At 64.3% G+C, this 55,888-nt stretch carries 51 protein-coding genes (1 of these 51 cut by a window edge); 24 read left to right on the top strand and 27 right to left on the bottom strand.

The window, feature by feature from the left end; all coding sequences use genetic code 11:
• A protein-coding gene (gene bkdR / locus MF4836_RS18690) for a Bkd operon transcriptional regulator BkdR (RefSeq protein ID WP_078471523.1) crosses the window boundary here: on the top strand, positions 1–355 show its 3' portion. 131 nt of this gene lie to the left of the window's left edge; 355 of the gene's 486 nt are visible here — the last part of the coding sequence; its start codon lies beyond the left edge, outside the window; it ends in the stop codon at positions 353–355.
• Positions 356–361: 6 nt separating this feature from the next.
• Here the strand turns inward: bkdR and MF4836_RS18685 are convergent, their stop codons facing one another.
• Both MF4836_RS18685 and MF4836_RS18680 read right to left on the bottom strand, forming a co-directional pair.
• Complete coding sequence (locus tag MF4836_RS18685) at positions 362–1,570, bottom strand: HD-GYP domain-containing protein (protein WP_078471522.1); 1,209 nt, start codon at positions 1,568–1,570, stop codon at positions 362–364.
• A gap of 129 nt (positions 1,571–1,699) precedes the next feature.
• Complete coding sequence (locus tag MF4836_RS18680) at positions 1,700–3,322, bottom strand: methyl-accepting chemotaxis protein (RefSeq protein ID WP_078471521.1); 1,623 nt, start codon at positions 3,320–3,322, stop codon at positions 1,700–1,702.
• Between the two features lie 260 nt (positions 3,323–3,582).
• Here MF4836_RS18680 and MF4836_RS18675 point away from each other — a divergent pair, with 260 nt between their 5' ends.
• Entirely contained in the window at positions 3,583–5,067 is a 1,485-nt protein-coding gene (locus tag MF4836_RS18675; protein WP_078471520.1) for a DASS family sodium-coupled anion symporter, read from the top strand.
• A gap of 46 nt (positions 5,068–5,113) precedes the next feature.
• Here the strand turns inward: MF4836_RS18675 and dapF are convergent, their stop codons facing one another.
• The 8 genes from dapF to MF4836_RS18635 form a co-directional block, all read right to left on the bottom strand.
• Positions 5,114–5,935 carry a diaminopimelate epimerase gene (gene dapF, locus MF4836_RS18670; protein WP_078471519.1) on the bottom strand — a complete coding sequence of 274 codons (822 nt, stop codon included), beginning with the start codon at positions 5,933–5,935 and terminating at the stop codon, positions 5,114–5,116.
• A gap of 94 nt (positions 5,936–6,029) precedes the next feature.
• A complete protein-coding gene (locus MF4836_RS18665; protein WP_078471558.1) occupies positions 6,030–6,899 on the bottom strand; it encodes an aldose 1-epimerase in 870 nt (289 codons plus the stop codon).
• Positions 6,900–6,966: 67 nt separating this feature from the next.
• Positions 6,967–8,247 carry a TRAP transporter large permease gene (locus MF4836_RS18660; protein ID WP_078471518.1) on the bottom strand — a complete coding sequence of 427 codons (1,281 nt, stop codon included), beginning with the start codon at positions 8,245–8,247 and terminating at the stop codon, positions 6,967–6,969.
• Complete coding sequence (locus MF4836_RS18655) at positions 8,248–8,775, bottom strand: TRAP transporter small permease (RefSeq protein WP_078471517.1); 528 nt, start codon at positions 8,773–8,775, stop codon at positions 8,248–8,250.
• A gap of 78 nt (positions 8,776–8,853) precedes the next feature.
• A complete protein-coding gene (locus MF4836_RS18650; protein WP_078471516.1) occupies positions 8,854–9,825 on the bottom strand; it encodes a TRAP transporter substrate-binding protein in 972 nt (323 codons plus the stop codon).
• Positions 9,826–9,899: 74 nt separating this feature from the next.
• Positions 9,900–10,796, bottom strand: coding sequence for an SMP-30/gluconolactonase/LRE family protein (locus tag MF4836_RS18645; protein WP_078471515.1), 897 nt, complete (start codon positions 10,794–10,796; stop codon positions 9,900–9,902).
• Between the two features lie 50 nt (positions 10,797–10,846).
• Positions 10,847–11,671, bottom strand: coding sequence for an NAD-dependent epimerase/dehydratase family protein (locus tag MF4836_RS18640; RefSeq protein ID WP_078471514.1), 825 nt, complete (start codon positions 11,669–11,671; stop codon positions 10,847–10,849).
• Between the two features lie 287 nt (positions 11,672–11,958).
• A complete protein-coding gene (locus MF4836_RS18635) occupies positions 11,959–13,236 on the bottom strand; it encodes an OprD family porin (RefSeq protein ID WP_102047924.1) in 1,278 nt (425 codons plus the stop codon).
• 305 nt (positions 13,237–13,541) lie between these two features.
• Between MF4836_RS18635 and MF4836_RS18630 the strand changes: the two genes are divergently transcribed.
• Together MF4836_RS18630 and MF4836_RS18625 are read left to right on the top strand one after the other, a co-directional pair.
• Positions 13,542–15,203 (top strand): MFS transporter, encoded by a 1,662-nt coding sequence (locus tag MF4836_RS18630; protein ID WP_078471513.1) that lies wholly within the window; start codon positions 13,542–13,544, stop codon positions 15,201–15,203.
• Positions 15,200–16,336: an HlyD family secretion protein gene (locus MF4836_RS18625; protein WP_078471512.1), complete on the top strand. Its 1,137-nt coding sequence runs from the start codon at positions 15,200–15,202 to the stop codon at positions 16,334–16,336. The genes MF4836_RS18630 and MF4836_RS18625 overlap by 4 nt, the downstream gene beginning before the upstream one ends.
• A 66-nt stretch (positions 16,337–16,402) precedes the next feature.
• Here the strand turns inward: MF4836_RS18625 and copD are convergent, their stop codons facing one another.
• From copD to MF4836_RS18610, 3 genes are all read right to left on the bottom strand, one after another.
• A complete protein-coding gene (copD, locus tag MF4836_RS18620) occupies positions 16,403–17,269 on the bottom strand; it encodes a copper homeostasis membrane protein CopD (RefSeq protein ID WP_078471511.1) in 867 nt (288 codons plus the stop codon).
• A gap of 3 nt (positions 17,270–17,272) precedes the next feature.
• Positions 17,273–17,638 (bottom strand): copper homeostasis periplasmic binding protein CopC, encoded by a 366-nt coding sequence (gene copC, locus MF4836_RS18615; RefSeq protein WP_078471510.1) that lies wholly within the window; start codon positions 17,636–17,638, stop codon positions 17,273–17,275.
• A gap of 81 nt (positions 17,639–17,719) precedes the next feature.
• Positions 17,720–18,160: a GNAT family N-acetyltransferase gene (locus MF4836_RS18610; RefSeq protein WP_078471509.1), complete on the bottom strand. Its 441-nt coding sequence runs from the start codon at positions 18,158–18,160 to the stop codon at positions 17,720–17,722.
• A gap of 252 nt (positions 18,161–18,412) precedes the next feature.
• Between MF4836_RS18610 and MF4836_RS18605 the strand changes: the two genes are divergently transcribed.
• Entirely contained in the window at positions 18,413–19,033 is a 621-nt protein-coding gene (locus tag MF4836_RS18605; RefSeq protein ID WP_020300563.1) for a TetR/AcrR family transcriptional regulator, read from the top strand.
• Positions 19,034–19,249: 216 nt separating this feature from the next.
• Here the strand turns inward: MF4836_RS18605 and preA are convergent, their stop codons facing one another.
• The 3 genes from preA to hydA all read right to left on the bottom strand — a co-directional run bounded on the left by preA (position 19,250) and on the right by hydA (position 23,536).
• Positions 19,250–20,524, bottom strand: a complete 1,275-nt coding sequence (preA, locus tag MF4836_RS18600; RefSeq protein WP_078471508.1) for an NAD-dependent dihydropyrimidine dehydrogenase subunit PreA — start codon at positions 20,522–20,524, stop codon at positions 19,250–19,252.
• A complete protein-coding gene (locus MF4836_RS18595) occupies positions 20,525–21,892 on the bottom strand; it encodes an NAD(P)-dependent oxidoreductase (RefSeq protein WP_078471507.1) in 1,368 nt (455 codons plus the stop codon). It lies immediately after the preceding gene.
• A gap of 204 nt (positions 21,893–22,096) precedes the next feature.
• Positions 22,097–23,536, bottom strand: coding sequence for a dihydropyrimidinase (gene hydA / locus MF4836_RS18590; protein ID WP_078471506.1), 1,440 nt, complete (start codon positions 23,534–23,536; stop codon positions 22,097–22,099).
• Positions 23,537–24,158: 622 nt separating this feature from the next.
• On the opposite strand from hydA, the gene MF4836_RS18585 reads away from it, so the two are divergent.
• From MF4836_RS18585 to MF4836_RS18570, 4 genes are all read left to right on the top strand, one after another.
• Positions 24,159–25,646 (top strand): NCS1 family nucleobase:cation symporter-1, encoded by a 1,488-nt coding sequence (locus tag MF4836_RS18585; RefSeq protein WP_078471505.1) that lies wholly within the window; start codon positions 24,159–24,161, stop codon positions 25,644–25,646.
• Positions 25,647–25,740: 94 nt separating this feature from the next.
• Positions 25,741–27,018, top strand: coding sequence for a Zn-dependent hydrolase (locus tag MF4836_RS18580; protein WP_078471504.1), 1,278 nt, complete (start codon positions 25,741–25,743; stop codon positions 27,016–27,018).
• 259 nt (positions 27,019–27,277) lie between these two features.
• A complete protein-coding gene (locus MF4836_RS18575; protein ID WP_238596157.1) occupies positions 27,278–27,829 on the top strand; it encodes a hypothetical protein in 552 nt (183 codons plus the stop codon).
• A gap of 109 nt (positions 27,830–27,938) precedes the next feature.
• On the top strand, positions 27,939–28,907 hold the full coding sequence (locus MF4836_RS18570) for an aliphatic sulfonate ABC transporter substrate-binding protein (protein ID WP_078471502.1): 969 nt from the start codon (positions 27,939–27,941) through the stop codon (positions 28,905–28,907).
• Between the two features lie 77 nt (positions 28,908–28,984).
• Here the strand turns inward: MF4836_RS18570 and MF4836_RS18565 are convergent, their stop codons facing one another.
• The 4 genes from MF4836_RS18565 to MF4836_RS18545 form a co-directional block, all read right to left on the bottom strand.
• Positions 28,985–29,266 (bottom strand): hypothetical protein, encoded by a 282-nt coding sequence (locus MF4836_RS18565; RefSeq protein ID WP_078471501.1) that lies wholly within the window; start codon positions 29,264–29,266, stop codon positions 28,985–28,987.
• Between the two features lie 999 nt (positions 29,267–30,265).
• Complete coding sequence (locus MF4836_RS18555) at positions 30,266–31,681, bottom strand: efflux transporter outer membrane subunit (RefSeq protein ID WP_078471499.1); 1,416 nt, start codon at positions 31,679–31,681, stop codon at positions 30,266–30,268.
• On the bottom strand, positions 31,665–32,831 hold the full coding sequence (locus MF4836_RS18550) for an efflux RND transporter periplasmic adaptor subunit (protein ID WP_078471498.1): 1,167 nt from the start codon (positions 32,829–32,831) through the stop codon (positions 31,665–31,667). The genes MF4836_RS18555 and MF4836_RS18550 overlap by 17 nt, the downstream gene beginning before the upstream one ends.
• Positions 32,821–36,042 carry an efflux RND transporter permease subunit gene (locus MF4836_RS18545; protein ID WP_078471497.1) on the bottom strand — a complete coding sequence of 1,074 codons (3,222 nt, stop codon included), beginning with the start codon at positions 36,040–36,042 and terminating at the stop codon, positions 32,821–32,823. The genes MF4836_RS18550 and MF4836_RS18545 overlap by 11 nt, the downstream gene beginning before the upstream one ends.
• 229 nt (positions 36,043–36,271) lie before the next feature.
• Here MF4836_RS18545 and MF4836_RS18540 point away from each other — a divergent pair, with 229 nt between their 5' ends.
• From MF4836_RS18540 to MF4836_RS18530, 3 genes are all read left to right on the top strand, one after another.
• Entirely contained in the window at positions 36,272–36,676 is a 405-nt protein-coding gene (locus MF4836_RS18540; protein WP_078471496.1) for a PA0061/PA0062 family lipoprotein, read from the top strand.
• 60 nt (positions 36,677–36,736) lie between these two features.
• Positions 36,737–37,147: a PA0061/PA0062 family lipoprotein gene (locus MF4836_RS18535; RefSeq protein WP_078471495.1), complete on the top strand. Its 411-nt coding sequence runs from the start codon at positions 36,737–36,739 to the stop codon at positions 37,145–37,147.
• Positions 37,148–37,269: 122 nt separating this feature from the next.
• A complete protein-coding gene (locus tag MF4836_RS18530) occupies positions 37,270–38,286 on the top strand; it encodes a PDDEXK nuclease domain-containing protein (RefSeq protein WP_078471494.1) in 1,017 nt (338 codons plus the stop codon).
• Positions 38,287–38,509: 223 nt separating this feature from the next.
• On the opposite strand, the gene MF4836_RS18525 is transcribed toward MF4836_RS18530, so the two are convergent.
• Genes MF4836_RS18525 through MF4836_RS18515 form a run of 3 tightly spaced genes read right to left on the bottom strand, consistent with a single transcriptional unit; the run spans position 38,510 to position 41,524 of the window.
• On the bottom strand, positions 38,510–39,337 hold the full coding sequence (locus MF4836_RS18525; protein WP_078471493.1) for a sulfite exporter TauE/SafE family protein: 828 nt from the start codon (positions 39,335–39,337) through the stop codon (positions 38,510–38,512).
• Positions 39,334–40,611, bottom strand: a complete 1,278-nt coding sequence (locus tag MF4836_RS18520; RefSeq protein WP_078471492.1) for an NAD(P)/FAD-dependent oxidoreductase — start codon at positions 40,609–40,611, stop codon at positions 39,334–39,336. Before MF4836_RS18520 ends, MF4836_RS18525 begins: the two co-directional genes overlap by 4 nt.
• A 28-nt stretch (positions 40,612–40,639) precedes the next feature.
• Positions 40,640–41,524 (bottom strand): MBL fold metallo-hydrolase, encoded by an 885-nt coding sequence (locus MF4836_RS18515; RefSeq protein ID WP_078471491.1) that lies wholly within the window; start codon positions 41,522–41,524, stop codon positions 40,640–40,642.
• Between the two features lie 248 nt (positions 41,525–41,772).
• On the opposite strand from MF4836_RS18515, the gene MF4836_RS18510 reads away from it, so the two are divergent.
• From MF4836_RS18510 to MF4836_RS18495, 4 genes are all read left to right on the top strand, one after another.
• Positions 41,773–43,113 (top strand): sigma-54 interaction domain-containing protein, encoded by a 1,341-nt coding sequence (locus MF4836_RS18510; protein WP_078471490.1) that lies wholly within the window; start codon positions 41,773–41,775, stop codon positions 43,111–43,113.
• 175 nt (positions 43,114–43,288) lie between these two features.
• Positions 43,289–44,782: a helix-turn-helix transcriptional regulator gene (locus MF4836_RS18505; protein ID WP_078471489.1), complete on the top strand. Its 1,494-nt coding sequence runs from the start codon at positions 43,289–43,291 to the stop codon at positions 44,780–44,782.
• Between the two features lie 126 nt (positions 44,783–44,908).
• A complete protein-coding gene (locus MF4836_RS18500) occupies positions 44,909–45,160 on the top strand; it encodes a CsbD family protein (RefSeq protein ID WP_078471488.1) in 252 nt (83 codons plus the stop codon).
• An 11-nt stretch (positions 45,161–45,171) separates the two neighbouring features.
• Positions 45,172–45,447, top strand: a complete 276-nt coding sequence (locus MF4836_RS18495; RefSeq protein WP_078471487.1) for a DUF1652 domain-containing protein — start codon at positions 45,172–45,174, stop codon at positions 45,445–45,447.
• Positions 45,448–45,518: 71 nt separating this feature from the next.
• Here MF4836_RS18495 and MF4836_RS18490 read toward each other — a convergent pair whose 3' ends face one another.
• Positions 45,519–46,913 (bottom strand): sensor histidine kinase, encoded by a 1,395-nt coding sequence (locus tag MF4836_RS18490; RefSeq protein WP_078471486.1) that lies wholly within the window; start codon positions 46,911–46,913, stop codon positions 45,519–45,521.
• Positions 46,891–47,574, bottom strand: a complete 684-nt coding sequence (locus tag MF4836_RS18485) for a response regulator transcription factor (protein ID WP_020300587.1) — start codon at positions 47,572–47,574, stop codon at positions 46,891–46,893. The genes MF4836_RS18490 and MF4836_RS18485 overlap by 23 nt, the downstream gene beginning before the upstream one ends.
• Positions 47,575–47,941: 367 nt before the next feature.
• On the opposite strand from MF4836_RS18485, the gene MF4836_RS18480 reads away from it, so the two are divergent.
• The 5 genes from MF4836_RS18480 (at position 47,942) to hcnC (ending at position 52,902) form a co-directional block, all read left to right on the top strand.
• The gene (locus tag MF4836_RS18480) at positions 47,942–48,331 is read left to right on the top strand and encodes a hypothetical protein (protein WP_153050242.1); all 390 of its coding nucleotides are present in this window, start codon (positions 47,942–47,944) and stop codon (positions 48,329–48,331) included.
• A gap of 188 nt (positions 48,332–48,519) precedes the next feature.
• Positions 48,520–49,449: a hypothetical protein gene (locus tag MF4836_RS18475; protein WP_078471484.1), complete on the top strand. Its 930-nt coding sequence runs from the start codon at positions 48,520–48,522 to the stop codon at positions 49,447–49,449.
• A gap of 468 nt (positions 49,450–49,917) precedes the next feature.
• Complete coding sequence (gene hcnA, locus MF4836_RS18470) at positions 49,918–50,235, top strand: cyanide-forming glycine dehydrogenase subunit HcnA (RefSeq protein WP_078471483.1); 318 nt, start codon at positions 49,918–49,920, stop codon at positions 50,233–50,235.
• On the top strand, positions 50,232–51,641 hold the full coding sequence (gene hcnB / locus MF4836_RS18465; protein WP_078471482.1) for a cyanide-forming glycine dehydrogenase subunit HcnB: 1,410 nt from the start codon (positions 50,232–50,234) through the stop codon (positions 51,639–51,641). Before hcnA ends, hcnB begins: the two co-directional genes overlap by 4 nt.
• Entirely contained in the window at positions 51,634–52,902 is a 1,269-nt protein-coding gene (hcnC, locus tag MF4836_RS18460) for a cyanide-forming glycine dehydrogenase subunit HcnC (RefSeq protein WP_078471481.1), read from the top strand. Before hcnB ends, hcnC begins: the two co-directional genes overlap by 8 nt.
• Before the next feature lie 59 nt (positions 52,903–52,961).
• On the opposite strand, the gene MF4836_RS18455 is transcribed toward hcnC, so the two are convergent.
• A complete protein-coding gene (locus tag MF4836_RS18455) occupies positions 52,962–53,573 on the bottom strand; it encodes a glutathione S-transferase (RefSeq protein WP_078471480.1) in 612 nt (203 codons plus the stop codon).
• Positions 53,574–53,828: 255 nt separating this feature from the next.
• Between MF4836_RS18455 and MF4836_RS18450 the strand changes: the two genes are divergently transcribed.
• From MF4836_RS18450 to MF4836_RS18440, 3 genes are all read left to right on the top strand, one after another.
• Complete coding sequence (locus MF4836_RS18450) at positions 53,829–54,746, top strand: DHH family phosphoesterase (protein WP_078471479.1); 918 nt, start codon at positions 53,829–53,831, stop codon at positions 54,744–54,746.
• Positions 54,747–54,760: 14 nt separating this feature from the next.
• Entirely contained in the window at positions 54,761–55,030 is a 270-nt protein-coding gene (locus MF4836_RS18445) for a DUF7660 family protein (RefSeq protein ID WP_078471478.1), read from the top strand.
• A 198-nt stretch (positions 55,031–55,228) separates the two neighbouring features.
• A complete protein-coding gene (locus MF4836_RS18440) occupies positions 55,229–55,459 on the top strand; it encodes a DUF2388 domain-containing protein (protein WP_078471477.1) in 231 nt (76 codons plus the stop codon).
• A gap of 13 nt (positions 55,460–55,472) precedes the next feature.
• Here MF4836_RS18440 and MF4836_RS18435 read toward each other — a convergent pair whose 3' ends face one another.
• The gene (locus MF4836_RS18435) at positions 55,473–55,847 is read right to left on the bottom strand and encodes an SMI1/KNR4 family protein (RefSeq protein WP_078471476.1); all 375 of its coding nucleotides are present in this window, start codon (positions 55,845–55,847) and stop codon (positions 55,473–55,475) included.
• Between the last annotated feature and the right edge of the window lie 41 nt (positions 55,848–55,888).

Raw genomic sequence — 55,888 nt, 5'->3', positions numbered from 1 at the left:
GGAAGAGCTGGGGCTGATCCGCGAGCAAGTGACCCTGCTCGATGCCGACCTGCTGGGGCTGCACGTCAATGTGTTTATCCACGTCAGCCTGGAGAAGCAGGTGGAGGAGGCGCTGCAGCAGTTCGAGGAGGCGATCTCCGACCGCCCCGAGGTGATGGAGTGCTACTTGATGGCCGGCGACCCGGACTACCTGATCCGGGTGCTGGTCCCGACCATCCAGGCCCTGGAGCGCTTCATGATGGACTTCCTGACCAAAGTCCCTGGCGTGGCCAATATCCGCTCCAGCTTTGCCCTCAAGCAGGTGCGCTACAAAACTGCGCTGCCGCTGCCGGCCAACGGCTTGACCCTGGCCTGAGCCGCGTCAGGCGCTGACCCCGGTCCAGAGCTGGTCGATGTCCTTGAAGTCCCAGTCCTCGGGGGCTTCGCGGCCGATGATGCGTTCCTGGCCCTGGGCCCGGGCCAGGTCGACGATGGTCTGGGGAATCGGCAGGTTCGAGCGAGTGGAGAAGAACACCTTGATCTTCGGCGTCAGCAGCGCGCTCGGATGCTGCTCCAGGACAATCCCCAGCCTCCCGCTTTGCAGGCGCACCAGGGAACCCACCGGGTAGATACCGACACTTTTGACAAAAGCCTGGAACACCCGCTGGTCGAAATGCCCGGTCCAGCCCGACATCCGGTGGATCGCCTCGGCCGGGTTCCAGCCCCGGTTGTAGGGGCGGTTCGAGGTCACCGCGTCATACACGTCGCACACCGCGCCCATCTGGGCGAACAGGCTGATCTGGTCGCCCGCCAGGCGGTGCGGATACCCGCTGCCGTCGATCTTTTCGTGATGGTGCAGGCACACGTCGAGCACCAGGGCATCGACGCTGTTGCACTGACGCAGGATCAGGCCCCCGGCTTCAGGGTGATTCTTGACCCGGTCGAATTCGCTGTCCGAGAGCTTGGCCGGCTTGTTGAGGATGCTGTCGGGGATGGTCAGCTTGCCGACATCGTGCAGCAGGCCGGCGATCCCGGCCTGGCGAATCTGTTCCGCAGGCAGTTGCAGTTGGCGGGAGACGGCAATCATCAGCGCGCACACCGCCACCGAGTGCATGTAGGTGTAATCATCGGCGCTTTTCAGGCGCGCCAGGCTGATCAGGGCATTGGGGTGGCGCAGCAGGGAGTCGGAGATGCTGTTCACCAGCGCCTCGGCCTGCTGCATTTCAATGGCATTGCCCAGGCGCACTTCCTGGAACATCGCCATCACCGCTTTTTTCGAATGGGCGCAGAGCTTGAGGGCGCGCTGGATTTCCTCGCCCATGGCCACCCGGGTCGTGGCTGGCGCGGAGTCCGGCCCTGTGCCGGGGGGCAGGCTGTCCGGGCTCGTCTGGGGAAGCTGCTCCAGCAGGTCGCGGCCCTTGGCCGAGTCGATCCACAGGCGCGTCAGGTTCGAGTGTTGCAGGCGTTGGTAATCCTGGGGGCTGTCGAGTACGAAACCGGCCTTCCAGAACGAGTGGTCGAGCCATGAGCCGCAGAACTGATGGATGTACATGCCCATCTGCAACTGCGAGATCGATATGAGTTTGAGCATGGTGCGTCCCCCACCTTCATCCAGCGTCAGGCGCCGGGTATAGGGCCGGCACCTGATCACTGACTGCTAAAGCTGCAGGTCGTTCTTGTCCCTGGAAAATTTACTGCGCGGCGACTCCTTCGCGGCGGATTACAGGGAAAACCGTGTTACCAGTTTGTTCAGCCCGACCGCCAGGCCGGACAGTTCGCTGCTGGCGATCGAGGTCTGGCTGGCGGCCGACGAACTCTGCATCGAGAGGTCGCGGATGCTCATCAGGTTCTGGTCCACCGAGCGTGCCACCTGTGCCTGTTCCTCCGAGGCGGTGGCGATCATCAGGTTGCGTTCGTTGATCTCGCTGATGGCATGGGCGATATGGGTGATCGCGGTGCCGGCCTCGTGAGCAATGGTCAGGGTCTCGCTGGCGTCCTGGCTGCTTTGCTGCATCGACAGCATGGCTTTGCTCGACCCGGCCTGGATGCCCTGGATCATTTGCTCGATTTCCTGGGTCGAGAGCTGGGTGCGATGGGCCAGGGCCCGCACTTCATCCGCCACCACGGCGAAGCCGCGGCCCTGTTCGCCGGCCCGTGCGGCTTCGATCGCAGCGTTGAGGGCCAGGAGGTTGGTCTGTTCGGCAATGGCGCGAATCACGTCCAGCACCTTGGTGATGTCCTGGGCCTGCTGCGCCAGGCCGGCCATCTCGACCCGGGTGCCTTCGACGGTAACCGTGAGTTTTTCGATCGAGCGGATGGTCTGGTCGACCCGTTCCTTGCCCAGGCCTGCCGAGCGTTCCGAGTCCTGAGTCGAGCGTGAGGCGGAGACCGCGTTGCGGGCGACTTCCTCAACCGCGGCGGTCATCTCGTTGACCGCGGTGGCGGCCTGTTCGGTCTCCATGCTCTGTTGCTGGATACCGGCGTTCGATTCGCGGGTGATGGCGCTCATTTCCTCGGCTGCGGAGGCCAGTTGGGTCGAAGAGTCGGCGATATGGCGGATGGTCGATTTCAGGCTGTCGAGCATGGCCTGGGTCGAGTTCTGCAAATCGGTGAGTTCATCCTGGCCGCTGACCTCGACCTGGGCACGCAGGTCGCCTTCGGCGATTTTCTGGGTGGTCGCCAGCAACAGGCGCACCGGGTGGGTGATGCTTTTGGTGAACAGGGTGGCAATCAGGATGGTCATCAGGATCGCGACGATGATGATCGCTGCCGTCAGGGTAATGCCGGTGTTGAACTGATCGCCGGCCAGGGTTGCCGAGAGGTCGGCCCCACGTTCGTTGACCTGAATCAGCTCATCGACCGCGGTTTGCAGGGCGAGGGCCAGCGGCACCGTGACCTGGTTGACATAGGCGGTGGCCTGTTCGGCGCTGTTGAGGGTGCCGGAATCAATCAATATCGAGAGTTTGTCGAGGTAGCCCTGGGCCCCTTGCTTGACGCGTTCGTAGCTGGCTTTTTCTTCGGGGCTGGAAACCAGTGGCTCGTAGTCCCGGATGGCCTGGGTCAGGGTTGATTTGAGGCTGTCGAGCTTGTCGCGCGAGGCGCTTTTCTGGTCCGGATTTTCAGTGATGTAGTGCAGGGCTTCCAGGCGCACGCGCAGGGTGGCCGATTCGATTTTCGTGGCCTGCCTGACGCTGGGCAGCCAGTTGGATTGCAAGTCGACCGCTGCGTCGTGTATCTGCCCCATCTTCCACAGTGCAATTGCCCCCATACCGATCAACAACATACAGATGGCGCCAAAGCTCAGCAGCGCCCTAGAAGTCAGCCTAATATTTCTTGTCACCATAAAAGCACCTGCTGGTTGGAGTGATACCGCCGCTTTCGACTCCTTGTCGTGCTGATGTCACTGTGATCTCAAATAAGTGAAAAATCTGTAGATATGTAAAAAAATATTTCTCCGTTTGCGGCCGTTCAACGAAGCGACAGTCAAGGGCGCTTTATTCGATCCTAACGCCCGATCATTTCCTTGCGCTTGACCTTTATCAAAGCCCTGTGCCGACGGCTCAGGCATGCTGTAAAGCTGTCAATTTCGAAAAGGACCCGCCCATGAATGCGCCTGTTGCCCAAGCCCCCGAGACCCCGGTGCGCTTGCCGGTTGGGCTGTTGATCGCGCTGGTGGCGATGGTCACGGTGTTGCTGCTGCCCCTGCCGGCCGACCTGCCGGTGGCGGGGCAGCGGATGCTGGCGATCCTCGCCTTCGCGGTGGTGGTGTGGATCAGCGAAGCGGTGTCGTACGAAGCCAGCGCAATCATGATCACTTCGCTGATGGCATTCCTGATCGGCACCGCGCCGACCCTGCAGGACCCGACGCAGATCTACGGCAGTTCGGCGGCCATCAGCCTGGCGCTGACCGGGTTTTCCAACTCGGCACTGGCGCTGGTCACCGGCGCGCTGTTCATTGCCGCCGCCATGACCCACACCGGCCTCGACCGGCGCATCGCCCTGATCACCTTGACCCGGGTCGGCACCAGCACCCGGCTGATCCTGGTGGGCGCGGTCGCCGTGACCATCCTCCTCAGCCTGCTGGTGCCCAGCGCCACGGCGCGCAGTGCCTGCGTGGTGCCGATCATGATGGGAGTGATCGCCGCGTTCGGCGTCGACAAGCGCTCCAATATCGCCGCCGGCCTGATGATCGTGGTGGCCCAGGGCACCAGTATCTGGAACGTCGGGATCCAGACCGCCGCCGCACAGAACCTGCTGACCGTGGGCTTTATGGACAAGATGCTCGGCGAGCGGGTGAGCTGGCTCGACTGGCTGATCGCCGGGGCGCCCTGGGCGCTGATCATGTCCGTGGTGCTGGTGTGGGTGGTGCTCAAGCTGCTGCCGCCGGAAACCGACAGCATCCCCGGTGGCAAGGAAGCGGTGGCCCAGTCCCTGGTAGACATCGGCCCCATGACCGGCCCGCAGAAACGCCTGCTGAGCGTGTCGCTGCTGTTGCTGCTGGCCTGGGCCACCGAGGGCAAGCTGCACAGTTTCGACACCACCTCCACCACCTATGCCGGGCTGGTGATCCTGCTGCTGCCACGGATCGGCATCATGACCTGGAAGGACGTGCAGTCGCGGATTCCCTGGGGCACGGTGATTGTGTTCGGGGTCGGCATCAGCCTGGGTTCGGCGCTGCTCACCACCCACGCCGGGCAATGGCTGGGCGGGCAGGTGGTGACCCATACCGGGCTCGATCAGGTGGGCGCGCTGGCGGTGTTCGCGATTCTTGCCGCGTTCCTGATCCTGATTCACCTGGGCTTTGCCAGTGCCACGGCCCTGACCTCGGCGCTGCTGCCGATCCTGATCGCGGTGTTGCAGACCCTGCCCGGCGAGTTCAACCGCCTGGGCATGACCATGCTCCTGGGCTTTGTGGTCAGCTACGGGTTTATCCTGCCGATCAACGCCCCGCAGAACATGGTGTGCCTGGGCACCGAGACCTTCAACGCGCGCCAGTTCGCCAAGGTCGGCTTGATCGTGACCCTGGTCGGCTACCTGCTGATGCTGGTGTTTGCCGCCACCTGGTGGAAGTGGCTCGGCTGGATGTAGGCCGCTCGGGCGGGCGGCAGGTCAAGGCCTGCCGCCTTCAACGGGATTACGCCGGCTCCCGGGCATTCAGCAGCAGGGTGCCGAAAAACACGCTCTCCACCGCCCCCGCCAGTTGCACCTTGCCCTGGCCATCCCAGGTCACGCTCACCGGCCCGCCATCGCACAGCACCTTGACCGGGCTGTCGAGCAAGCCGCGGCGGATGCCGTTGACCGCCGCCGCGCAGGAACACGAGCCCGAGCCCAATGGAATCGCGCCGTTGCGCTCCCAGATGCGCAGGCGGATGGTCTGGCGGTCGATGACCTGCACCAGGTGCACATTGGTCTTCTGCGGGAACAGCGGATGCCGCTCCATGGGCGGGCCGAAGCGGGCCAGGTCGATCTGCTCGACCTCGTTCACAAAAAAGCTGCAATGGGGGTTGCCCATGCTGCACGCCGCTGGCGTGCCTTCGATGGGCAGCGCCAGGGTGTCGTGCTCGGCCGCCAGGGGCACGTCCTGCCAGTCGAACAGGGGCACGCCCATCTCCACCGACACCGAATAGTCGGCCAGGCGCTCACAATGCTGGAGGCCGCGCTCGGTTTGCAGCTCGATGGAGGTGGCGCCGGTTTCCCGCATCAACAGGTCCGCCGCGCCGCGGGTGGCACTGCCGCAGGTGCTGAGCGGGGTGCCGTCGGCATTCCAGAAGGTCAGTCGGGCGTCGGCCTCAACGCAGTCGCTGAGCACCGCCAATTGGTTGAAGCCGATGCCACGGTGGCGATCGCCGAGCTGGCGGGCGACCTCGGCGCTGATCGGCTGGTGGCGTCCGCGAAGGTCGAGGAGCACGAAGTCATCGCCGTTGGCATGCATTTTTCGAAAGCTCAAAGGCTTCATGGCGCGGGGTTCCTCAAGGTGCACGGGTTGCGCCGGGTTGCGGCCAGAGCGCTATTTGCCGTGCATGAGGCGATGGCGTCAAGGCATCGATGGTTTACAGCGTTTGATAGTGCAGGCTGAACCCCAGTTCGATGGATTGCCCCTGCTCCAGCAGGCGCAGCCCCGGGTGCCCGGGCAGGTGGTGGGCGTTGACCGGGTGGCTGACCGGTTCGAAGCAGAAAAAATCCTTGTCGGGCGGGCAGTACAGCAGGAAGTAATCACAGCCGCTGGCCCGGCAGTGCAGCTGATAACCGGCCTCTGGTTCGATGATCAGGCATTCGCCGTCCCAGCCGCTGAACCCGTTGTCCACCAGTGACCCGGGCAGGCCCTGGGGCTGCCGGAAATCCCAGGATGCGGGCAGATCGGCCAATTGCGTGGGCAGGCGCGACTCATCGCAATGCCACACCTGCCGCGCCCGGGCCTGCAGGCGGCTATGGGTGCTGCGGGGGAAATAGGGGTGCAGGCCCAGCCCATGCCAGGCGGGCTGTGGAGCCAGGTGGGTGACCTGCAGCTCGATGCTCAGGCGCCCCTGGTCGAGACGGATCCGCTGCCGGGCGCGGTAGGCGAAGGGGGTGCTGCTGTCCAGTTGCAGCAGCACGTGGTCGGGCCGCTGTTCCAGCACCTGCCAGGGCTGCTGCCAGGCGCTGCCGTGAATCGGCCGCGGGTCGGTCAGGGTGTTGGCCTCCAGGGCCAGCCAGCCGTCGGGGCATTGGAAGCCGCCCTCGGCAATACGGTTCGACCAGGGCGCCAGGGCGTAGCCACCGAGCTTGCCCGGCAGGCCACTGGCCAGTGCCGCTTCATCGCTGTGGCGCAGCAGGGCCTGGCCGCTGGCAGACACGCTCCAGTTAACCAGGCTGGCGCCGATGTCCGGAGCCAGGGTCAGGCGGGTGATTCCATCGTCAAGGGTGAGCAGGGTGGGGAGCATCAGCGGCACCAGGGCAAAGGGTTTGAGGGTCAAATGCCGCCCGTCCTCGACGGGCAGCGACCGTGGTTTACAGCACCAGGCTTGGCAGCCACAGCGACAGCGCAGGGATGTAGGTCACGGCCATCAGCACCAGAAACAGCATGCCGTAGAACGGTAGCAGTGCCTTGACCGTGCTTTCGATACTGACCTTGCCCACCGCCGAGCCGACGAACAGCACCGAGCCCACCGGCGGCGTGATCAGGCCGATGCCCAGGTTGACCAGCATGATCATGCCGAACTGCACCGGGTCGACGCCGATACCGACAATCACCGGCAGCAAAATCGGGGTGAGGATCAGGATCAGCGGCGCCATGTCCATCACCGTGCCGATCAGCAGCAACATCACGTTGATGCACATCAGGATCACGTAGCGGTTGTCCGACAGGGTCAGGAACGCAGTGGTGATCTTCGCCGGGATCTGCATCAGGGTCATGATGTAGCCGAAGCTCGCGGCGAAGGCGATCAGGATCATCACGATGGAAATGGTGCGCACCGTGCGGTGCATCAGCTTGGGCAGGTCGCGCCATTTGTAGTCGCGGTAGATGAACATGGTGACGAAAAACGCCCACAGCACAGCGATCGCCGCCGATTCGGTGGCGGTGAAGATCCCGGACAGAATCCCGCCGAGGATAATCACCATCGCCATCATGCCCCACAGGGCTTCACCGCAGATTTTCAGCGCCTGCCTGAGGGGGATCACCTGGCCCTTGGGGTAGTTGCGCTTCTTGGCGAAGATCAGGCACAGCACCATCAGGCTCGCGCTCATCAGCAGCCCCGGCACGATACCGGCCATGAACAGCGACGCAATCGACACCGTGCCGCCGGCCGCCAGGGAGTAGAGCACCGAGTTATGGCTGGGCGGGGTCAGCAGGGCCTGCACCGAACCGCTGACCGTGACGGCGGTGGAGAAGTCCCGGGGGTAGCCCTGGCGCTCCATTTCCGGAATCAGCACCGAGCCCACCGACGCGGTGTCGGCCACCGAAGAGCCGGAGATCGCGCCGAAAAAGGTCGAGGCCATGATGTTGACCAGCGACAGCCCGCCACGCACGAACCCCACCAGCACCCCGGCGAACGCCACCAGCCGCCGCGACATACCGCCCTCGGCCATGATCGCCCCGGCCAGGACGAAGAATGGAATGGCCAGCAGCGAGAATTTGTTGACGCCCCCGGCCACCTGGATCATCAGGGCCTGGAACGGAATATCGATCCACCAGGCGCCGATCAGCGCCGACAGCCCCAACGCATAGGCGACCGGCATGCCGATCAGGATCAAGCCGATAAAACTGCCCAACAGGATCAGAGCGTCCATTTATGCAGCCCCTTCGTTTTCTTCGACCAGGTCGAAACGCACCACGCGGCGCTGGCTCTGGTCACCCAACAGGAGTTTTTCCAGGACAAAGATCAGGGTCAGGAACCCACCCACCGGGATCGGCATAGAGGTAATACCCACCCGCAGGGTCGGCAGGGCGCTCATGAACTGGTTCCAGGTCGACAGGCAGAGCTTGGTGCCCCAGATGGCCATGAACAGGCACATGGTGGCCATCAACAGTTGCGCGACGATCGAGGCCGCGGACTTGACCGCGGTCGGCAGGCGGTCGGTGAGCATCGCCACCGCCATATGGGCGCCGGCGCGATAACTGGCAGCGGCGCCGATAAAAGTGAACACCATCATCAGCAGGATGGCGGTGGGTTCCGGCCAGCTGGCGCCCGTGCCGAGGATGTAACGGGCGAACACGCCCCAGGGGATGATCAGGGAGATCGCCAGGATCGACAGCCCGGCGACCCAGATGCAGGCCATATAGAGCTTGTCATTGAGGCGCAGCAACAGATTCTTCATCGGGTTTCACCGTAACCGGGCCGGCCCGGGGCGCTGGGCCACGGGCAGACAGGGCCTTCTATGAGAGGAGACGCAGGGTTATTCGACGGCTTCGATGCGGGTCATCAGCTCGGCGTAGGGCGCGCCGTACTTCTGGCGAATGTCGGCGGTGGCGTCATAGAAGGGCTTTTTGTCGACCACGATAAATTCCACCCCGGCGGCCTTGAGCTTGGCTTCGCTGCTGGCGGACTTGGCATCCCACAGTTGGCGCTCTTCAAACTGCGCGGCCTTGGCGGCCTTGGTCACCAGGGTCTGCTGCTCGGGGGTGAGCTTGTTCCAGGTGGTCTTGGACATCACCAGGGGTTCCGGGAGGATCAGGTGCCCGGTCAGGCTGTAGAACTTGGCATTCTGATAGTGGTTGTGTTCCAGCATGGTGGGCGGGTTGTTTTCTGCGCCGTCGATGACCCCGGTCTGCAGGGCGCTGAAGATCTCGCCGGTGTCCATGGCAATGCCGTTGCCGCCCATGGCATTGATGGTTTCGATGAACATCGGGTTGCCCTGCACGCGGATCTTCATGCCCTTGAGGTCGGCCAGGCTGCGCACCGGCTTCTTGGTGTAGAGGTTGCGCGTGCCGCCGTCCATCCAGGCCAGGGCCACCAGGTTGAATTCGGACTGGGTGATCTTGTCGAGGATTTCCTGGCCGATCTCGCCGTCGATGATCTTGCGCATATGGGCCTGGTCGCGGAACACGAACGGCATGTTGAACACATTCACGTCCGGCACCACCGGGCCGACGATGCCGAGGCTGACCCGGGCCATCTGGATCGCCCCGACCTGGGCCTGTTCGATCACTTCCTTCTCGGAACCGAGCACGCCGCCGGCGAACATCTTGAAAGTCAGCTGGCCATTGCTCTCCTTGACCAGGGTCTTGCCCATGTTTTCTTCAGCGACCACGGTCGGGTAGCCGGCGGGGTGGATATCGGCGAACTTGATTTCCAGGGCCTGGGCCAGGGTCGAGACGCTGAAGGCCAGGGGGAGGGCGACGACGAGCATGGTGCGTTTGAAATTCATGGTGGATCTCCGTTTTGTTGTTTTTATTCAAAGAGCAGCGATGCGGTAAACAGGGTGCGGTGCCTGGCCCGGGTTCAGCCGGCCAGGCCCTTGAACAGCGGCTCGGCCAGGCCCGTGACACCCGGGTTCAAGGCAAACACGCCTCCGGCCAGGGACTGTGGGTCCGGCTCGTTGCCGGGGCGGATCGAGGTCACGAACAGGGTGTCCAGGCGGCTGCCACCAAAGGCGCACATGCTGGGTTTCTTCACCGGTACGGTAAGGGAGCGATCCAGGCGGCCGTCGGGGGTAAAGCGGTGAATCAGCCCGGCGTCGTTGGCGCAGATCCAGTAACAGCCTTCGGCGTCCACCGCCGCGCCATCCGGGCGCCCGAGAAAGCGCTGCATGTCGACGAACAGCCGGCGATTGGAGGGAGTGCCACTGTCGGTGTCGTAATCGAAGGCCCAGATCTTCTGCACTAAAGGATGGGAATCGGAGAGGTACATGGTCTGCCCGTCGGGGCTGAAGGCCAGGCCGTTGGGCACGATAAAGCCTTGCAGTTGCGCTGCCAGCGGGCCTGCCTGACCGGCCTGGTAGCGATACAGCGCGCCATCGGCGGCATTGGCGCCCATGTCCAGGACCATGCTCCCGGCCCAGAAGCGCCCCTGGCGATCACAGCGCCCATCGTTCAGGCGCATGTCCGGGCGAGCGTGGGCCACGCTCGGCAAGGGCTCGCTGTCGAGACTGCCGTCGTTATGGGGGTGCAGGTGAAAGAACCCGCTCTGCATCCCCGCCACCCAGCCGCCGTCGCTGTGGCGGGCGATGCAGGCGAGCATTTGCGGGGCGGTCCAGGTATCGACATGGCCGCTGTGGGCGCTCCAGCGTTGCAGGCCGCCGGCGGCAATATCCACCCAGTACAGCGCCTGTTCCTCGGCGACCCAGACCGGGCTTTCACCCACGGCATTGCGTGCATCGACAATCAACTCTGCTTGCATGACGGCTCAGTTCCCTTGATGACGTTATGGGCAATGCGTGGCGCTGTGGATCAGTCGTCGAACGGGCCGGACGCGACAAATGCGCCACCCTGGTAGATCCGCGCCGGGTCGTCGGCCGCCGGCAGCGGCAGGGCCTCGACTTTGGCCCGGAACACTTCGGAGCTGTCGCGGGGGGCGTACCCCAGGGCGCTGGCCAGGTGGTTGTCCCACCAGACGTTGTGGTTGTCGGACACGCCATAGACCACGGTGTGGCCGACATTCGGCGTGTACAGCGCGCATTCGAGGAGTTGGGTGAGGTCGCCGAAGCTGAGCCAGGTGCTCATCATCCGGCGGTTCTGCGGTTCGGCGAACGAGGAGCCGATGCGGATGCTTACGGTCTCGATGCCGTAGCGGTCGAAGTAGAAACTCGCCATGTCTTCGCCATAGGACTTGGACAGGCCGTAGTAGCTGTCCGGGCGGCGCGGGGAGTGGGCGTCGATCTTCTGGTCCTGCTGGTAGAAACCGATCACGTGGTTGGAACTGGCGAAGATCACGCGCTTCACCCCATGGCGGCGCGCCGCTTCATAGATGTGAAAGACCCCGCAGATGTTGGCCCCGAGAATCTCCTCGAACGGCCGCTCCACCGAGACCCCGCCAAAGTGCAGGATCGCGTCGACGCCTTCGACCAACTGATGCACGGCCTGCTTGTCTGCCAGGTCGCAGTGCACCACTTCTTCCTGGGGGCCGGCGGCCGGGGCCATTTCGCCGATGTCCGACAGCCGCAGGACTTCAGCGTAAGGCCGCAGGCTTTCGCGCAGGACCTTGCCCAGGCCGCCGGCGGCGCCGGTGAGCAGCAGGCGATTGAAGGGTTTGCGCGGGGAGGGGGTGCTGTTCATGGAAAACCCTGATCAATGATCGTTGCTTGAAATTGTTGTAGGTTGTCGTATGACTTTTTCGGAGTTTCGTTATCTGAAGGGGCCTTTGTCAACGCCTGATCGCGAAAAAGCTGTGGCCTTTTGTTACCGGTCGCCGCTGTAGCCGCTGCCGCAGGCTCGGGCTGCGTTCGGACGCTGGCCTTCGAAATCGCCGCATTTCTTCCGGATGTAAGACGGCGTACTCAAGGGCAAGCGCAGCCTCGTTCCTCGGTAGTGGCTACAGCTGTTCTTCTCGACCTTTCCGCGCTTTAGAGCAGGGAGAGCGGATAACTGATGAATATCCGATTCTCGTCGAACTCGTTGGTGCTGTAGTCGCGGCGGATGCTTGCGTTGCGCCATTTCAGGTTGAGGTTCTTCAAGGCACCGCTCTGCACGGTGTAGGCCAGTTCCGACTCGCGGCCCCATTCCTTGCCGTCGGTGATGGCCCCGGTGTGCACGTTGTCGCCGCTGATGTAGCGGTTCATCAGGGTCAGGCCGGGCACGCCGAGGGCGGCGAAGTTGTAGTCATGGCGCAGTTGCCAGGATTTCTCCCGGGCGTTGTCGTAACTGGCGTTGTAACTGTCGTTGGCCAGAGTGCCGCCGCTGGTGCCGTTGACCCGCATCCAGGCGCTGTCGCCGGTGAGCTTTTGCAGGCCGACATACAAGGTGCTGCCGCCGTATTTGGCCGAGAGCAGGGCGAACGCGGTCTTGTTGTCGAGGTCGCCGGCCAGGGCACTGCCGTCTTCCTTGCCGATGAAGTAACCGAGGTTGGCACCCAGGGTCCAGTCGCCCAGGGGCTGGGTGTGGGTCAGATTGAGGTACTGCTGCTGATAGATATCAGTGAGCTCGGCATACCACAGGCCGACCTGGGTGCGCTTGTCGTTGAAGGTGTATTCGCCGCCGCCGAAGTTGAAGCGGTCCGAGGTGAAAGCGGTTTTACCCTGCATGAACATGTCTTCCATGCTCGAGTCGTTGCGCGGGCTGTTGCCGCGGAACTGGCCGCCGTAGAGCGTCAGGCCGTCGATTTCCCTGGAGGTGACCTGGCCGCCGCGGAAGGTCTGCGGCAGTGAGCGACCATCGTCGGAGCGCAGGATCGGCAACACCGGCATCCATTCCCCGACCTTCAATTCGGTTTGCGACAGCTTGGCCTTGAGCGCCACGCCCAGGCGGCCGAAGTTGTCGGCCGGACGCCCGTCACGGTCCAGGGGCAGCAACTGGGTGCCGCCGGTGCCTTTGCCGCCGTCGAGCTTGACCGAGTACATCCCCAGTACGTCCAGGCCGAAGCCGACGGTGCCCTGGGTAAACCCGGACTTGGCGTCGAGGATGAAGCTCTGGGTCCATTCCTCGGCCTTGCCCTGGGGGTACGCGGGGTTGGTGAAGTTGCGATTGAAGTAGGCGTTGCGCAGGTTCAGCGTGGCCTTGGTGTCATCGAGAAAACCTTCGGCCTGGCTGCACAGGGGCATGGCCAGGGTCAGGGCGGCGCAGCTGTACAGGGCGAGGGTCTGGGGCGTGGGCGAACGGGCAAACAGACGGGCGAGTGTCGTCACAGGTGAGGCTCCGTTTTATTGTTATTGTTGGCATTGTCATACGTTGTCGTACGACATTGGCGGATTATTTACAGCGCTGTGGCGGCTTGTCAACGGCCAATCCGAGTTTCGCCGGGGCACCTGAAGGAGTGCCGGGGCTGCCCATGGCCAGCGCAGCCTCGTGCCTCGGCAGCGGCTACGCGCCGATCTGTAGCGCTCCCCACAAAAAACGCCGAGGTACTTGCCAGCCCGCGGTACTTTTGCGGCACACTGCCTGGCAGTTTCCGGCTTGATCGAGTCACCGTACGCCCGCACAAGGTCATTGAATGGATCACTACGTCCCGCGCAACTGGCAGCCCCACGAAAAGCCCAGCTTGCCCGGCTCGCCCTCGACACCGCTGCACTCCAACCGCAAGCGCCTGGCGTATGCCCTGGTCGGCTTGCTGGTGGCGCTGACCGGTGGCCTGGGCAACTCCCTGGTGATCGCCAACCTGCCGTACCTGCAAGGCGCCCTCGGGGCGACCACCGCCGAAATGGCCTGGCTGCCCGCGGCCTACGTCATGACCAACGTCTCGATGAACCTGCTGCTGGTGAAGTTTCGCCAGCAATTCGGTCTGCGGGCCTTTACCGAGGTGTTCCTGGTGCTCTACGCCCTGGTGACCTTCGGCCATCTGTTCGTCAACGACCTGAACTCGGCCATCGCCGTGCGCGCGGCCCACGGCATGGTCGGCGCGGCCCTGAGTTCCCTGGGCCTGTACTACATGATCCAGGCCTTCCCCGCGAAGTGGCGCCTCAAAGCCCTGGTCCTGGGCCTGGGCACTTCGCAACTGGCCTTGCCCCTGGCCCGGCTGTTTTCCGAAGACTTGCTGCAAATCGCCGAATGGCGCGGGTTGTACCTGTTCGAACTGGGCCTGGCCCTGACGTCGCTGGGCTGTGTGCTGCTGCTCAAGCTGCCGCCGGGCGACCGCTTCAAGACCTTTGAAAAACTCGATTTCCTGACCTTTGCCCTGCTGGCCAGTGGTGTGGCGCTGCTGTGTGCGGTGCTGTCCCTGGGGCGCATTGACTGGTGGCTGGAAGCGCCGTGGATCGGCGTCGCCTCGGCCGGTTCCATCGTGCTGATCATGGCCGGCCTGTGCATCGAACATAACCGCAGCAACCCGATGCTGATGACCCGCTGGTTGGGCAGCGGGGCGATTATCCGCCTGGCCCTGGCGGTGATACTGATCCGCATGGTGCTGTCGGAGCAGTCCACCGGTGCCGTGGGCTTTCTGCAGGCGCTGAACATGAGCAGCCAGCAGATGCGCATGCTCTACGGCGTGATGCTGCTGGGCAGCATCGCCGGGCTGGCCACCAGCGCCCTGACCATCAACCCGTCGCATCTGCTGATGCCGCTGATCATCTCCCTGGCACTGATGGCCACGGGCTCGGTGATGGACAGCTTCTCCAACAACCTGACGCGCCCGGCCAACATGTACTTCAGCCAGTTTCTGCTGGCCTTCGGCGGCACGTTTTTCCTCGGCCCGACCATGGTCCTGGGCACCCGCAACGTGCTGACCAACCCGCGCAACCTGGTGAGTTTCTCGGTGCTGTTCGGCATCTGCCAGAACCTCGGCGGGCTGATTGGCGCCGCCTTGCTCGGCACCTTCCAGATCGTGCGCGAGAAGTTCCACTCCAGCCATATCGTCGAACACCTGACCCTGCTCGACCCCCGGGTCCTGGCGCGGGTGCAAAGCGGCGGCTCGGCGGTCGGCGGGGTGATCGCCGATCCCGACCAGCGCACCCTGCAGGGCATTCGCAGCCTGGCCACCGCCGCCACCCGCGAAGCCAATGTGCTGGCCTATAACGATGTGTTCATGCTGATCGCGGTGATTGCCGTGCTGACCATGATCTGGATCTTCATTCGCAGCCTGTGGCTGATGAGCACCACCAAAGCCGCCGCGCCTGCCGGCCCGGCTCCCGTTCAACCCAACGGTGCCCCTTCTTCATGAGCGAACCGACCACCACGACCACCAATGCCATCGCTTCGACCCCGGAAGGCACGGCGCCGCCGTCGACCCCGACCCCGGTGACCGAGCCGCGCTCGTTGCGGGTGCGGATCATCTCGTCCCTGGGCTTTGCCGCCATCGCCATTGTCGGCGTGGCGATCGTGCTCTATGCCTGGCAGTTGCCACCGTTCGGCAGCGCCGTGGAAACCACCGAGAACGCCCTGGTGCGTGGTCAGGTGACCATCATCGGCCCGCAGTTGAGCGGCTATGTGTTCGAAGTGCCGGTGCAGGACTTCCAGTTCGTCAAGGCTGGCGACCTGCTGGTGCGCCTGGATGACCGCATCTACCAGCAGCGCCTGGATCAGTCTCTGGCCCAGCTGGCGGTGCAGAAAGCCGCCCTGGCCAATGTGGTGCAGCAGCGCAACAGCGCCGAGGCCACCATCAAGCTGCGCCAGGCGGCCCTGGCCGACAGCCAGGCCCAGGCGCAAAAAAGCGCGGCCGACCTGCGGCGCAACCAGGCGTTGGTCAGCGACGGGTCGGTGTCCCAGCGCGAGCTGGACGTGACCCGCGCCGCCAACGCCCAGACCATCGCCGCCGTGGCCCAGGCCCAGGCATCCCTGGAAATCGCGCGCCAGGACCTGCAGACGGTGATCGTCAACCGTGGCTCGCTGGAGGCGGCGGTCGCCAGCGCCGAAGCGGCGGTGCAACTAGCGCGGATCGACTTGTCCAACACCCGGATCCTCGCGCCGCGCGACGGCCAGTTGGGCCAGATCGGCGTGCGCCTGGGGGCCTACGTCAATTCCGGCGCGCAGTTGATGGCGCTGGTGCCGAACCAGCTGTGGATCATCGCCAACATGAAAGAGACCCAGATGGACAGCGTGCGCATCGGCCAGCCGGCGAGTTTCACCGTGGACGCCTTGAACCATCGCAAATTCACCGGCCGGGTGCAGCGGATTTCCCCGGCCACCGGCTCGGAGTTCAGCCTGCTGCAAGCCGATAACGCCACCGGCAACTTCGTCAAGATCGCCCAGCGGGTGCCGGTGCGCATCACCGTCGACCCGGACCAGGCTGAAAGCCAGCGCCTGCGCCCGGGGATGTCGGTGGTGGTGAGTATCGATACCTCGGTCACGCCCTGAGAACCTGTTTGCGCGTGGCCCATTGAGCGTTAAAAGCTCCCCGGGAGCGTGAACAGGTTGTGCGGCCTACACCGCCTGCATCGGCGGCAGGGTGCCCAACAGGGAAACGGCGGCCACGGCCGCGACCCCCAGCAGCCACTCCAGCAGCACGCTATTGCGCAGCGCCCCCAGGCGCTGGTCGCAGCCAGGCAGGCGCAGGCGGTGCAGCAGCGCCAGGCCCAGCATGGCCGACACCAGCAGTGCCTTGATCAGCAGAATCAGGGCGAAGCCGCTGAACAGCGGCGTCGGCCACCAGTGCCCGGTCAACACCCGGACATTGATCAGGCCACTGAGCAGCAAGCCCGCCACCAGGGCGTAACCCACGCCGCTGAAGCGCCTTAGAACCCCTTCCATCGCGGTGGGGTTCGGCTGCAGCAACAGTAACGACAACAGCATCAGCCCGCCGAGCCAGACCCCGACGCAACTCAAATGCACGATCTGATTGAGGATCAGCAACTGGCCCGCCAGCCCATCGAGCATGGCGCCGTGGCCCACCGGGGCCAGGGTTGCCAACAGCAGCGCGGCGAGGCTCAGCTTGAGCGGCAGACGAGTGCGCAGGGGGCTCAGCAGCACCCCCAGCAGCAGGGCATTGAACAGCAGGTGCCAGGACCAGACCTGGCCAAAGAAGGTCTTGCCCAGCACCAATTGCACGGTTGCCGGGTCCAGCGCCGCCGACCAGGAATCGGCCATGCTGGCGGTGATCAGCAGCAGCCAGCAGACCCCGCTGAGCAGCGCCAGGGTCGCCAGCCCGGTGCTGATGCGAGCGAGGCGCCGATGCAGCACCGGGTGGCTATCACCACGGCCCAGCAGCAGGGGGCCAAAGACCCAGGCCCCGAACAGCATCAACACCATCGTGAAGTGCACAAACCGGCACAGCACCAGCAGGCTCGACATGAATTACTGACCGACCTTGAAGCTGTAGCTGCCGGCGCTTTTATGGGTGTCGACCGACACTGCGTGCCAGTCGACCTTGTAGGTGCCTGCCGCCAGCGGGGCGGCCGGGGTCACCACCAGGGTCTTCTTGTCCGCGCCTTCGGTGGCCAGGCCATTGAGCGCCACCGGCGCGCCGTCCCGGCTCAGGCTGACCTGGGTGAAGCTGGCCTCGACGCCTTCGGAGAACACCAGGCGCAAGGCCTGCGGTGACGTCACCACACTATCAGCGGCCGGGGTGCTGACTTGTAGATGGGCGTGGGCGAACACCGAGGAAGCGGCCAACAGGGAAGCCAGCAGGGCGCTGGTGGTGAGGAGTTTTTTCAGGAGCATCGTGGGATACCTTCGAGGAAGACGACGGGTGCTCAATAGAGCACGAAGCGGCCGGCGAATGAAACGCCGGCCAGTGGATTTTCAACGCTGCGCCAGGCGCATATGGATGATCTGAAAGGGCCGGCCCTCGCCATCGGTCGGCGAGCAGCCGATGTCTTCGAAACCGTAGTGCCGATAAAAGCCGTGGGCCTGGGGGTTCTGCTGGTTGACGTCGACACTGAGGCTCGGGTGCCGGGCGCGCACGTAATCCAGCAATTGGCGGCCGATGCCCTGGCCGCGTTGTGCCGGTTCGATAAACAGCATCTCCACCTTGTCGCCCGCGGTGGCAATAAAACCACCCGGGCTGCCATCGGGGTGTTGCCAGAGCCAGGTCTTGAGGGCCGGCAGGTAGGCGTCGCGCACCAGGGGGTAGAGCAACTGGATATCGTCTTCGCTAAGGAAGTCGTGGGTGGCGCGTACCGAACGCTGCCACAGGTCGGCAAGCGGCTGGTCGTCGGCAGCGTTGCGTGGGCGAATAGTCATGAGTGTTCCATCGGTAACAGGACAGATGGCCGGCGACAGGGCAGGGCCGGCATTCGTGCAGAGGGAGCGGGTGCCCGGGTCGCGAATCAACGTCTGGACGGGGCACTGCGGCAGCGTCTGCCAATGAATGGGAGGGCGATCCTACCCAATCTCGCCTGTTGTGGCGAGAGGGGCGGCTGCGTGGCCGAGCAGACCTCGCCCCGCTCTGGAGCGGATGCTAGTCTTGAGCCACGTTGTCTTCAGGGAGCCCTCATGGGCAATCACAAGATCGAAATCCGCCGCAGTAACGTTGAAAAAATCCTCCTCGCCGCCGAGAAAGTCTTCGCTGAAAAGGGCTATGGCGGCACGGCCATGGCCGACATCGCCGAAGAGGTGCAACTGCCGCGCTCCAACCTGCATTACTACTTCAGCACCAAGAGCGAGCTGTACAGCGCAGTGCTGTTCGACCTGCTGGAAGTATGGAAACAGGATGCCCTGTGCTTCGAGATGTTCGATGACCCGCGGGTGGTCCTCAGCAGCTACATCCGCGCCAAGATGAACCACTCCCGCAGCCGGCCCTACGGATCGAAAGTCTGGGCCAACGAAATCATCCACGGCGCACCGACCCTCGGCGAAGCGCTGGATGCCAGCCTGTATGACTGGGCAAAAATGAAAGAAGCGAAAATCCGCCAGTGGGTCGAAGACAAACGCATCCTGCCGGTGGAGCCTTCAAGCCTGCTGTACATGATCTGGGCCTCGACCCAGCACTACGCCGACTTCGACCACCAGGTGATGATCCTCAACGATCACCAGCCACTCTCCGACATGCAATTCGAACGCGCCCTGCAAACCGTCACCAGCGTCATCCTGCGCGGCATCGGCCTGGAACCCTGAAGCCTCCGTAGCCGCTCACTGCCGAGCCCGCGAGGTTGCGCTGGCCGGTGTGAGCGCCGTGGAGTATCAGGTGGATGTCGGACGGTTTTGACGCCCAGCGTCCGAACGCGGCCCGAACTCCGGCAGCGGATACAGTCGTAGCCGCTGCCGAGCTTGCGAGGTTGCGCTGGCCGGCGTGGGCGCCGTGGAGGGTCAGGTGGATTCAGGCTGGCATACTCACACCGCTTCGCAATACGGGTTGCGCGGGTCATGCAGCCAGTCGAGGAAGGGTTTGCCGGTTTCCTGGGGGGCCATTTCGATGCAGTCCTGCACCGGGCAGGTGATCTGGCACAGGTTGCAGCCCACGCATTCGTCGTCGATCACTTCATATTTATGGGTGCCGTCCGCCTGCCGGATGCTGGCGATGGCCTGGTGCGAGGTGTCTTCGCAGGCGATGTGGCAGCGCCCGCAACCGATGCACGCCGCCTGGTCGATCTTGGCGATCACCTGGTAGTTGATATCCAGGTACTTCCAGTCAGTGGTGTTGCCCACGGCCTTGCCCGAGAACTCCTGCAGGCTGCTGTAGCCCTGGCTGTCCATCCACCGCGACAGGCCGTCCTTCATCTCCTCGACAATCCGAAACCCATGCAGCATCGCCGCGGTGCACACCTGCACCGCCCCGCAGCCCAGGGCCACGAATTCCGCCGCATCGCGCCAGTTGCCAATGCCGCCAATGCCGCAGATCGGCAGCCCCCGGGTCTGCGGGTCACGGGCAATTTCCGCGACCATGTTCAGCGCAATCGGCTTGACCGCCGAACCGCAATAGCCGCCGTGGGTGCTCTGGCTGCCGACCATGGGGTGGGCCACCATGCGTTCCAGGTCGACGCTGGTGATGGAGTTGATGGTGTTGATCAACGACACCGCGTCCGCTCCTCCACGGTGGGCCGCCCGCGCTGCGAGTCGGATGTCAGTGATGTTCGGCGTGAGCTTGACGATCACCGGCAGCGAGCAATAGGTCTTGCACCAGCGGGTCACCTGCTCGACGTATTCCGGCACCTGGCCCACGGCCGCGCCCATGCCCCGTTCCGGCATGCCGTGGGGGCAGCCGAAATTCAGCTCGATGCCATCGGCGCCGGTAGCCTCCACCAGGGGCAGGATGTGTTTCCACGACTCTTCAACGCAGGGCACCATCAGCGACACAATCAGCGCCCGGTCCGGCCAGTCCTTTTTCACCTGGGTGATTTCCCGCAGGTTGATTTCCAGGGAGCGGTCGGTGATCAGCTCGATATTGTTGATGCCCATCACCTCGCGGTTGGGCCCGAAATGCGCCGAGTAGCGCGACGAGACGTTGACCGCTGCCGGGTCCTCGCCCAGGGTTTTCCAGACCACGCCACCCCAGCCGGCTTCGAACGCGCGCACCACGTTATAGGCCTTGTCGGTGGGGGGCGCCGAGGCCAGCCAGAATGGGTTGGGGGCTTTGATGCCGGCGAAGACAATCGAGAGATCGGCCATTTACGCAGCCTCCACATTGAGCATGAGTTGGGCATGCATGGCTTCTGCGGCCAGCTTGCCGTGTTGCACCGCCTGCACGGTGAGGTCCTGGCCGAGGCTGACGCAGTCGCCGCCGGCATAGACCCCGGGGATGCTGGTGCGCAGCTGTTCATCCACCTGGATGCGCTCGCCCGCGCGCTTCAGTTCCCGGGCCAGCGGGTCGCTCAGGGCTGCGCCGTCGAAGGCCTGGCCGATGGCCTTGAATATCCCGTCGGCGGCCAGTTCAAAGGTCTCGCCGGTGGTCTGCAACCGGCCCTCCACCAGTCGGGTACGGGCGAAGCGCATGCCGCGTACTTGCCCCTGTTCATCCAGCAGCACCTCCTGCGGCGCGGCCCAGGTCAGCAGACGCACCTGATTGGCCTTGGCGATGTCCTGCTCGTGTTCGGTGGCGCCCATTTCCTCGAGGCCACGGCGATACACCAGGTTCACATCCCTCGCGCCGAGGCGCGCCATCTGCACCGCCATATCGATGGCGGTGTTGCCGGCGCCAAGTACGATGCAGCGGTCAGCCACCGGCAATTGGCCGAGGTCATCGGCCTGGCGCAATTCGCGGATGTAGTCGGTGGCGGCGAGCATGCCCGGCGCGTCTTCGTGGGCCAGCCCCAGCTGTTTGCTGGCGGCCAGGCCCAGGCCGAGAAACACCGAGTCGAACTGCTGGTGCAGCTCGGTCAGGCTCAGGTTGTCACCGAGCGTGTGCCCATGGCGGATTTCGATGCCGCCGATGCCCAGCAAAAATTCCAGCTCCTGCTGGGCAAAGTCATCCACCAGCTTGTATTTGGCGATCCCGTATTCGTTGAGGCCACCGGCTTTTTCCCGAGCCTCGAAAATCACCACCTCGTGCCCATGCAGGGCGCTGCGGTGGGCGCAGGCCAGACCCGCCGGGCCGGCGCCGACCACGGCAATGCGCTTGCCGGTAGACGCGGCGCGCTGGAACGGGTGCTGGCTGAAGTGTGCGTTGTCCACGGCGTAGCGTTGCAGCAGGCCGATCAGCACCGGCGCGCACTCCTGGGCGTTGTTGCGCACGCAGGCCTGCTGGCAGAGGATTTCCGTCGGGCAGACCCGGGCGCAGCTGCCGCCGAGGATATTGGCCGAGAGGATTTTCTGCGCTGCACCCTGGACGTTATCGGTGTGGATATTGCGGATGAACGACGGGATATCGATCTCGCTGGGGCACGCATTGACGCAAGGTGCGTCGTAGCAATACAGGCAGCGCGACGCCTCCAGATGGGCCTGGCGCGCGTTCAGCGGCGGCGCCAGGTCGGTGAAATGACTGGCCAGGGTGGCGTTGTCTGCGATGGGGTGGGGCAAGTGGTTCAAGGTCTTGATCACGGTTAAGGCCTCACGGTTTTTTCTCGATTGCCTCTGACGGGCATTGTTTTTTCACAGCGCTGTGGCAAAGACGCTTTTAGTGGCTGGCGAACGCACTGTAGTCAGCGCGTTCACCGTGGCGAGGGCGCTGCTGTGGCGAGGGAGCTTGCTCCCGCTCGGTGGCGCAGCAACCGCAATAGCAACGGCCCCCACCACAGCGCGACCTCAGCGCTCTACGGCCGTCGCCTTGCTGGCTTCGGCGCGCTTGCTCAACAGGTCGAACACCGCCGGGTAGGGTGGGCGTTCCACGTAGCGCCCGGCGCCGCGTTCGGCCCGCAGATCGCCGTCGACCCACAGCAACTTGCCCTGGCTGATGGTGTGGCTCGGCACGCCGCGCACGGTCTTGCCTTCGAAGATGTTGAAGTCGACCTGCTGGTGGTGGGTCTTGGCGGAAATGGTGCGGGTGCCTAGCGGGTCCCAGAGCACCAGGTCGGCATCGGCGCCGACACGGATCGCGCCCTTGCGTGGGTAGAGGTTGAAGATTTTTGCGGTGTTGGTGGAGGTCAGGGCCACAAAGTCCTGCATCGACAGGCGGCCGGTATTGACCCCTTCGTCCCAGAGCACGGCCATGCGGTCTTCGATACCGGCGGTGCCGTTGGGGATCTTGCTGAAGTCGTCGCGCCCGGCGGCCTTTTGTTCGGCGCAGAAGCAGCAGTGGTCGGTGGCGGTGGTATGCAGGTTGCCCGATTGCAGCCCATGCCACAGCGCCTCCTGGTGGCCGCGAGGGCGGAAGGGCGGGCTCATCACGTAGCCGGCAGCGGTCTGCCAGTCCGGGTGCCGGTACACGCTGTCGTCGAGCAACAGGTGCCCGGCCAGCACTTCACCGTAGACCGGCTGGCCTTTGCTGCGGGCATAGGTGATCTCGTCGAGGGCTTCCTTGGTCGAAACGTGCACCAGGTACAGCGGCGTGCCCAGGGTTTCGGCGATGCGAATGGCGCGACTGGCGGCTTCGCCTTCGACCTGCGAGGGCCGCGACAGCGGGTGCGCTTCCGGGCCGGTAATGCCCTGGGCCATCAGCTTGCGTTGCAGGTGATACACCAGCTCGCCGTTCTCGGCATGCACGGTGGGCACCGCACCCAGTTCCAGGCAGCGTTCGAAGCTCGCCACCAGGGTGTCGTCGGCAGCCATGATCGCGTTCTTGTAAGCCATGAAATGCTTGAAGCTGTTGACCCCGTGCCGGCTCACCAACTCAGCCATTTCTTCGCGCACCTGTTCGCTCCACCAGGTAATGGCCACGTGAAACCCGTAGTCGGATGCCGACTTCTCGGCCCAGCCACGCCACTGATGGAACGCTTCGAGCAACGACTGCTGGGGGTTGGGAATCACGAAGTCGATGATCGAAGTGGTTCCCCCCGCCAGACCCGCCGCGGTGCCGCTGAAAAAGTCTTCGCTGGCCACGGTACCCATAAAGGGCAATTGCATGTGGGTGTGGGGGTCGATGCCGCCGGGCATCAAGTATTGGCCGCTGCCGTCGAGCACGTCGACGCCGGCGGGAATATCCAGGTTATTACCGATGGCCTTGATCACGCCGTCGGCGCACAAGACATCGGCTTTATAACTTTCATCATGGGTAATAACGGTGGCGCCACGGATCAACAGAGACATTCCGAGTTCCTCGCAGGCATGACCGACTTATGTCGGTTCTAAGTGTTTTATATCGACCGTGCTGCGCAAGTTTATTCCTGTCAGCGGTGTCAGGAATAGAAACTAGCTGGTGTTCCTGGAATGAGCAAGATTATTTTTTATAAGCTTATATCTATATTAAGTTATTGAATTTAAACGAATAAAATCAAATAACTGCAAAATGGTGCAGCCCCTCACCATTTTGACGCACTTGACAGGATCGAAATATGGTCAAGATTTCCTATGTGAAATCAGCTGCTTGAAGGGGGCTTATGGCCTGAACAAAAGTGTGCAATAAGTTTCAGTGCACCAGTTTGAGTCCTGACGTTGCGGTCAACTTGCCGAACAGTAAGCCTGAGTGAACAGGCAAGTACCCGGGACGTGATAGTTAATAAGAATAAAACTGATGAACATCAGTTGTTTACATGGATTTTAACGGTCGCCAAACACCGTCAATGGACAATCCGGCACGCTTATTGAGTGCCGCCGCTGACAGGTTGGCCGGTCGCTAAAAGTCGTAAGTTCTCCGGCCATCGTCCGGCTAGCGGTCCCGTCCGCCAGCTGCCTGATGAGCAAAAATAATCAAAAGAACAGTGGAGCGGCCATGCAACAGAACAGATCTCAAGTGACCGAGCGCGCAGGCTTGTATGAGCTGGACGCCGGCAGCGACGTACTCGACAGCCCCCGTTATAACCACGACATCGCCCCGACCAAGGTCCATGAACGCACCTGGAACAAATGGCACATCACCGCGCTGTGGATCGGCATGTCGATCTGCGTGCCGACCTACACCCTGGGCGGGGTACTGACCGCCTATTTCGGCCTCAGCGTCGGCGAGGCACTGCTGGCGATCCTGCTGGCCAACATCATCGTGCTGATCCCCCTGACCCTCAACGCCTTCGCCGGCACCAAGTACGGCATTCCGTTCCCGGTGTTGCTGCGCTCGTCGTTCGGCATCATCGGCTCCAACGTGCCATGCCTGATCCGGGCCCTGGTGGCCTGCGGCTGGTTCGGCATCCAGACCATGTTCGGCGGGCTGGCGATCCACCTGTTCCTGGGGTCGATCTTCGAAGGCTGGAAGGCCCTGGGCGGCACCGGCGAGGTGATCGGTTTCATGATCTTCTGGACCCTCAACCTGTGGGTGGTGCTGCGCGGGGCCGAGTCGATCAAGTGGCTGGAAACCCTGTCCGCGCCACTGCTGGTGGCGGTGGGCATCGGCCTGCTGGTGTGGGCCCTGCCCAATGTGTCGTTGAGCGAATTGCTGGCGATCCCGCCCAAGCGTCCCGAAGGCGCCAGCGTCACCAGTTACTTCATGGCCGGGCTCACGGCGATGGTCGGGTTCTGGGCCACGCTGTCGCTGAACATTCCCGACTTCAGCCGCTACGCCAAAAGCCAGAAAGACCAGATCCTCGGGCAGATTTTCGGCCTGCCGCTGACCATGTTCCTGTTCGCCGCCCTGGGCGTGGTGATGACCGCCGCCTCGGTGAAACTGGTGGGCGTGACCGTGTCCGATCCGGTGAGCCTGATCGGCCATATCCAGAGCCCGGGCTGGGTGGCCCTGGCCATGGCGCTGATCATCATCGCCACCTTGTCCACCAACACCGCGGCCAACATCGTCTCGCCGACCAATGACTTCCAGAACCTGGCGCCGAAGCTGATCGGGCGGACCAAGGCGGTGCTGCTCACCGGCCTGGTGGGCCTGGCCCTGATGGCCCATGAACTGCTGAAAAAGCTGGGCCTGCTGATCTCCGACGTCAGTCTGGAAACCGTGTACTCCAATTGGCTGCTGGGCTATTCCAGCCTGCTGGGGCCGATTGCCGGGATCATGGTGGTGGACTATTTCATCATCAAGAAACAACGCCTGGACCTGGCCGGCCTTTACCGCGATGACGTGTACCCGGCCTGGAACTGGAACGGGTTTATCGCCTTTGCCGTGCCGGTGGTGCTGACCCTGCTGTCCCTGGGCAGCGACGCATTCAGCTGGTTCTACAGCTACGGCTGGTTCACCGGTTCGGCCCTGGGCGGCATCCTCTACTACGGCCTGTGCAGCCTGCGCAATGCCCAGGTGGTGGCCGCCAAGACCCCGGTTTGAGCCTGCACCTGTTGGCTCGCGGTGATGCATGAAGTCCAGGCGGCCCGGGTTCGGGTCGCCCCACACAATCAGAAAAAAGCCTGAGGAGATCACCATGAACGCTGCCGTCGACGTTCTGCAATCCAGCCATCAGCACATCAACCGCGACCGCCTGTGGCAGTCGCTCATGGAACTGGCCAGGCTCGGGGCCACGGTCAAGGGCGGGGTCTGTCGCCTGGCCCTGACCGACCTCGATCGCCAGGCCCGGGACCTGTTCGTGAAATGGTGCGAGGAGGCCGGTTGCACGGTCACGGTGGACGGCATCGGCAACATCTTCGCCCGCCGTCCCGGGCGTAACCCAGGGCTGCCACCGGTGATGACCGGCAGCCATATCGACACCCAGCCCACCGGCGGCAAGTTCGACGGCTGCTTCGGTGTGCTGGCCGGGGTGGAAGTGTTGCGCACCCTCAACGACCTCAAGCTGGAAACCGAGGCACCGCTGGAAGTGGTGGTGTGGACCAACGAAGAAGGCTCGCGCTTCCCGCCGTGCATGATGGGGTCCGGGGTGTTCGCCGAGAAATTCACCCTGGAGGACACCCTGGCCAAGACCGACGTCGACGGGGTCAGCGTCGGCGAGGCCCTGAACGCCATCGGCTACGCCGGCCAGCGCAAGGTCAGCGGGCACCCGGTGGGCGCCTATTTCGAGGCCCATATCGAGCAGGGGCCGATCCTCGAGGACGAGCGCAAGACCATCGGCGTGGTCATGGGCGCCCTCGGCCAGAAGTGGTTCGACCTCAAGCTGCGCGGGGTGGAAGCCCACGCCGGACCGACCCCGATGCACTTGCGCAAGGACGCCCTGGTCGGCGCGGCGGCGGTGGTTGCGGCCGTCAACCGCGCAGCCCTGGGGCACCAACCTCATGCCTGCGGCACCGTCGGTTGCCTGCAAGCCTATCCCGGCTCGCGCAACGTGATCCCGGGTGAGGTGCGCATGACCCTGGATTTCCGCCACCTGGAACCGGCGCGCCTGGACTCGATGATTGACCAGGTGCGGCAAGTGATCGACAGCACCTGCGAGGAGCATGGCCTGAGCTTTGAACTGACGCCCACCGCCGACTTCCCGCCGCTGTACTTCAACCCGGACTGCATCGAAGCGGTACGCGGCGCGGCCCAGGGCTTGGGCCTGTCCCATATGGACATCGTCAGCGGTGCCGGGCACGACGCGATCTTCGTCGCCGAACTGGGTCCGGCGGGGATGATCTTCGTGCCCTGCGAAGGCGGCATCAGCCACAACGAAATCGAAAACGCTGCTCCTGATGACCTTGCGGCCGGCTGCGCCGTGCTGCTGCGCGCGATGCTGGCGGCCTCCGCCACCATCGCCGGCACCCGCCGCTAGCGCCATGCAACCACTCAACGGCGTCCGACTCACCACGGCGCCGCCAATGGCCAGCGCAGCTTTCGGCAGCGGCTACAGCACTCACCTGTAGCCGCTGCCGAGCGCGCAAGGCTGCGCTGAACCTCAACAACTCGATGACACCCGACACCCCAGCGCATCGCTGTTAACCAGCCTCCGAACGCGGTCGGTGGCTAACGACAGCGACGACATATTTCAGGTTGCCGTACACTGGCAAAATTTCCCGCACTGGATGCCGACTATGCACAGGATGGCGCTTTGTCTGACCCTGGCCCTGAGCCTGAGTGGCTGTATCGATTACAAATGGGGCCACGACTGGAAGGCCGACAGCCTCGGCGGTTGGCAGGACGCCAGCACCGGCAAGTACAACGAGGGCACCTCGTTCAAGCTGGCCTGCGGGCCCGAGCCGCTCTATGTGAAGGTGACGTCCGCGCCGTCCCACCATCTGATGTCGCTGCTGTTCATTCCCCTGGTCCCTGCGGCCACCGGCGATGACAACCATCTGCGCATCAAGGCCAGTTACCCCAGCATCACCGCGTGTTCGGCGGCGCAGAACCCCTTGGTGATCAAGTTGGACAACCGGGTGATCAACACCATCGGCTACTTGGGCGGCGACCAGGCCGGCAGCTGCGAGCTCCGGCTGGACGCGCACGAGCTGCAGGGCGAGCGCGTGTCGATCGAGGTCAATCAGGCGGTGCTGCCCTGTGCCGTGGCTCCGCTGACCCTGAAGAAAAATGGCTATTTCTGCCTGCGGCAAACTCAGTACGGTGGTTCGGCGCCCTGTGATCGTTAGGTCCCGTCAGCCACACGAACCTAAGCTAATTCTTAAAAAGTATTTATTTTCCGTTTGTTAGATCGATTAGCTTTTAGCGACTTTCCTGTCCTCCAGAAGGTCCGCCCCCATGCGTCTGCCCTTTGCTTTGCGTCGTAGTTTGTCGATCACCGCTCTGGCCGGCCTGGCGCTGGGCATGGCTCTCAATGCTCAGGCCGATAGCGACCTGCGCATCGGTTACCAGAAATCCTCGACCTTGTTGGCGGTGCTCAAGGCCCAGGGCACCCTGGAAAAACAACTGGCGGCCCAGGGCGTCAATGTCACCTGGCATGAGTTCACCAGCGGCTTACCCCTGGCGGAATCGCTGAATGTGGGCAACGTCGACATCTCCGCCGACGTCGCCGACACGGTGCCGGTATTCGCCCAGGCGGCGGGGGCCAACCTGACGTATTTCGCCAGCGAAACCCCATCGCCGGCCGCGCAGTCGATCGTGGTGCCCAAGGACTCGGCCCTCAAGACCCTGGCCGAACTCAAGGGCAAGCGCATTGCGGTGACCAAGGCTGCGGGCAGCCATTACCTGCTGATCGCGGCGCTGCGTAGCGTTGGCCTGACATTCGCCGATATCCAACCGGTGTACCTGACTCCAGCCGATGGCCGCGCGGCCCTGGAGACCCACAAGGTCGACGCCTGGGTCACCTGGGAGCCCTTCGTCGCCAGCGCCGAACGCCAGCAGGGCGCGCGGGTGCTGCACGATGGCCAGGGCCTGGCCAGTTATCGCCGCTATTACCTGGCTTCCAATGATTACGCCAAGGCCCATCCCGAGGTGCTGAACCAGGTGTTTGCCGAGTTGCAGAAGACCGGCACTTGGGTCAAGGCGCACCCGGCGGACGCGGCGAAATTGCTGGGGCCGCTGTGGGGCAACCTTGATGCGCCGACTGTGGAGTTGGCCAACAGTCGGCGCACTTACAAGGTGGAAGTGGTGAAGCCTGATGCTTTGGGTGAGCAGCAGAAAATTGCTGATGCTTTCTATCAGGAAAAACTTTTGCCCAAGCCTGTGGATGCGCGGGCGGTGCAACTCTGGAGTCCTAAAACGCTTTGATATGTGCTGTAGCCGCTGGCGAGGTACGAGGCTGCGCTGGCCGGTACAGGCGCGGTGATGGGCTTTTTTGTCGAGGGTCAGCTTTCTTGTGCTGCTCGCCATTGGATGATTTCCAGCACTGCGCAACCTTCCCGGGTTAGCAGGTGCACGTTGCGGGTGATGCGGGTCAGGTCGCAATCGGAGATGTCTGTTAATGGCAGGCTGGAGAGGCTGTCCATCAGGTCGCGCACTACGGTGAAGCGGTGGGCGGCGCTGCTGGCGAGGTCGCTCAGGGGGGCCTGGGTGTTGATGTAGAACACTGGGTGTTCGGTGTCGTGGGTGTCGACGGGGGTGAAATGGGAGGGGTGATGGTCAGTCATCTGTGTAGCTCCTATAAATTGAGCTACCACCTTTCGCGGCCAAGCGAATTAAGGGTGGCAACTGTACGCGGGTTGGCCGACCGGCTATAGGAAACCGGCACACCCGAAGGTGTCCCACGCACAGCCGCCATGAGACAAAATTGCAGGCACAAAAAAAGCGCCTGCAATGATGTTTTGGACGCTGATGCGTTCCTATATTCGACCGGCCAAGGTCGTTCGCGGATTTTGCCGCGAGGGCGAACTATAGGGGGGTTGTCAGGGCGGTGCAACCGGGTGTTGGGCGTGATGTTTTAGTGGTTGTGTCGGCCTAGCTTTTCCGGTGGTTTGGGGGCTTATCCGTTGCTGCGGTGATGGCGGCTTAGGGTTTCGCCCTTACGGCGAGGTACTTTTGGCAAACGCCCCAAAAGTACCCAAAAGGTCTCGCCCCAAGCGTACGGCCACTCGCTGCGCTCGGGTTCCCTCGTTCCGGCGTCCCTCAGGGGGCATCGCTTCCAGCGACGTCTTCGACTGCGTCGAAGGGCGCTGCGCGCCAATCCCCTGATGAACACCTCCACTCGGCCTGCCGAAGGGGCGGGTGGATCAAGATCAAAAGCAAGGTCAACAGCCAAAGCAAAAGCAAGGCAGGCAAGCCCTGTGGCCGCTGCCGAGGCATAGGCTGCGCTGGCCAGTAAAGGCGCGGTGATTTTAGGGGAGGGGCGGGGACGCGCAGGTGCCAGTCCAGGCCGGCCGGAGGGCATGCCGAGCCTAGGCGAGGCACCGAGTGGTGGGGCAAGAGCCCTTTGGTTACTTTGGACTGGGCCGGCATTCCGGCTGTTCCAAAGTGACCCGCTGTAAGAGCGGAATCCATAGGCGCCACGCCCGCAGTAATGGATATGTACACCCATAAAACCGAGGCGCTAGGTCTTGGGGCCGCTACGCGCTGGAGCGCCAGCCCGGCCCGGCGGGAGCAAGCTCCCTCGCCACAAAAAGCTTCCTCAGCACACATAACCCCTGCTGGGTTCAGCCGCTTTTCCACCCGCCACCCAACGCCACCACCAATCCAACGCTAGCCTGCAACTCTCGCGTTTGCACTGCTTGCAAACTGCGCTGCGCCTGCAAGGCTGCGGTCTGCGCTGTCACTACATCCAGGTAGCTGACGGCCCCCGCTTGATAGCTGTTCATGGCCAGTAACTGCGTGTGCTGGGCCGCATTGACAGCCGCCTGCTGATCCAGCGCCTCCTGGCGCAAATCGCGCAATTGCCCCAGGTTGTCCTCCACCTCGCGCACCGCCCCGAGCACTCGGCTCCGGTAATGAGCCGCCGCTTCTTCAAACTCGGCATGGGCCAATCGCTCATTGGCGCTGAGCCGCCCGCCATCGAAGATCGGCAGGTTGATCAACGGCCCCAACGCCCAGTAACGATTGCCCGCCGCCAGCAGATTCCCCACGCCCTGGGTCTGGCCACCGAGCAGCCCGGTCAGGCTGAAGTCCGGGTACCACGCCGCGCGCGCCACGCCGATACCGGCATTGGCCGCATACACCCGACGTTCTGCCGCCGCGATGTCCGGTCGCCGTTGCAGCAAGGTACTGGGCAGTTGCGCGGGAATGGCCGGCAGGCTCAGCCATTGTGACGAGGGGGCGAGGCTGAAGGTGCTGGCCGGTTCGCCCACCAGCTCACCGATGGCGTGTTCGGTGAGGTTGCGTTGCGCCCGCACTTCGTCCCGTTCGGCCTCGGCGCTGGCCAGTTGGCTCTGGGCCCGGGTCAGGTCCAGTTCCGAGGCGATCTGCCCCTGGTAGCGGTCGCGGGTCAGTTGCAAGGCCTGGGCGTAATCTTCGAGGGAGCTGCTCAAGATCCGGCTCTGGGCATCCAGGCCGTCGAGCTGCACATAGAGGTTCGCCAACTGTTGTTGCAGGCTCAGGCGCGCGGCCGCCAGGTCATCGCCGGAGGCCTGGGCCTGGGCATCGCCGGCTGCGGCCTGATTGCGAATCCGCCCCCACAGGTCGAGGTCGAAGTTCAGGGAAAACCCCGCCGTGTTGCTGTTGTAGATCGACGGCTGGGTGCTGCCCCGCAGCGGTCGTCTGTCGGACTGACTCTGGCGCAGGGGTTGGGCACTGGCGCTGATCTGCGGGAACAATCCGGCATGCAGTTGGCTGGCATAGGCCTGGGCGCCGTCGTAGTGGGCGAGGGCGGCGGCGAGGTCCGGGTTGGCCTTGAGCAGGCGCTGCTGCAGGTTGTCCAGGCGCGGGTCCTGGTACAGCCGCCACCAGGGTTCGGCCAGCGCCTGGGGCGCATGGGCCGGGTGCCAGGGCCCGTCCGCGATCTGTTCGCGAAACTGCGCCGGCAGGTCGACGGTGGGCGCCTGGTAATGGGGCGCCAGCGAGCAGCCGTGCAACCCCAGCAACAGCAGCACAGCCAGGGGCTTAAGCCTTGGGCGCATGGGTACCTCCGGCGTCCGCCAGTTGCACCAGATCGCCTTCACGCAGGGCGTCCGGCGGGTTGTCGATGACCTGGTCGACGGGCGTCAGGCCCTGGTCGATCACCAGGCGCTCCCCAAGGTCGAGGCCGATATGGATGCTGCGCAGATGCACGTGCCGGGCGCTGTCGATCAGCGCCACCTGGGTGCCCGCGGCGCGGAAGATCAGGGCGCTGGCCGGGATGCTGACGCCATGGGTGTCGGCCGGGATCGCCAGGGTCGCCTCGGCATAGTCGCCGGGCATCAGGGCGCCTTCAGGGTTGGCCGCGACAAACTGCGCCAGCAGGGTGCCGGAGCGCGGATCGATGGCGGTGGAGTCGCCCACCAGTTGTGCGCTGAAGTGCTGGCCCGGGTGCTCGGGCACGGTCAGTTGGGCCACCAGCCCGGGGTGAATCACGCTGGCGTAGTTCTGCGGGATCGGCACATACAGCCGCAGCTTGTGGGTGTCGGCCAGGTCGAACAGCTCCGGGTCGCTGTCGTTGTCGGCCTTGATCAACTGGCCAATGTCAGTGTGGCGCGCGGTGATGGTGCCGGCGAACGGTGCGCGGATGGTCTTGTAGTCCTCCAGTGCCGAAAGCCGTGCATAGTCGGCGCCGGCCGCCTCGGCATTGGCCTTGGCAGCTGCGGCGTTGGAGCGCTTTTCATCGACCTCCTGGCGCGACACCGAGTGGCTGGCCAAGAGGTTCTGCCAGCGCTCGGCGGTGGTCTGGGCCAGGCGCGCATTGGCCTGTTCCTGGATCATCCGCGCCCGGGTCTGAGCCACTTGCTGGTCCAGGTCGGGGCTGTCGATATGGGCCAGCACCTGGCCGGCGGTGACCTTGGCCCCGATGTCCTGGGTCCAGTCTTTCAGGTAGCCGCTGACCCGGGCGTGGATCGGCGCCTTGCTCCAGGCTTCCAGGTGCGCCGGCAGGCGCAGGGTGTCGCCGAGCACATTCTGCTGCGGCTGCAATACCAGCACCTGCGGCACAGCCGCGGTTTCAGTCCAGGCGGTCACGGCCTGCTCGTGCCGGGTGCGCGCGGCCAGACCGTTGGCCACCAGCAGGGCGGCCAGGGTCAGGCCGCCGATGCCCAGCAGCATCAGGCGTTTGCGCGAAGGGGTGTGCTCAGGCGACATGGGTGTTTTCTCCAGCAACAGCGGGATGGGAGAGACGTCCGTGGACCAGGCTGAAGACCACGGGGACAAAGATCAGGGTGGCGACGGTGGCGAGGATCAGCCCGCCGATCACCGCGCGGCCCAGGGGCGCGTTCTGTTCCTCGGAAAGGGCCAGGGGCAGCATGCCGATAATCATCGCCAGGGCGGTCATGCACACCGGGCGAAACCGCGTGTAGCCGGCTTCCAGGGCGGCCTTGAGGGCATCGCCGTGCTCCGCCAGGCGCTCGCGGCAGAAGCTCACCACCAGGATCGAGTTGGCGGTGGCCACCCCCATGCACAGGATGGCGCCGGTCAGGGCTGGCACTGACAACGAGGTGCCGCTGAGAAATAGCATCCACACGATCCCGGCCAGGGCCGCCGGCAGCGCGGTGATGATCACGAACGGATCGACCCAGGACTGGAAGTTGACCACGATCAGCAGGTAGATCAGCACCACCGCCCCCAGCAGGCCCAGGCTCAGGCCGCTGAAGGCTTCGTGCAGGGCGTCGATCTGCCCGTGCAGGCTGACGGTGGCACCTTTGGGCCGCAGGCTGGCGGCGTCGTCCAGAACCTTTTGCATGCCATGGGCCACGGCGCCGAGGTCACGGCCCTGGACATTCGCATACAGATCCAGGGTCGGCTGGATGTTGTAGTGGCTGACCACCGCCGGGCTCTCGACCCGGGAGATATCCGCCAGGCCGCCGAGGATCTGCGACTGCCCATTGCTGCCGGTGACCGGCAGCGCCTCCAGGGCCGGCAGGCTGTCCAGGCGGTACTGCGGGGTGGCGGCGACGATGGAGTAGGACACGCCATTTTTCGGGTTGAGCCAGAAGGTCGGTGCCACCTGGGAACTGCCGGCCAAGGAGGCCACCATGCTGTTGGTCACGTCCCGTTCGGTGATCCCCAGGCCATTGGCCCGCAGGCGGTCAACCTTGACTTGCAGCGATGGGTAGCCGGTGGACTGCTGGATCCGCAGGTCGGCAATGCCCGGCACATGCTGCAGGCGCCGCTCCAGTTCCACGGCGAAGGCGCGGTTGGCCGCGTTGTCGGGCCCGGAGACTTTCACGTCCAGCGGTGCCGGGGCGCCGAAGTTGAGGATCTGGCTGCTGATGTCCGCCGGCAAAACGGCGAAGTGGCTGCCGGGAAAGCTTTCCGGCAGGGCTTCGCGCCGCTGTTTGCCGTAGTCGGCGGTGGGGCCGTGGCCGGGCTTGAGGGTGACCTGGATCTCGCCGTCCTGGGGGCCGATGGTGCCGCTGTTGCTGTAGGCCATGTCGATGCCGCTCAGAGGGATGCCGATGTTGTCGATGATGCTGTCCAGTTGCTCGGCCGGGATCACTTCGCGGATCCGCGCTTCGATGCGGTCGAAGGCCGCCGCGCTTTCCTCGATCCGCGTGCCCAGGGGCAGTCGCACATGCACCGCCAGGGCGCCGGCGTCGGTGGCCGGGAAGAAGTCCTGGCCCAGGCTCGGCAACAGGGCGAACGAGGCCAGCACACAGGCGAGGAAGCCGAGGATGAAGGTCTTGCGCCGGCCCAGGGCCAGGTGCAGCAGGCCGTGGTAGGTGTCGCGCACGTTGGAGAAGCGCCGCTCGAAACCCTGCTGGAAAGCCAGCAAGGCACGCACCAGGGCGTTGCGCGGCTTGGCGTGCTGCTCGCCTTCGTGATGGTTGATGAAAGCATCTTCCGGGTGATGCCCGGGGCCTGCTTCCGGCGTGTGCGGCTTGAGCAGGTACATGGCCAGGGTCGGCACCAGGGTCCGCGAGAGGATGAACGAGCTGGCCATGGCGAAGATCACCGCCAGGGCCATGGGCCGGAACAGGTAGCCGGCAATGCCTTGCAGCAGAAACATCGGTACGAAAACGATGCAGATGCACAGCAGCGAGACGAAGGCCGGGCCGACGATCTGCCTGGCGCCGTCGAGGATCGCCACCTTGACCGCCTTGCCCTGTTCCAGGTGCCAGTTGATGTTTTCGATGGTCACCGTGGCATCGTCCACCAGGATCCCCACCGCCAGGGCCAGGCCGCCCAGGGTCATCACATTCAGGGTCTGGCCGCTGAGGGCCAGCAGGGCAATGGCCGCCAGCACCGCCAGGGGAATCGAGGCGGCGATGATCAGGGTCGAGCGCCAGCTGCCGAGAAACAGCAGGATCATCGCGCTGGTCAGCAGGGCGGCAATGATGCCTTCCTGGGCCACGCTGCCCACCGACTTTTTGACGAACACCGAGGCGTCCCCCAGCAGCGAAGTCTTGAGCGAGGGCGGCAGGGTTTCATTGATGCGCGGCAGCATCCCGCGAATGCCGTCGACAATCGACAGGGTGGAGATATTGCCATTCTTCAGGGCCGGCATCAGCACGGCGCGCCGGCCATCCACGCGCACGATATTGGTCTGCGGCGGCGAGCCGTCGCGCACGTGGGCCACCTGGCCGATGGTGATCAGGGCGCCGTCCACGGTCTTGATCGGCAGGTCGTTGAGTTCCTCGATGGCGGTGGGGCTGTTGTTCAGCAGCACCGTGTATTCATTGCCGCCGAGCTTGGCGGTGCCCACCGGGATGATCTGGTTCTGCGCCGCCAGGGCATTGCCCACGTCCTGCGCCGACAGGCCTCTGGCCGCCAGGGCTTGGGGGTCCAGGTCGAGGGTGATCTGGCGCTGCTTGCCGCCCATGGGCGTGGGCATGGCCAGGCCGGGCAGGGAGCTCAGGGGCAGGCGGATATTGTTCTGCACCAGGTCGCGGATCTTCGCCTCGGACAGGGTCGGGCTGGAAAACGCCATTTGCAGGATCGGCACCGTCGAGGCGCTGTAATTGAGGATCAGCGGCGGGGTGATGCCCGGCGGCATCTGCTTGAGCACGGTTTGTGACACCGCCGTCACTTGGGCGTTGGCGGTGCGGATATCCACCCCGGGCTGGAAGAAGATCTTGACGATGCCCATGCCCGGCAGGGACTGGGATTCGATGTGCTCGATGTCGTTGACCGTGGTGCTCAGAGAGCGCTCGTAGGTGTAGATCACGCGCCCGGCCATGGCCTCGGGCGACAGGCCGTTGTACTGCCAGACCACCGCCACTACCGGGATGCCGATATCGGGGAAGACATCGGTGGGCGTACGCAGGGCCGCCATGGGCCCGATGATGCAGATGAAAATTGCCAGCACGATAAACGTGTAGGGCTTGAGCAGTGCGGTCTTGACCAGCCCGAGCATGCCGAAAACCTCCGAGGGAGTGGGATTGCAAACCTCGGCAGACTGCGGCGACCCACCTAACACGCGGCTTTCGTGAAGATGAAGGAAGATTTAAGCGCGGCCTGAAAATCCTTTCATGTGGATTCATTTGTTCAGGGCAGGGCACGCCCACAAGCTGGATAGGCATCCGGCGAGGCGTGTTATCCGGCTCGTCCCGGGCACTGTTTTTTCACTTGCGAGGTGTTGCGTCATGTCATTCAAACCGCTGTTGCTGCTGCCGGGGCTGGGCCTGGTGGGCCTGCTTTCGGCCTGCGCCGGGCCGCTGCCCAAGGCCGATCCGAGCCAGGCCTGGATCGGGCTGGCCCAGGAGTCGCCGAACGATCTGCTGGCCGACAGTGTCGACGGCAAACGCCTGGAGGATGGGCGTTACTTTCAGGTGAGTCCGGGCGCGCACCGCCTGCAAATGGCGCTGTTGCAAGGCGCCAACGGCAACTCGGCGCAGCCGGAATGCGAGGGGCGCCTGGACTACTCGGGCTTCAAGGCTGGCGAGCATTACCAGTTGCTGGAGTCGAGCCAGGGCCAGGAAGTCAGCGCCGTATTGATGGATGCCCAGGGCCGGCCCCTGGCCCATAGCGCGGACTTCAGCTGCCTGTAGCCGTGCCGCAGAAGCCGACGCAGCTTGCGCCGGCGCCCATGATTGATGAGGTGTTTAGTGATGTCCCGTAGACCGTTGTTGCTGATCCCGATGTTGAGCCTGGTGGCGTTGTTGGCGGCGTGTGCCGGGCCCATGCCCCAGCCCGACCCCAGCGAGGCCTGGATCGGCCTGCAAGAAGAGGCGCCCAATGACCTGCTGGCCGAGCGCGTGGATGGGCAGAAGATCGACGATGGGCGCTATTTCCAGGTCAAGCCCGGCGCCCACCGCCTGGACGTGACCCTGTTTGAAGAGAACGTCGGTGATTCCAACCAGCAAGACTGCGACGGCCATATCAGCTACAGCGGCTTCAAGGCCGGCGAGCATTACAAACTGGTGGAATCGTCCCTGGGGAGCGAGGTGTCGGCGCGCTTGTATGACGCCATGGGCAAGCAGGTGGCCAGTACCCATGACTTCGCGTGCATGCCGGGCTGACAGGTCTGATTGCGTCACCGAAATCAGGACATTTCGCTCAGTGAAAATAGACAAGGCTGACTACAAGTTCATGGCGGTCCACTGGATGATAGGGGCCTGTGTCCTGAAACCGGGCGTGCGTTATGAATAAAGAGACTGAAGCGGCAATGACCTCCACCGATGTGGCATTTGGTGAAGTGGCGCAGATGATCGCCGCCGCGCGGCAGCGGGCGGTGCGAGCGGTGAACACTGAACTGGTGGAACTGTATTGGCAGGTCGGGGCCTATATCAGCCGCAAGATCGAGGCGGCGGAGTGGGGGGATGGCGTCGTCCAGCACTTGGCGGATTACCTGGCGCGGCAACAGCCGGGCCTGCGGGGGTTTACCCGAGCGAACCTGTTTCGCATGCGACAGTTTTATGAGCTCTATCGTGATGACGAGAAAGTCGCACCACTGGTGCGACAATTGCCTTGGAGCCACCATCTGGTGGTCATGGGACAAAGCAAAGGGGCAAGGGAGCGTGAGTTCTACCTGCACTTGGCGGTCCGGGAGCAGTGGTCACGGCGAGAACTGGAACGGCAGATCAAATCGGCCCTGTTCGAACGCACGCTGACCCGCCCGGCAAGCGTCTCGGCCGCGTTGAGAGACACTCATCCCGAGGCCCTGAAGGTGTTCAAGGATGCCTACATGGTGGAGTTTCTCGATCTGGCCCAGGGGCATGGCGAAGCCGATCTGCATCAGGGGCTGGTGCGCCAGCTCAAGGATTTTCTGATCGAGATGGGGCGGGACTTCTGCTTTGTCGCGTCAGGCTTTCCATTACAGGTTGGCGGGCGGGATTTTGCCCTGGATCTGCTGCTGTTCCATCGTGGGTTGAATTGCCTGGTGGCCGTTGAACTCAAGGTCGGGCGCTTCGAACCGGAGTATCTGGGCAAGCTGGATTTCTACCTGGAGGCCCTGGATCGCCAAGTGCGCAAACCCCACGAAAACCCGGCCCTGGCAGTGTTGCTCTGTGCCAGCAAGGACGACGAGGTGGTGGAATATGCCCTCAACCGTTCGCTTTCGCCGGCGTTGATTGCCGAGTATCGGACTCAACTGCCGGACAAGAAACTGCTGCAGGCCAAGCTGCAGGAGTTTTATGCGCTGGATACGCAAGCGCGGTGAAGCTGGCGGCAAGCTGTGCGGGCTGTTCCGTGTGCTGGTGAGTCGAGTGAGCAGCAAGGCCGTAGCCTAGCCGCGGCGCGTGCCCCATGTTCAGTTTTGCTCGCTGCCGAACCAGTCCGCCAGCCGCCCGGCAGCCAGGTTCAGGCCATGGTCGTCGGCTGCGTGCCCGAGCGGCAGAGGTCAATATTTCCCTTGTAGGCGCCGGCTTGCCGGCGAAATAGGCTCAACGGGGCAACAGCCCCAGGGCTCCGAAGGCCAGCAGCAGCGCCGCCAGCATGCCGGTAATGGCGAACAGTTGTTGCAGGCGCGGGCCGGCCAGATGGCTGGCCATTTGTCGGCCCATGACCAGTCCCACTACCGCGCCCAAGGCAAAGGGAGCGCCCACGGCCCAGTGCATGACCCCGCTGACGCTGGCGGTCACCACGCTGCCCAGCGACACCAGGGCGATCACCGCCAGCGAGGTGGCGACGATGCTTTTGCTGTCCAGGTTGGTGTAGCGGCCCAGGGCCGGGACGATCACAAACCCGCCGCCCACCCCGAGCAAACCGGAGAGCAGGCCCGACAGCATCCCGGTCAGCGTCAGGGCGCGGGCACAGGGCAGAGTCCAGCGCAGGCGACCTTGCTGCGGGTTGAGCACGCAGGGCAAAAAGGCCGGGCGCGGTGCGGCCTGGCCGTGTTTCAGTTCACGGCTGGCCTTGAGCAACATCCGCCCGCAGGCGTACAGCAGCACCAGGCTAAACAGCAGCGCCAGGGGGGCGTTCGGCAGGCGATGGGCCAGCCACAGCCCCAGGGGGGTCAGCAGGATGCCGATGCCGGCGACAAACCCCGCCGCGCGATAGCGCACGATGCCCTGGCGCAGGCCGAGCAGGGCGCCGACGCTGGCCGCCAGGCCTACCGCCAGCAGGCCGACCGGCGCCGCCTCGACCATGCTCAGGCCCAGGCCGAACACCAGCAACGGCACCGCAAGAATCCCGCCACCAGCCCCGGTCAAGGCCAGGATCGCGCCAATCACCAGCCCCAGGCCGGCGCCGATCAAGGTCACTTCATTCATGCCGGCGGGGTGTCCGTGTTCAGGGTCGGACGGGCCAGCCATTCATGGCCCTTGAGCATGCCGCGCCAATACAGCGACGGCAGGATCCGCTCTTTCAACCACCAGGCGCGGCGCGTGGCTTTGCGCCCGTCCAGCAACCAGGGGGCGAAGCTCGGTGCGAGCTTGCCGCCGTAGGTGAATTCGGCGAGGACGATCTTGCCCCGCTCCACCGTCAGCGGGCAGGAACCATAGCCGTCGTACTGCGCCAGTCGCTGCAGGCGCTTGAGGGCCACCAGCACGTTGTTGGCCACCACCGGCGCCTGCTTGCGCGCGGCGGCCGCGGTTTTGGCGTTGCTGGTGTTGGTGGCATCGCCCAGGCCGTGGATATTGGCAAAACGCGTGTGGCGCAGGCTGTAGGGGTCGACATCGACCCAGCCCGCGGCATCGGCCAGGGGGCTGCTGCGGATAAAGTCCGGGGCGGTCTGCGGCGGCACCACATGCAACAGGTCAAAGCGGCGCTCCAGGTGTTCCTGGCGCCCATCGGCCAGGGTTCGGACAAAGGTCGCGCGCTTGGCGGGGCCGTCCACCGCCACCAGGTTATGCCCGAAATCCAGGTCGATCGCGTACTTGTGCACGTACTCCATCAGGGCCGGCACGTAGTCCGGCACCCCGAACAGCACCGCGCCGGCGTTCATGAAGCGGGTGTTGATCCGTGGCAGATGGCCGTTGCGCAACCAGTGGTCGCACGACAGGTACATGGCTTTTTGCGGCGCGCCGGCGCACTTGATCGGCATCGGCGGCTGGGTGAACAGGGCCTGGCCCTGCTTGAGTTGTTGCACCAGCTGCCAGGTGTAGGGCGCCAGGTCGTAGCGATAGTTGGAGGTCACGCCGTTGCTGCCCAGGGTGGCGTTCAGACCGTCGATGGCATCCCAGTCGAGCTTCAGGCCGGGGCACACGATCAACTGGTCGTAAGCCAGGGCCTGGCCGTTGTCCAGCACCAGGGCATTGGCCTCGGGCTCGAAGGTGCTGACCGCGGCCTGGATCCACTTGACCCCCTTGGGGATCAGCGAGGCCATGCTGCGCTCCGTGGACCGGGCGCTGAACACCCCGGCGCCGACCAGGGTCCAGCCGGGCTGGTAATAGTGCTGCGGGGCGGGGTCGATGATCGCCACGTCAAGCTGTGCGTCGCGCGCCATCAGGCTCGATGCGGCGGCGATGCCCGCTGCACCGCCGCCGACGATCAGTACCTGGTGGCTGCCGTCGACGGCCCGCTGCAGGGTGGAAATAGGGCGCATGGCAAGGTCTCCGTGGGGAGTGGAATAGTTATAGGGAATTGAGCGGGATCTTCAGGTAGCGCACACCGTTGTCCTCGGGCTCCGGCAGTTGGCCGCTGCGCATGTTGACCTGCACCGAGGGCAGGATCAGCACCGGCATGTCGAGGGTGGCGTCGCGGGCCTCGCGCATCCTGACAAAGGACTCTTCATCGATGCCCTGGTGGATATGAATGTTGTGCGCGCGCTGCTCGGCCACGGTGGTCATGTATTGCAACTCGCGGCCGTTGGGCAGGTAGTCGTGGCACATGAACAGGCGGGTCTGCGGCGGGAGGGCGAGGATCTTGCCGATAGAGCGGTACAGGGTCCGCGCATCGGCCCCGGGGAAGTCGCAGCGTGCGGTGCCGTAGTCGGGCATGAACAGGGTGTCGCCAACGAAGGCCACGGTCTCGTCGCCGACCTGCACCAGGTAGGTCATGCACGCCGGGGTATGCCCCGGCGTGTGCAGGGCGCGGGCGCTGAGGCCGCCGATGGCGAACTCGGCGCCGTCGGCCAGCAGCACGTCGAACTGGCTGCCATCGCGGGCGAACGCCGGGCCCTCGTTGAACAGGCTGGCGAACACCTTCTGCACCTGGGTGATGTGCTGGCCGATGGCGACCTTGGCCCCCAGGCGCTGCTTGAGGTAGGCCGCGGCAGACAGGTGGTCGGCGTGGACGTGGGTTTCCAGGATCCACTCGACCTCGGCGTCCAGTTCGCGGACCCGCTCGATCAGACGGTCGGCGGATTCGGTGCGAGTGCGCCCGGACTTGGGGTCGTAGTCGAGCACGCTGTCGATCAAGGCGCAGCGCCGGGTCGTCTGGTCCATCACCAGGTAGCTGATGGTCCAGGTGTCGCGGTCGAAAAAGGCTTCTACACGCAAGGTGGTGCCGATGATCATGCTGCTCTCCAGACGATGAAGTGACGCCGGCCGGAACGGGCAGTCGTCCCTTGGGGTGTCAATAACCGTGCCAACGTCCAGCGCCGAATGGGCACGCCGTTTCATTCAATTCAATGGCTTGCAGCATAGACGGAGGGCGTTTCGAGCTGTCACTGCCAGTTATTTTGGCAGTTGGGTGGCAGTCGATGGCAGTAAGTGGCAGAAACCGCCCCGGTGTTTTAAGCTGCCGCACCCCCGCAGGAGTTGCCATGTCCACCTCGCCCCGCGACCTCGCCAGCAGCCGGATGTCGGCCCTGGTGTCTTACCTGGAGCACGATCCGCAGCCGACCATCGTGCTCGATACCCAGTACAACATCATTGCCGCCAATACCGCCTACCAGCGCCAGTTCGGCGTGGAGGGCCGGCCCCATGTCGGCGCCAAGTGCTACCGGGTGTCCCATCAATTTGCCGTGCCCTGCGATCAGGCCGGCGAACATTGCCCGATGCGCAAGGCCCACGACAGCCGGGTGCCGGAGCGCATGCTGCACGTGCACCACACGCCACGGGGGCCGGAGCACGTGGAGGTGGAGTTGCGGCCGATCATTGGTGAGAGCGGGGCGGTGGTGGCCTATGTCGAGCGCCTCAATTCGTTGGCCGTGGCTTCGGTGCAACCTCAGCGCAAGGGGCTGGTGGGGCGTTCGCCGGCCTTCAACGAGGCCTTGAGCGCGTTGCTGCGGGCGGCGCCGGCGCCGATCCCGGTGTTGCTGCAGGGCGAGTCGGGCACCGGCAAAGAGCTGTTCGCCCGTGCCCTGCATGACGGCAGCCCGCGCGCCAGCGGGCCGCTGGTGGTGGTCGATTGCACCGGACTCACCGAATCGTTGCTGGAGAGCGAGCTGTTCGGTTACGAGAAGGGCGCGTTCACCGGGGCCTTGCAGCGCAAGATCGGCCTGGCCGAAGCGGCCCATGGCGGGACCTTGTTCCTCGATGAAATCGGCGAGGTGCCGCTGGCGATGCAGGTCAAGTTGCTGCGGCTGATCGAGTCCGGCAGCTTCCGTCCGGTGGGCAGTTTGCGCACCGTGCATTCGGATTTTCGCCTGGTGGCGGCGACCCACAAGGCGCTCAAGGACATGGTGGCCGCCGGGACCTTTCGCCAGGATCTGTATTACCGCATCAGCGCCTTTCCGATTCGTCTGCCGGCCCTGCGCGAGCGTCGGGATGACCTGCCGCTGCTGATCGACAGCCTGCTGCAACGCCTGGCCCCGGGCGCGGTGCCACGGGTCGACGCCCAGGCTATGGAGCGCCTGCGGGTGTATGCCTACCCGGGCAATATCCGCGAGCTGCGCAATATCCTGGAGCGCGCGAGCCTGTTCAGCGATGACGGGGTGATCCGCGTCCAGGACCTGCCCGGCGAACTGCGCACCGACACGCTTGCGCCGCCCCAGGCTCCCGCCGAAGCCATCAGCCGCCGACGCCGCAGCAAGGACCTGGAACGCCTGGCCCACGCCCTGGAAGTGTTCGACGGCCCGCGCAGCGAACTGGCCCAGAGCCTGGGCCTGAGCGAACGCACCCTCTACCGCCGCCTGAAAGCCCTGGGCCTGCCCCCGGCGTAGCCGCTGCTGCGCCGCGATTGCACCTGACACGCCACGGCGTCGATCAGGGCCAGCGCAGCTCGGCAGCGGCTACAGGGGCGGGTTTTTGGGCACGATGGCGTTGGGCTGTGGTCGTATCTTGCATCCTGTCCCGGCCCGCCCTGACGTCGCGCCGCTCACTTCCGGAGACGACCCTATGAGCCAAGCCGTACTTGCCACCGAAACCAACCGACGCCAGTTGCAGCAGATCATTTCCGGGTTGTCCGATGGGGTGATTCTGATCGAGGTCGACCAGACCATTCTCTGGGCCAACCAGGCCGCCCTGGCCATGCACGGGGTCAGCGACGTCAGTCAACTGGGGGCCAATGCCGCCGAATATGCTGAGCGCTATGCCCTGCGCTACCGCAACAACCACCCGGTGGCGGCAGACAGTTACCCGATCAACCGGGTCGCCGCCGGCGAGACGTTCAGCGATGTGGTGGTGGAGGTCAGGACCGAAATCGATGGCGAGGAGAGGCACTGGGTGCATCGCATCCGCAGCATGATTCTCACCGACCGGGCCGGAGCACCGGAGTCGCTGGTGCTGATCCTCAGCGATGCCACCGACTGGGCCAGCGCCGAGCAGCGCTTTGAAAAAACCTTCAATGCCAACCCGGCGCCGGCAGTGATCTGCCGCCTCAGCGACCTGCGCTATATCAAGGTCAACCAGGGCTTCCTGGAGATGACCGGCTACGCCCGTGAACAGGTGATCGGGCGCTCCGTGTACCAGCTGGATGTGCTGGAAGAGGCCGACAACAAGGACCTGGCCATCGAACGCCTGAACCAGGGCGCGACCATCCCGCAGATGCAGGCCGAGCTGCGCCTGCCCGAAGGCGGCAGCAAGCTGGTGATCGTGGCCGGGCAACCGCTGGATATCAACGACGAAGACTGCATGCTGTTTTCCTTCATGGACCTGGAGCCGCGGCGCAAGGTCGAAGTGGCGCTGCGCCAGAGTGAGGAGCGCTTCGCCAAGTCGTTCCGCCTGACGCCGGTGCCGACCATGGTCTGCAGCGCCGACAGCCAGCTGGTGGTGGATGTCAACGAAGCTTTCCTCGACACCAGCGGTTATCCCAGCGAAGAACTGTTGGGCAAGACCGTGGAAGAGATCGGCTTTATCGAGGGCAGGGAGGCCTGTGCCGAGCTGTTCGCGGCCCTGGAAAAGGCCGGCAGCGTCGCCGGGCTGGAGCTCAAGGTGCGCAAGAAAGGCGCGGAGCTGATCGATTGCGTGGTCTCGGCCGACACCGTGATTATCCAGGACAGCCCGTGTTACCTGCTGGTGTTGATGGACATCACCGAGCGCAAGCGCACCGAGCTGGAACTGGTCGCAGCGATCGAGGAAGTGATGCAGGACGCCTCATGGTTCAGCCAGACCCTGATCGAAAAACTGGCCAATATGAAAAGCACCAGCCCGGCGCAGCGGGCCAGCGCCTCCTTCACCGACCTTACGGCGCGCGAGCGCGATGTGCTGGGGCTGATCTGCGAAGGCCTGGCCGACAAGGAGATCGCCGCGCGCCTGCAACTGGCGCCCAACACCGTGCGCAATCACGTGGCCACGGTGTATTCCAAGCTGGCGGTGCACAGCCGCAGCGAGGCGATTGTCTGGGCCCGCGAACGCGGGCTGTTCGCCGGAGAGCGGCGGCGCAAGGGCTAGGCGACCGGTGCAAATGCACTAGTTAGCCCGGTGCAAATTGAGCTTCTGCGCCGGGTCGGTGTTTCTTAGTCTGTATGTCAGCGATGCCCCCGGGCATTGCCCCTCTCACAGCGAAAGGAATGCAAGATGCGCAGCGAACAGATCAAAGGTGCAGTGGACAAACTCGCGGGCAGGGCCCAGGGCGCGGTCGGTGAACTGATGGACGATCCGCAGATGCAGGCCGCAGGCGCGACGCGTCAGGTCGCGGGCCAGATGCAGCAAAGCTATGGCGAGGCGCTGGACCACGCGACGGATTTTGTCCGGGAAAAACCCCTGGCGACCCTCGCCATCATGGCCGGGCTCGGCATTCTCGCCGGCCTGCTGTTGCGACGCCGTTGAGGTTGTCGAACATGACCAGCCTCAGCCAGTTGCGCGCGCAGCTGGAACTCAATTTCCAGCCCCTGGCCTGTGATTGCAGCCTCAATGGCGAAGCCTCGCTGACCGTGCGGTTGTACGACCGTGACAGCGGCCGTGTCGACCTGGTGGTCAGTGGCCTCAAGTTGCAGAACCTGAGAACCGCCGAGCAGGTGGCGGCGCTGATCGAGGAGTTGCGCTATGAGCTGAACAGCAACCACCTCGGCCAGCGACCCGCCCTGGCCAGTGCTTGCGAAGACGGCAACCTGTAGCCGGCGCGAAGCTGCTGCTGCGCCAGTTTAGGTGTGACCCGTCTCGGCACGGCCAGGGCGGCCCTGGCGGATCAGGTGTCGGCAATCAGGTTGGGGCGGCAGTCCAGGGACAGGCGGGCACCGCCGCGTTCGCTGCTGCCGACTTCGAGCTTGAAGCCGTGCAGGTTGACGATGGCCGCGACGATCGACAGCCCAAGGCCGAAACCGCCGTGGGTGTTGCTGTCGTCGACCCGGTAGAACCGCCGGAACACTGCGCTGCGCTCCGCCTGGGGAATACCCGGGCCGGAGTCGAGCACCTCCAGGCGCGGGCTGCCGCCGTCGTCGAGGCCACGCAGGATCACCTCGCCCCCCGGCGGGGTGAATTTGATCGAATTGCTCAGCAGGTTGGCCAGGGCCTCGAACAGCAGGGCGCGGTCGCCGGTCAGCCGAGGCAGGCTGTCGGGCACGTCGAGAGTCAGGGTCAGCTGGCCTTCCTCGGCCAGGGGCAGGTAGAAATCGTGCAGCTCATGCAGCAGCGGCACCGGGTCCAGCACCAGGAACCCGGATCGGCGTTGCTGATCCTCCAGCTCGGAAATCCGCAGCAACCCGCGAAAGCGCGCCATCAGCGTATCGGTCTCGGCCAGCACCTGATCCATCTGCAATGCCTCGGGCGAGCCGTCGGCGGCCTGCTGCTGGATCCGGTACAGCTGGGCACGCAGGCGGGTCAGTGGGGTGCGCAGGTCATGGGCGATGTTGTCGCACACGCCTTTGACCTCATGCATCAGGCGCTCGATGCGTTCGAGCATGGCGTTGACGATGGCGGCCAGCATGTCCAGTTCGTCGCGACGGTTGGACAGGGGCAGGCGGTGGGTCAGGTCGCCGGCGACTATGGCTTCGGCGCTGGCCTGCAATTGGCGGATCCGGCGCAGCGGACGGCGCCGCAGCAGGTGCCAGCCGGCGACGCCGGGAATGATGGTCAGCGACACGCCCCAGAGCAGCGCATGGAGGATGATCCGGTTCACCGCGAACAACGAGCCGTTGTCGCGCACCAGGATCAGCCAGCGGCCGTCCTGGGTATGGGTGGCCACCGCATCGCAACTGTCGCGGGGCAGGTCGGGGTCGTCGGAGTCGATGCAGCCTTTGAGTTCGTGGATCTGCCCGTCCAGCGGCAGGTCGTCGGGGATCTCGCGGATCGGCCCGCTCAAGTGCCCGCGTTGTTCGTCGAACAGGCCATAGGCATCGATGGCGCGCATGTCGAAGGTCATGCTGGTGGTCAGGGCCTCCACCAACTGGTCACCCTGGAAACGCGAGAACAGATGCTGGCGCTGCATCAGCGAATGCTTGGCCAGGGTTTCGAGGTAGCCGGAGACTTCGTAGTACATGACCCCCAGCAGCAGGCAGCTCCAGGCCACGAACAGCGTGCTGTAGAGCGCCAGCAGGCGGCTGCTGGAGGAGCGCCAGCCTTTAGAGGGGTTCAGCAATGACATAGCCCGAACCTCGCACCGTGCGGATCAGCGGAGTCATGCCGGGCGGATCGATCTTTTTACGCAGGCGGCCGATGTGCACGTCGATCAGGTTGGTGCCGGGGTCGAAGTGATAGCCCCAGACCTCTTCGAAAATCATCATCCGCGACAGGATCTGCCCGGTGTTGCGCATCAGGAATTCCAGCAGTTTGTATTCGGTGGGCAACAGGCTCAGCAGTTGCTCGGCCCGGGTGGCTTCGCGGCTGATCAGATTCAGCTCCAGGTCAGCCACCCGCAGGCAGGTTTCGAATTCGCGCACCGTGCTTTTGCGCCGCAGCAGGACTTCGACCCGGGCCGCCATTTCGTCCGAGGCGAAGGGTTTGGTCAGGTAGTCATCGCCGCCGGCGCGCAGACCGCGTACCCGTTCGTCGACATCGGAGAGGGCGCTGATCATCAGGATCGGCGTCGACACGCCAATGGTGCGCAGGGTGGTGACGATGGCCAGGCCGTCGAGCTCGGGCAGCATGCGGTCCAGGGTGATCAGGTCGTAGTCGCCGCTGACCGCGCGCACCAGGCCTTCGCGGCCGTTGTCGACCCAATCCACGTCGAGCCCGTGGCTGCTCAGTTCGGCCACGATCTCACGGGCGGTTACGGCATCGTCTTCGATGGTCAGAATGCGGGTCATTGGGCTTACCTGATAAGGAATTCATGACACAGGCCGGCATTTTGCCAAGAAACGGCGCCCAGGTTCCTAAAAAAACTTTCATGTTGGCAGCAGGGCCCTTGCCGCTACCGCCCAGCCCAACGCGCCAAAGACACTGTAGCCGCCGCAGGCCGGGCCGCGTTCGGCCGCTGGCCATCCGCGACACCGTGCTTACACCTGGCACTCCTACGGCGCCCACCCGGGCCCGTGCAGCCTCGCGGAGCTCGGCAGCGGCTACAGATCTGCAATGCCGTGCATTTACCTGGCACTCCACGTCGTTCATCCCGGCCAGCGGGGGAGGGGGCTGTTATGATTCGCGGGTTTTTTTCTCTCGTTCAAGGTTGAACCGATGAAAGTGTGGCCATGGATAAAAAGTCTCGGGTTGTTGTTATTGGTGTGCCTGGTGCTGAATGCGGCGGTACACCTCTCGTTGCTCCTGCCTTACATCGTGAAGCACGTGCACCTGAGCAGCTCGGTCGGCCAGAGGATGCTGATCACCCTCATCATGAAAATCCTCATCACAAGCGTGGCCGCCGTCTTGCTGCCGGCGTTGCTGTTGAAGTTCAACTTTCGCCGCTCCGCCTACGGCGCCATGCTGATCGGCATTCTGGTTTTCATGGACCTCCCTCCAGCCACCGCCCTGAGTAGCCTGTTGCTGATGCTATGGTTCCTGGCGCTGATGCTGTGGCTGGCCTGGTGCAAGCTGCGCGATGTCTACCGCTACTACCGGACCAAATGAATGGGCGGCACCGTGCAGAACGCCCGCCGGTAAACGCAGCGGTCGGCAAATTGCACGGTTCCAGTCCAGTATTTGTTTTATAACTCATTGTTTTTAAAGAATTTTATTTGTTGGTTCGGTTGGCACGGTGGCTGCAATTCTCCCTTCGAGACTTGTAACACCATTTTTCTGCCTGGAGCCGAACAACAATGAATAGATCCTCTGATACCTATCTGCCTGCCGTGGATGAGTCGAGCAGCCGCTCGGGTGTGTCCTGGGGCGCGATATTCGCCGGTGCGGCGGCCGCTGCGGCCCTGTCGCTGATTCTGATCCTGCTGGGCTTCGGCCTGGGCTTTTCGGCCGTGTCGCCCTGGGCCAACCATGGCATCAGTGCCAAGGGCCTGGGGATCTCCACGATTGTCTGGCTGGCGTTGACCCAGATCTTCGCCTCGGGCCTTGGTGGTTACATCGCCGGTCGCCTGCGGGTGAAGTGGGCCAACATGCACGGTGACGAGGTCTACTTCCGTGACACCGCCCATGGCTTCCTGGCCTGGGCCGTGGCCACTCTGGTGACCGCGACCCTGGTGGTCGGTTCGGTCAGCAGCATCGTCAGCGGTGGCGTGCAGGCCGGTGCCAGCGTGGCTTCAGGAGCGGCCAGCGTGGCCACTCAGGCAGCCGGCAGTGCAGCCAGCAAAACCAGTGGCGATGACTATGGCTATTTCGTCGACAGCCTGTTCCGCGATGATCGCCCGGTGGCCGTCAGCGATGACGCAGCCCGTGGCACCGTGACCCGGATCTTCGTCCGCACCTTGGGCAACGACGGGCAGCTGGCTCCTGAGGATCGCAGCTACCTGGCGCAACTGGTGGCCCAGCGCACCAACCTGACCCAGGCTGATGCCGAGCGCCGCGTGGACGAGGTGTTCGCCAAGACCCGTGCGGCCGTGGACGAAGCCAAGCTGGCCGCCAAGCAGGCAGCTGACACCGCCACCAAAGTCGCGGCCTGGACGTCGCTGTGGATGTTTGTCGCCCTGCTGTGCGGTGCTTTCTTCGCCAGCCTGGCTGCCACTTTTGGCGGTCGCCGCCGGGATGCAGTGGTGTACCTCGAAACCGACGCCTACCTGACCACCCCTGTTCGCTGATTGAAGGAGAATTCCCATGCGCTCATTACTCTTGTGGTTCCTCGGTGTGCCGATCCCGGTGATTATCCTGATCGCCATCTTCATGCATTGATGGCCTGACCCGCCTGATACCAGGGCCGCAGCTACCTTCGTAGTTGCGGCCTTGTTGTTTGTGGGGGAAGGCATCTGGGGACACCTGACACTCCACGACGCCCATTCGGGCCAGGTCCAAATGCGGCCCGAGTTTGGCAGCGGCTACAGGGAGGCGACGGATGGTCGGAGATGCATCAGATTCGCAACGCCGTGTCTTGGCGCAGATCAATACTTGTGTGGGCAAAACCTTCTAGATTGGGTGCGCTTCAGCCCTGCATGTTCAGCGGCGACGCATTGGCGAATCCTGACCGCAAGCCGGCTGGGGCGAGCAGCTGCACGATATTGCACGGCATGAGGCTGGCAATCCCCCTTTAATTTTCATGGATGAACGCGCCCATGGGTCCAACAGACCGCACCTTCGACATTCAGCCGCTGCCACAGGCGGACATGACTATCAGCCTCAATGGCCAGCCGGTAAGCGCGGCCATTGGTGAAACCGTGCTCAGCGTGATCCAGTCGCTGGGCCTGCGCCAGGTGGCGCGCAACGATCATGGGCAACTGGCCGGCGCCTACTGCGGCATGGGCGTGTGCCACTGCTGCCTGGTGCAGATCGATGGCCGGCACAAGCGCCGCGCCTGCCAGACCCTGGTCAGGCCGGGGATGCAGGTGCAGACCGCAGTCAACCGTATCGACCAGCCGGAGCACGCGCTATGAGCCTGTGCCCGGTAATTGTCGGCGGTGGCCCGGCAGGCATGGCAGCGGCCATCGAGCTGGCGGAGCATGGGGTGCGCAGCATCCTGATCGACGAGGCGTCGCGCCTGGGCGGGGTGGTCTATCGCGGCCCGCTGCGCGATGGGGTGCAACTGGACTACCTGGGCCCGCGCTACTGCGAAGTGCTGGCTCGGTTGCACGGTGATTTTGCCCGCCAGGCGCCGCTGATCGAAGTGCGCCTCAACAGCCGGGTGATCGGCGCTGAATCCACACGCTCATTGATGGTGCTCGATGCCGACGAGCAACTGTACGAACTGGCCTACCCGCAATTGCTGCTGGCCGCCGGGTGCCATGAGCGCAGCGTGCCGTTCCCCGGCTGGACCCTGCCCGGGGTGATGTTGCTGGGCGGCTTGCAATTGCAGATCAAAAGCGGGGTGGTCAAACCCCAGGGGCCGGTGGTGATCGCCGGAACCGGTCCGTTGCTGCCGCTGGTGGCCTGCCAGCTGCATGCCGCCGGGGTGGCGGTGGCGGGGGTCTACGAGGCCAGCGCCTTCGGCAAGATCGCCAAGCAGAGCCTGGCCCTGCTGAACAAGCCCCAGCTGTTTCTCGACGGCCTGAGCATGCTGGCCTACCTCAAGCTGCACCGCATCAGCCTGCGCTATGGATGGGGCGTGGTCGAAGCGCGGGGCGAGGGCGGGGTGAGCAGCGTGCTGGTCGCGCCGTATTCGGCCGATTGGCAGCCGGACCTGGCCCGGGCCGAGGCGGTGGCCGCCCAAACCCTGGCGGTGGGCTACGGTTTTATCCCGCGCACCCAGCTCAGTCAGCAGATGGGCCTGGAACATGGCTTCAGCGATGACGGCTACCTGCGGGCCACGGCCGATATCTGGCAGCAGAGCAGCGAACAGCACATTCACCTGGCCGGTGATATGGGCGGGATTCGCGGTGGCGAGGCGGCCATGCTCGCCGGGCGGATTGCGGCGGTGTCGATCCTGGTCCAGCGTGACGTGCTGGGCACCGAAGCCGCCTTGCAGCGGCGCCAGGTGTTGCTCAACAAGCTGGCGGCGATTGTGCGGTTTCGCGTAGCCGTCGACCGCTACACCGAGCGTGGCAGTGGCCAGACCAGCCTGCCCGCAGCCGATACCGTGATCTGCCGCTGCGAACATGCGACCCGGGGCGACATCGACCTGGCGCTGTCCCAGGGCGTGCAGGACATGGCCAGCCTGAAAATGCGCACCCGGGTCAGCATGGGTGATTGCCAGGGGCGGATGTGCGTCGGCTATTGCAGCGACCGCCTGCGCCAGGCCACCGGCCGCCAGGATGTCGGTTGGCTGCGCCCGCGCTTCCCCCTGGACCCGATCCCGTTCTCGGCGTTTTCCCAATCTGGCAAGGATGCTTCGACTCATGAGTAAGTTCTACGACGTGATTATTGCCGGCGGTGGTGTGATCGGCGCCTCCTGCGCCTACCAACTGTCCAAGCGCAAGCACCTCAAGGTCGCGCTGATCGACGCCAAGCGCCCGGGTAACGCGACCCGCGCCTCGGCCGGCGGCCTGTGGGCCATCGGCGAGTCGGTGGGGCTGGGCTGCGGGGTGATCTTCTTTCGCATGATGTCGGCCAACCGCAAGCGCGAAGCCGCGGGCTCGGCGGTGGTGGTCGACTCCAGTACACCGCATATCCTGCCGCAGTCGTTCTTCGACTTTGCCCTGCAATCCAACGCCCTGTACCCGCAGTTGCACCGCGAGCTCAAGGGCTTGCACGGGATGGATTTCAAGTTCGAGGAGACCGGCCTCAAGTTTGTGATCTACGACGATGAAGACCGGCTCTACGCCGAGCACATCGTCGGCTGCATCCCGCACCTGGCCGACCAGGTGCGCTGGCTGGACCAGGCGGCGCTGCGGGCGGCCGAGCCCAATGTCAGCCTGGAGGCCCAGGGCGCCCTGGAGTTTCTCTGCGATCACCAGGTCAACCCTTTCCGCCTGGCCGATGCCTACACCGAGGGCGCGCGGCAGAACGGCGTCGACCTGTACTTCAACACCAACGTCACCGGCGTGCTGCACCAGGGCACCCGGGTCCGGGGCGTGCGCACCGACGAGGCCGGGGTATTCAACTGCGACACCCTGATCAACGCCACCGGTGCCTGGGCCGCCGAGCTGAGCCGGATGGCCACGGGCCTGAGCATTCCGGTCAAGCCGGTGAAAGGCCAGATCCTGCTCACCGAGCGCATGCCCAAGTTGCTCAATGGCTGCGTGACCACCAGCGATTGCTACATGGCGCAAAAGGATAACGGCGAGATCCTGATCGGCAGCACCACTGAAGACAAAGGCTTCGACGTCACTACCACCTACCCGGAAATCAACGGCCTGGTGCAGGGGGCGGTGCGCTGCATTCCGGAGTTGGCCCAGGTCAACCTGAAACGCTGCTGGGCCGGCTTGCGCCCGGGTTCGCCGGATGAGCTGCCGATCCTCGGGCCGATGGCTGGGGTCCAGGGTTACCTCAATGCCTGCGGGCACTTTCGCACCGGCATTCTGACCTCGGCCATCACCGGGGTGCTGCTGGACAAACTGGTGAACGACGAGCCGCTGCCGCTGGATATCACGCCGTTCCTGGCCGACCGCTTCGAGCTGCAACCTGATCTGCAACCTGAGCCGCAGCCCGAGGCCGTCCTGGCCTGAGGCCTCAGGAGCAGGGGAGGTTCGCCAGCGCGGTTTTTCCGCTGCTGGCGACGCAGGCCTCAGATGGCCGGGGTGCTGAGGAACGCCGGCAATTGCTCGGCGTAGGCACTGAAGGCCTGGACCTTGGGAAACTGGGAGGCGTCGAGCTGATCGGCGACCATCATCTGGGTGAAACCCCAGGCCACGGCCAGGGTGATGCCCGCCTGATCGAGCTGGCCATCCTGGGGCAGGGGGTGTTTGTGCAGCTCCTGCTCCAGTTCGCGGTAGGCGGCCTGCAACTGGCCGCCCACCCGTTCCAGCCAGGGCGCGTGCTGCTTGTCGGCGGGGCGCAGTTGTTTTTCATAGACGATCTGCACCGATTTTTCGCAGGCCGCCAGCGCCAGGCCAATCACCCGCAACGCTGAGATACGCGGCTCCAGGGCTGCCGGCATCAGGCTGTGCTCCGGGCCGGCCAGGGCTTCGAGGTAATCGAGGATCAGGGTCGAATCCATCAGCACTTCACCGTTGTCGCAGACCAGAGTCGGCGCCTTGACCACCGGGTTGATCTTCTGGAACTGCTCGAAGGTACTGAATACCGACACGGCGGCATGTTCGAAGGGCAGATCCAGGCACTTGAGGCTGATGGCGACACGGCGAACGTAGGGCGAGTCGAGCATTCCGATCAGTTTCATCGAGCATTTTCCTTGTGCGAAACAACGCTGGGAGGGAGACCGCCGGGTAATTTAGCGGCTCGCGCCCGGGATTGACCATGGCAGGCCGAGAAAATTTTGCGGCACTTGCCGACAATCCCCGGCGACTTTGCGCTGCCCCTGTGCCACACCACAAAACCCGTCAGGCATACCAGGCGGTACAGGTCATCAAACTGTCATGGGCGGCTGGCAGGGTGGGCGGCCCGGCCCGCGGGCTGTTTGCGCCACAAGGACGTCATGATCATTGTCACTTCCGGCTCGGCCTATCTGGATATCGATGCCTACGCCTGCTGCATTGCCTACGCCGAATTGCTCAACCTCCAGGGCCAGCCGGCCCGGGCGGTGAGCAGTGCGCCACTCAACGAAAGTGTGGCCGCCAGCCTGCGGACCCTGGGTCCCGGGCTCGACCCGTACGTGCCCGGGCCCGAAGACGAGTTTGTGCTGGTGGATATTTCCAATCACCTGCACCTGGACCCGATCGTTGCCCTGGAGCGGGTGGTGGAGGTCATCGACCATCACCCGGGCTTCGAGGAGTTCTGGGACCGGCGCCTGGCGCAGCGCGCCGATATCCGCCAGATCGGCGCCGCCTGCACCCAGGTGTTCCAGCGTTGGCACGCCTCGGGTCTGCTGGCCTCGATCAGCCCGGCGAGCGCCACCTTGCTGGCTGCCGGGATCCTCGACAACACCCTGAATTTTACCGGCCACAGCTGCACCGAAGCCGACCGCGAAGCCTACGCCGCCCTGGCCGCGCTGGCCGGCCTCGACTCACAGTGGGCGCGAGGCTATTTCGGCGAATGCCAGCGGGCAATCGAGGGGCAACTGGAGCAGGCGTTGCTCAAGGACCTGAAAATCATGGCCCCCATCAGCAACCTGCCGCGCACCTTCGCCCAGCTCACGGTGTGGGACGCTGGCCAACTGCTGCTCCAGCGGCGGCAGATCGAGCAGGTGCTGGGGCGCCAGGGCCAGGACTGGTTGCTCAACCTGATCAGCCTTCGCGAGCACAAGAGCTACCTGCTGACCGGCAGCGCCGGCAGTTCGCAGAAACTCGCGCTGCTGGTAGATTGCCCGGCGCAGGACGGTGTGCGTGTGCTGGATCGACCGGTGCTGCGCAAAGAGTTGCTGCGCAAGGGGCTGGAGTTGCAGCCGAACAACTGACAAGGCGGGTGGTGATGGGGATTGAAGAGTATTTGCAGGCGGTGTGCGACGAACAGAGCTTCATGGCCTTCGTCGATGCGCTGGTGCAAGACCGGCTCCAGGATGCGGCGGCAGCGGCCCAGGGCCAGCCACCGGCCTGGGAGAATCTGAGCATTACGGACTTTCTCGAAGGCGCCAACGCCTGGGCTCGGGCCACCGGGGTCGGCGCCTCCCAGGGCCTGGCCGAGGCGTCGCCCTGGCAGCGTTTCGCGGTGTTTTTGTACTGCGGGAAAATCTACGAGTAGACGTCGACAGGCCCGGCCGACATTGCGCGAACGGCTATGCTGCTGGCCGAAGCGGCGCAATCACGCAGCCACTGACTGGGAGGCACTATGCAGTTGAACGCCTTGGCCCTGGCCGCGTTGTAACTGGGTGTCAGCCTGGGGACCTGGGCCGAAACCGCGAGTAAGCCCAACGGCTTTGAACAGGCGTTTTCCATCACCATGGCCTTGCCCGCGCTGAGCATCATCTACACCAGCGACCTGAGCAGCGACGAAAAACAGATCAAATGGAGCCAGGCCCAGGAGGAGGCGTGCCTGTTCATTGCCTCGGAGGGGACGATTCGCGGCGTGTTTTTCGAGCAGGCCCTGAGCCAGGTTCGCGGGCGCGGGGCGGCTCAGGGGCGGGCCTTGAGCGACCTGCAATGGGCCGCGATGATCGCCAGTGCCCAGTAAGTCGGGGCCGGTTTCAGTCGGGGTCGACGATCAATTGTGCGACAAAGGCTGAAAACGACGGCGCCAGGAACACCCGGGCGCGTTCAGGCTCATCGTAGTACTCGGACTCGAAAAAAATGATCGCGCCCGCCTGTGCGTCATCGGTGGCGAAGCAGAAGTAGTCGCCGCCTGCATCGCCGGCGAAGGGCACCAGGTTCTGCGGCATCAGCGGGTTGTCGAGGAAGGCCCCCAGGTAGGTGGATTCCAGGGTGTTGCGCCCGTATTTGAGGGGCAGGAACTCGTTGATCTTGTAGCCCGCGTCCTCATCCATAAACAGGTTGGTCTGGCAGTGCCCGCCGTTGTGTTGCAGGTAAAACGCCCGCAGTTGCGCCGGCAGTTCGCAGCCGATCTGTGCTTCGACCTAGGCAATATCCTGCGGAGTGAGGGCGT

This window comes from Pseudomonas sp. MF4836 (assembly GCF_002018875.1).
GTDB lineage: Bacteria > Pseudomonadota > Gammaproteobacteria > Pseudomonadales > Pseudomonadaceae > Aquipseudomonas.
This window is presented reverse-complemented; position numbering and strand designations above follow the sequence as displayed.

What these genes read in the sequence shown, in the direction of transcription:
- MF4836_RS18515 (WP_078471491.1), bottom strand. Translation starts at nt 41,524, where the DNA reads ATGATCATCGGCACCACCTTGCGTGTAGAAGCCTTTTTCGACCGCGAC.
- hcnC (WP_078471481.1), top strand. Translation starts at nt 51,634, where the DNA reads ATGAGTAAGTTCTACGACGTGATTATTGCCGGCGGTGGTGTGATCGGC.
- copD (WP_078471511.1), bottom strand. Translation starts at nt 17,269, where the DNA reads ATGTCGAGCCTGCTGGTGCTGTGCCGGTTTGTGCACTTCACGATGGTG.
- MF4836_RS18655 (WP_078471517.1), bottom strand. Translation starts at nt 8,775, where the DNA reads ATGAAGAATCTGTTGCTGCGCCTCAATGACAAGCTCTATATGGCCTGC.
- MF4836_RS18490 (WP_078471486.1), bottom strand. Translation starts at nt 46,913, where the DNA reads ATGTCATTGCTGAACCCCTCTAAAGGCTGGCGCTCCTCCAGCAGCCGC.
- MF4836_RS18480 (WP_153050242.1), top strand. Translation starts at nt 47,942, where the DNA reads ATGAAAGTGTGGCCATGGATAAAAAGTCTCGGGTTGTTGTTATTGGTG.
- MF4836_RS18665 (WP_078471558.1), bottom strand. Translation starts at nt 6,899, where the DNA reads ATGCTCCCCACCCTGCTCACCCTTGACGATGGAATCACCCGCCTGACC.
- MF4836_RS18625 (WP_078471512.1), top strand. Translation starts at nt 15,200, where the DNA reads ATGAGCGAACCGACCACCACGACCACCAATGCCATCGCTTCGACCCCG.
- MF4836_RS18520 (WP_078471492.1), bottom strand. Translation starts at nt 40,611, where the DNA reads ATGCGCCCTATTTCCACCCTGCAGCGGGCCGTCGACGGCAGCCACCAG.
- MF4836_RS18675 (WP_078471520.1), top strand. Translation starts at nt 3,583, where the DNA reads ATGAATGCGCCTGTTGCCCAAGCCCCCGAGACCCCGGTGCGCTTGCCG.
- MF4836_RS18530 (WP_078471494.1), top strand. Translation starts at nt 37,270, where the DNA reads ATGAATAAAGAGACTGAAGCGGCAATGACCTCCACCGATGTGGCATTT.
- MF4836_RS18685 (WP_078471522.1), bottom strand. Translation starts at nt 1,570, where the DNA reads ATGCTCAAACTCATATCGATCTCGCAGTTGCAGATGGGCATGTACATC.
- MF4836_RS18505 (WP_078471489.1), top strand. Translation starts at nt 43,289, where the DNA reads ATGAGCCAAGCCGTACTTGCCACCGAAACCAACCGACGCCAGTTGCAG.
- MF4836_RS18540 (WP_078471496.1), top strand. Translation starts at nt 36,272, where the DNA reads ATGTCATTCAAACCGCTGTTGCTGCTGCCGGGGCTGGGCCTGGTGGGC.
- MF4836_RS18580 (WP_078471504.1), top strand. Translation starts at nt 25,741, where the DNA reads ATGAACGCTGCCGTCGACGTTCTGCAATCCAGCCATCAGCACATCAAC.
- MF4836_RS18650 (WP_078471516.1), bottom strand. Translation starts at nt 9,825, where the DNA reads ATGAATTTCAAACGCACCATGCTCGTCGTCGCCCTCCCCCTGGCCTTC.
- MF4836_RS18510 (WP_078471490.1), top strand. Translation starts at nt 41,773, where the DNA reads ATGTCCACCTCGCCCCGCGACCTCGCCAGCAGCCGGATGTCGGCCCTG.
- MF4836_RS18545 (WP_078471497.1), bottom strand. Translation starts at nt 36,042, where the DNA reads ATGCTCGGGCTGGTCAAGACCGCACTGCTCAAGCCCTACACGTTTATC.
- hcnA (WP_078471483.1), top strand. Translation starts at nt 49,918, where the DNA reads ATGGGTCCAACAGACCGCACCTTCGACATTCAGCCGCTGCCACAGGCG.
- MF4836_RS18495 (WP_078471487.1), top strand. Translation starts at nt 45,172, where the DNA reads ATGACCAGCCTCAGCCAGTTGCGCGCGCAGCTGGAACTCAATTTCCAG.
- dapF (WP_078471519.1), bottom strand. Translation starts at nt 5,935, where the DNA reads ATGAAGCCTTTGAGCTTTCGAAAAATGCATGCCAACGGCGATGACTTC.
- hcnB (WP_078471482.1), top strand. Translation starts at nt 50,232, where the DNA reads ATGAGCCTGTGCCCGGTAATTGTCGGCGGTGGCCCGGCAGGCATGGCA.
- hydA (WP_078471506.1), bottom strand. Translation starts at nt 23,536, where the DNA reads ATGTCTCTGTTGATCCGTGGCGCCACCGTTATTACCCATGATGAAAGT.
- MF4836_RS18500 (WP_078471488.1), top strand. Translation starts at nt 44,909, where the DNA reads ATGCGCAGCGAACAGATCAAAGGTGCAGTGGACAAACTCGCGGGCAGG.
- MF4836_RS18550 (WP_078471498.1), bottom strand. Translation starts at nt 32,831, where the DNA reads ATGTCGCCTGAGCACACCCCTTCGCGCAAACGCCTGATGCTGCTGGGC.
- MF4836_RS18525 (WP_078471493.1), bottom strand. Translation starts at nt 39,337, where the DNA reads ATGAATGAAGTGACCTTGATCGGCGCCGGCCTGGGGCTGGTGATTGGC.
- MF4836_RS18660 (WP_078471518.1), bottom strand. Translation starts at nt 8,247, where the DNA reads ATGGACGCTCTGATCCTGTTGGGCAGTTTTATCGGCTTGATCCTGATC.
- MF4836_RS18570 (WP_078471502.1), top strand. Translation starts at nt 27,939, where the DNA reads ATGCGTCTGCCCTTTGCTTTGCGTCGTAGTTTGTCGATCACCGCTCTG.
- MF4836_RS18680 (WP_078471521.1), bottom strand. Translation starts at nt 3,322, where the DNA reads ATGGTGACAAGAAATATTAGGCTGACTTCTAGGGCGCTGCTGAGCTTT.
- preA (WP_078471508.1), bottom strand. Translation starts at nt 20,524, where the DNA reads ATGGCCGATCTCTCGATTGTCTTCGCCGGCATCAAAGCCCCCAACCCA.
- MF4836_RS18610 (WP_078471509.1), bottom strand. Translation starts at nt 18,160, where the DNA reads ATGACTATTCGCCCACGCAACGCTGCCGACGACCAGCCGCTTGCCGAC.
- MF4836_RS18475 (WP_078471484.1), top strand. Translation starts at nt 48,520, where the DNA reads ATGAATAGATCCTCTGATACCTATCTGCCTGCCGTGGATGAGTCGAGC.
- MF4836_RS18450 (WP_078471479.1), top strand. Translation starts at nt 53,829, where the DNA reads ATGATCATTGTCACTTCCGGCTCGGCCTATCTGGATATCGATGCCTAC.
- MF4836_RS18445 (WP_078471478.1), top strand. Translation starts at nt 54,761, where the DNA reads ATGGGGATTGAAGAGTATTTGCAGGCGGTGTGCGACGAACAGAGCTTC.
- MF4836_RS18440 (WP_078471477.1), top strand. Translation starts at nt 55,229, where the DNA reads ATGGCCTTGCCCGCGCTGAGCATCATCTACACCAGCGACCTGAGCAGC.
- copC (WP_078471510.1), bottom strand. Translation starts at nt 17,638, where the DNA reads ATGCTCCTGAAAAAACTCCTCACCACCAGCGCCCTGCTGGCTTCCCTG.
- MF4836_RS18605 (WP_020300563.1), top strand. Translation starts at nt 18,413, where the DNA reads ATGGGCAATCACAAGATCGAAATCCGCCGCAGTAACGTTGAAAAAATC.
- MF4836_RS18630 (WP_078471513.1), top strand. Translation starts at nt 13,542, where the DNA reads ATGGATCACTACGTCCCGCGCAACTGGCAGCCCCACGAAAAGCCCAGC.
- MF4836_RS18575 (WP_238596157.1), top strand. Translation starts at nt 27,278, where the DNA reads ATGCACAGGATGGCGCTTTGTCTGACCCTGGCCCTGAGCCTGAGTGGC.
- MF4836_RS18485 (WP_020300587.1), bottom strand. Translation starts at nt 47,574, where the DNA reads ATGACCCGCATTCTGACCATCGAAGACGATGCCGTAACCGCCCGTGAG.
- MF4836_RS18565 (WP_078471501.1), bottom strand. Translation starts at nt 29,266, where the DNA reads ATGACTGACCATCACCCCTCCCATTTCACCCCCGTCGACACCCACGAC.
- MF4836_RS18535 (WP_078471495.1), top strand. Translation starts at nt 36,737, where the DNA reads ATGTCCCGTAGACCGTTGTTGCTGATCCCGATGTTGAGCCTGGTGGCG.
- MF4836_RS18645 (WP_078471515.1), bottom strand. Translation starts at nt 10,796, where the DNA reads ATGCAAGCAGAGTTGATTGTCGATGCACGCAATGCCGTGGGTGAAAGC.
- MF4836_RS18585 (WP_078471505.1), top strand. Translation starts at nt 24,159, where the DNA reads ATGCAACAGAACAGATCTCAAGTGACCGAGCGCGCAGGCTTGTATGAG.
- MF4836_RS18455 (WP_078471480.1), bottom strand. Translation starts at nt 53,573, where the DNA reads ATGAAACTGATCGGAATGCTCGACTCGCCCTACGTTCGCCGTGTCGCC.
- MF4836_RS18555 (WP_078471499.1), bottom strand. Translation starts at nt 31,681, where the DNA reads ATGCGCCCAAGGCTTAAGCCCCTGGCTGTGCTGCTGTTGCTGGGGTTG.
- MF4836_RS18640 (WP_078471514.1), bottom strand. Translation starts at nt 11,671, where the DNA reads ATGAACAGCACCCCCTCCCCGCGCAAACCCTTCAATCGCCTGCTGCTC.